Raw genomic sequence first — 57,671 nt, forward strand, 5'->3', positions numbered from 1 at the left:
TTAACTAGAGCAGATAGTCATGTGCCCCAGTATTTATTAGATAAGCATTACTATCGAAAGCATGGTCAAGGAGCATATTACGGGCAAAATAATGCCCAGTCGCAGACCCATGCAAAAAGAAAATAACCTATAATAATAAAGAAAGGCTAGGTGAACCTAACCTTTCTTTTTGGTTTAAAATTTAGTTTCTTTAATATCATCTTCAGGCCGATGTTGTTGCACACGGATAATCTGCCATGGGAAATTACTGCTTGTTGCGGTTTCTAAATTAATAATTAAGCTACCATTTTGGTAACTAAAAGTTAATGGTGTACGATTTTCAATCATTTCAATCCGATTAGGTTCTTGAGTAAGACCGTTAACTTTAATTTTTTGGGGGAATGATTTTTGGACATAAATATAATTTTGATAAGGCATATGCCGATTTTGTAAAATGAAGCTATTACCGTCAACCGTAAGATTGCAAGGTGTGCTTTCATTAAAAGCATGCCCAAAAATATGCATCCAGCTATTAATCTGTTCAAGCATCTCTTTAGTAGCTGCACTAAAGCTACCATCACTATTAACAGCAATGTTGATTATAGATGCTTTACCAACTTTACGGTTTTGGACTAATGTTTCAATAATATTTGTTGTAGCTAAATCTTCACCAGTTGCAATAGTAACTAAGTTAATGGAATATTTGGCACAAGGAATTTGTAATTCATTTTCTAAGCGGTCAGCAGCAATTGCCCGCACACCAATATTACGGGCCGTTTTAACTAAAAAGTCCGTATCTATCTCTTGGGCATTTTTTAGTTTAAAATTTAGGATGATAGCAAAATCAGGATTCATTAATTCTCTCTCCTTAGTATATATAGTATTAAGTTTAACCTAAAAGGAGGTAAATACGAAAGATGAAAATTATTATTTCCCCGGCAATGAAAATGAAAGTTGACCATGAAGCTTTTTTAGCTCAGTCGCAGCCAAGCATGATCAAAAAGGCTCAAGAATTAGTTGATTTTCTTAAGCAGTGCAGTTTTTTGGAGTTGAAAGCAATTTGGCAAGCTAGTGAAAATACAACCAAAGAAGGACAAGAACAGTTAAAAGTTATCGACCTAAAGCAAAACACGGAGTTAACTCCGGCAATTATTTCTTACTCCGGTATTCAATATCAATATATGGCACCAGACTTGTTTACTCAGCCAGCGCTTAAGTATTTACAGAAAAATGTGCGAATTTTATCAGGACTTTATGGCATATTACGCCCCTTTGATGGTGTTTGGCCTTATCGTTTAGAAATGAAAAATAAAGTTCGCGGCTTTAGTGAGCCTAATCTTTATAAATTTTGGGGTAGTACCTTAGCTGATAACCTGTTTAGCAATGATGATGTAGTGATTAATTTAGCTTCTAAAGAATACTGGTCAAGTATTAAGCCTTATTTAACTAGTCTAAGACAAATGATTACGATTGAATTTCAAGAAAAGAAACAGGGAAAATGGCAGACTGTTGGGGTTCATGCCAAGATGGCGCGGGGCGAGATGGTTCGCTTTATTGCAGAACATCAACTAACTGATCCCCTCGACTTACAAAATTTTAACGATTTTGGCTTTGAATTTGTTCCAGAAGTTAGTAGTCCAACTACATATGTTTTTAGAACAGAATTTGATTTTAAACGACGTTAATTAAAAAATGGAGGTAATCGTAATCATGGAAATCGTTTTTATACGTCATGGTGAAACAGAATTAAATAAAACAGGTAAGATTCAAGGTGCTTATTTTGACTATGACTTGAATGCCCAAGGTAAAGCGTATGCCCAAAAAGCCGCTGCTGTTTTTAATCCAGTTAATTTTGATGTGGTTTTTTCAAGTCCAATGAAAAGAGCATTAACAACTGCCAGAATTTTTACTAAGGGACAAAAGGAAATTAATATCGACCAACGGTTAGTTGAACATAACTTTGGTGAATGGGACGGCCAACTGCTGTCTGAGCTAGGTAAAAAGTACCCTGATGCTGTTGATCCCTGGGGTAAGGCAAGTGCTAGTTATGTTAAATATGCACCTAGTGGTGAAACTTTTGCCGAGTTAAATAAACGGTGCGCAAGTTTTTTAACTGAAATGCAAGAAAAATACGCCAATAAAAAGGTATTGGTTATTTGCCATGGTACATTAATTCGGATGATGTTTGCTCATTACTTTACAGCTGGTGATCTGAATTACTTTCAAACCATTGATAATTGCGCATTAGCTAAAATTTCTTATTGTAATCAAACGCCACGGATAAATTATTATAATCGCTTATTAGCGCCCCAATAATACTGGGCATTTTAATTGACGTAAATTAAATTTAAAAGTATGCTAATTATTAAAGTGACACCGTGTCACTTTAAAAAGAAAGTGTCAACAAATGGTCAAGTCAACTTTTATCAATTTGCCACCGGCAAAAAAAGATTTAATTCAACAGGCCTTATTAAATGAGTTTGGTACCTATCCCTTGCAAGAAGCACAAGTAGCCCGAATTGTAAAAGATGCTGGCATTGCACGGGGCACTTTTTATAAGTACTTTATTGATTTAAAGGATGCCTATCAGTATCTTTATCTTTGTGCTATGGCGGAGCTACATGTACCGATCCAACGTACTTCAGCTTACAAGCCACGACTCATTTATAATATGGTGGTAGATTTCATTAAGCAAACACAATGTAGTAAATATGTTAATTTAATTAGAATTCATATTCTATATAACGAAAGTATGGTCAATCACCCTTTTCCTAGTGCGCTACTAAGTCAATTAAGTGCACAAAACTGGGGTGCAATGGTCTTAAGTCATGGAGCAATTCGAATGATTTTTGAAAATCCGCAGCAAGAAAAGGTAATATTAGAACGCTTTAGGTCTGGACTTGAATTATTAGAAAAAGGAGCAGATTAGTGTTTTTAGCAATTAAGGAAATTAAGCGAGAAAAATTACGATATGGCTTAATTATTTTGATGATTTTTTTAATCAGCTATTTAATTTTTATATTATCTTCTTTAGCAGTTGGATTAGCTAGTCAAAATACTCAAGCTTTAGAATCATGGGATATTAGGCAGGTGGTTTTGAATAAAAATGCCAATGTCAATATGAGTCAGTCTGTTTTAAATGAAACGGATTTAAAACATGCTAATTTAACTAAAGATGAAGCTTTACTAGGGCAAACCCCCGTAGTTGCCAAAAGTAAAAATAGACCACAAGTTTCAGCACAGTTTATTGGGATTAAAAAAGCGCAGTTTATTTATCAAGACCAAGAAATTATTGCTGGTCGAAAAGCTAATAATAGTAGTGAAGTTGTTGTTGATCAAGCGTTTAAAGTTAAAGGCTATCAGTTAGGCGATTACTTACAGCTAAATAATTCAAAGAAAAAATATCAAATTGTTGGTTTTGCTAAAGATGCGAAGATTAACATTGCCCCTATAATTTTTGGTACTTTGGCAACGTGGAAAACTTTGCGTCAAGGGATGCCTAATATGCAAGCGTCAGCAATTATGTCAAGGCGCGCTGATTACCGCAATAATCATGGCAACAATCAGACATATACAATTAAATACTTCATTAATAAATTACCAGGCTATACGGCCCAGAATATGACTTTTCAACTGATGATTAGCTTTTTATTTGGTATTTCTCTTATTATTATTGCCGTTTTTTTATATATTTTAACCATGCAAAAAATGCATAATTTCGCGGTAATGCGGGCCCAAGGTATTCCAAGTGCTACTTTAATTAAAGCAACCATTAGTCAAGCATTAATGCTAGTTATCATCGGCGTTATACTAGGGCTTTTGGCAATGACTTTAACAGCTAAACTGCTCCCCGCAGCTGTACCCATGAGCTTTACGCCTGAAATTGTGTTAAGTGGTACTATTGGAATGATGATAACAGGCTTGATTGGTAGTTTGATTCCGATTAGATCAATTTTAAAAGTGGATCCAGTAAAAGCAATAGGTGAATAAGATGGCAGTGATTGAATTAAATAATGTACAAAAGGTTTACGGCAAAGGGGCAGCTAAAGTTGTAGCTCTTAAAGATATAAATTTTAAAGCGGATGAAGGCGATGTGGTCCTTATCATGGGGCCTTCTGGTGCAGGTAAAAGTACTTTTTTAACAATTGCTGGTTCGCTACAAAAGCCTACTTCTGGTCAAGTTATAGTAGGAGGGGAAGATATTTCTCATCTTTCAACTAAGCAAAGCAACAATTTAAGATTAACGCGTATAGGCTTTGTATTACAGGCATATAACTTAGTTCCTTTCTTAAAGGTAAAAGAGCAATTTCAACTAGTTGATCGGGTTAAAAAAGATAATAATATTAGTCTTGTAGTGCTAAAAAAGTTATTAAGGCGATTAAAAATTAGTGATTTAGTTAATAAGTATCCAAATGAATTATCTGGGGGACAACAGCAACGAGTAGCTATTGCTCGCGCACTATACGCGAATCCGGAAATTATATTAGCTGATGAGCCAACTGCCTCACTAGACAGTGAAAATGTTGATGAAGTTGGCCAATTGTTTAAAGAGTTAGCCAAAGATTATCATAAAGCAGTCATTTTGGTAACCCATGATCCGCGATTAAAGAAATATGCAGATTATATATATGAAATGATGGATGGAAAAATAGTAAATAATAGGCAATAAAAAGTATTCAAACAAAAAAGCCCTAGTTTTTTATGATTAAAAACTAGGGCTTTTTTGTTTGATAACATATATAGATTACTTATAAAATGAGAGGCTAATTTTGTTAGTTAAGATATCAATTTTAGAAAGCGCTTATCTTTCTGATAAATGGCGCTATTTCAATTCAGAAAACGTGTTTTGTCCTTGACAAAGTAGTTTAAAGTTTACTATTCTAAGTATTAGATAATTAATTGTTATTTTTTAAAATCATATGGATAGTAGGCTGTAAAAAGCAAGTTTTTACGGTGAGCAATCTATTAGTGATTAAGAAGGCATAGAATTAAAGTTTATGCCAAAATAACAAAAAATTATAAATGTGTGTTTGTGTTAAATGTGTTACTTTGTACTTTTATCTATTGAACTGTAGCTTGTATAGTTTGGCGGGATGAAAAGTTTATTTGAGTTTGTTTTGATGAGGTATAACAATGAATGAAATTCCAGAAGATAAATCAGTTGAGCTCTCAACTGATTATGAAAATCAAAGTATTAATATGAGATTTTCGGAAAACTTAACTGATGATCGTGAACGCGGTTATATTTTATCTGCTGCTTTCTTTTCCTTTTGCGCATCTCAAGGATTAAGCAAGTCTGAAATAATCGATATGGTTTCATCTTATTATGATGAGTTTTTAAAAAATAATGCCTAAACTCCCGTTACATTGCTGAAATAGTTTAATTATACTGTTTCAGTATTTGTTTTATAATTTTCTTTTATAAGTGAAACAGGACAAAAATAAAAGAACAGTCACTTAGGTTAATTAAGGGAAAACCAAAATGGCGAGAAAAAAAGAAATAGGAAGAAACAAAATATTAAATGTTGCTTATAAGATGGTTGTCAAAGATGGCATAGAATGTCTTACTGCCCGTAATATTGCAAAAGCTGGTCATTTTTCAACGCAACCAATATATCTAGAGTTTAGTAGTATGGAAGAACTACGCAAAGAGGTTCTGCGAAAAATAGCTGATAATTTAAAGAATAATATTTTACAAAAGGAATATACCAATAAGCCTTTAGTTGATATGGATTTATCCTATATTGATTTTGCCCAAGATCATGAAAAGTTGTTTCGGGCAATGTTTGTTGATGGGAAATTTGGTAGTAAAATTATTTCTGATACATTAATTAATTTAGGAATTGAAAAATTTAAGCAACAATATGATGATAATGGTTACAGTAAGACTAAAATTAAAAATATCGTGATTGCTAATTGGATTACTACAATAGGTCTTGCTTCATTGATTGTTAATAAAATTGCTGCTTTCTCGCAGTCTCAGATTGTTAACGTCTTAAAAGCACAGGTCAATGATGCAATTCGGAATGATTGGCTTAGCAGAAATGATAATATTTCATTATTTGATGTTGATGATGCTAAGACTGAGAAAAAGGCAAGATAGTAAAAAGATAAGTTTTAATGTAAATAATTAATTTGGTTTTTGGTACTTCTTTGAAATAAAGTAATTTGAATGCAAGTCTATGTAAAATCAATATCAAAAATGTTACAATTACCTAATAGAAGTTAGTTTTCTGAAAGGTGGTTTTTTATGAAAATCCTTGCATTATCTGGCTCAAATGCCAATAATTCGTTTAATGAGGCATTGCTTAAGTATATTACTAAGCATTTTGCTGATAGATATGATTTTAAACTGGTAACAGTTAAAGGATTACCAATGTTTAAAGAAGGTGAAGAGCTCCCTGTAGCTATTCAAAGTTTAAGTGAAGAGATTAAGGCCGCTGATTTAGTCTTAATCGGTTCACCAGAGCAACAACACTCGGTAACTAGTGCTATGAGTAGTGCACTTGAGTGGTTGTCAAGTTCTACACGTCCTTTTAACGGTAAGCCAATTGTTATTGTATCAACTTCACCAATGCCTCAAGGTGCTGCTCGTTCCCAAAGTCGATTAAAGAGCTTGTTGTCTGCACCAGGTTTCAATGCCCTAGTGTTTAATGGTGATGAGTTTATGATGGGCACTGCACCAAGCCAATTTGATGAAAATGGTAACTTAACTAATGAGTCTACTGTTGAATTCTTAGGTCACTTCTTCGATGAAGTTGACGAATGGTACGCACAAATTACTAAGTAGGAGGACCAAGAATGAAATTATTAGCAATTGTTGGTACAAATGCACCTTTTTCATATAATCGCTTTTTAGCTAAGTTTATTGCTAAGCATTATGGTGATAAAGCTGATATTGAAGTAAAAGAAATTGATAAGCTAACTCCATTTTGTAGAACAGAAATGGCTGATGAATCAATTAAAGCTTGGATTGAGGATATTAAGAGCGCTGATGGTATTGTAATTACTACTCCAGAATATGATCATACTATTCCAGCTGCTCTAAAGAGTAGTCTTGAATGGCTTGGTTCACATGCCGGTCCAAATGTAATGAAAATGAAGCCAGTTGCTGTAGTTGGTGCTTCAGTAGGTGGCCAAGGTAGTAGTCGTGCCCAAGAAGATATCCGTGAAATTCTTCTTTCGCCTGATATGAGTGCTAATGTTTTACCAGGAAACGAAGTTTTAATTGGTCAAGCAGCAAGTAAGTTTGATAAAGAAACTGGTGACTTGACTGATGAAGCGACTATCAAGCAATTAGATGGTATGATGGACAGTTTCTTTGAGTTTGTTGAACAAGCAAATAAATAATTTTTTGCTAGATTGATTAGCTGAGAGTAAAATAATCGGATAGAAGTAACTATCCGATTATTTTTTATTAGTAGAGGTATTAGTATGTCTGATCCAGTTGTTTTACCAGTCAAGTCTGTTCGCAACCCACGTGATTTAGGCGGATACGTTGGAATTGATGGAAGAAAAATCAAGTTTCATCGTTTATTAAGAACAGGTAATTTTAGTAAAATAACTTTAAAGGACGAACAGTTTTTGTTGAACTACGGCTTAAAAGAAATAATTGATCTGCGATCACCGACTGAATGTAAAAAAAATCCTGACCGAAAATTACCAGGTGTCAAACATTATCATTTTCCACTTTCTGATGAAGCTAATCCTGGTGGCAGTAAGTTAGATATGCAAAAAGAATTTGCCAAGTATCGTTGTGATCAATATGCTGGTTTTAAATTAATGTGTCAACGTTATCATAATCACGTGCTGACTAAAAGAGCGCAAGCTAGTTTTCACCAGATTATACAGACTATCAGCAAAACAGACAAAGGAGCTGTCTTATATCATTGCTCGGAAGGTAAAGATAGAACGGGTTTAGTTACGATTCTACTTCTATATATTTTAGGCGTAGATATGGAAACGATTAGATGTGACTACCTGTATTCAAACTATTTACTTAATGAATATAGGGCAGTACGTGATCAAAGCTTTAAAGAAAATGGTGAGAATGAAATGTTTCGGGCCAATATGCGTGTATTAGGGTCAGTGGCGAATACATATTTTGACACTAGTTTAATCGCAATTAATAAAAAATATGGTAGTTTGGATGCATACATTGTTAACCAATTAGGCATTGATCATCAGATGCAGGAATTGCTTAGAGAAAAATATTTGGAGAAATAAGAATAAAATGATTGAAGAATTGGCATTAGAACAAGCAGTGGGACAGCATCATGCTTTAGGTACAACCATTACTTTACAAATTTTTGGTACCAAAAAAACTAATATTATTGATGAATCCTTTGATTTAATTGATTATTATGAAGATCTATTAACAGTTAATCGGGATAAGTCTGAGGTAATGAGTATCAACCATGCTGCGGGAAAAACTGCAGTGCAAGTGTCTAGTGCAACTTACGATTTAGTTAAGTTGGCGGTAAATGAAAGTCGCCAAAATTATGGTTTCAATGCCTTAATTGGGCCACTTGTCAAATTATGGGCAATTGGCTTTAAAAATGCGCATGTACCGACGAAGGAACAGATTACCCAAAAAAAACAGTTGATTAATCCTTTTAATGTTGACTTAAATGATACTGATCAAACTGTATTTTTACAGCAACCTGGTATGGAGATTGATTTAGGCGGGATAGCCAAGGGTTGGATTGCAGATCGCATTCGTGATTATTGGCGTGCTTTTGGTGTACATGCAGGTATTATTAATTTAGGTGGAAATATTTTATTGGTAGGTCAATCACCTAAACGGGCTAATGGACAATGGGTAGTTGGGGTACAAGATCCTAAAGCGGCTCGTGGTAAAAATATTACCTCGGAAATGGTACCAGAATGCTCAGCCGTAACAAGTGGTACATATGAACGTTACCTTGAAGTTGATGGACATAAATATCATCATTTAATTGATCCACGAACTGGTTACCCTGTTGAAACTGATTTAGCGGGAGTGACTACTTTTACCAAAACTTCAGTTCAAGCTGAAATTGAATGTAAGCGACTCTTTTTTGCGCAGCACCCGATTGACAAATGGCACGATGACCCTAGTCGAATAGGAGCAATTTTTGTTTATAATGACGGACATCTTGAACGTGATAATTTTTAAAGTAGTAATTTTTATGTTGAAAAAGCCTAGGATGTTTAAAATCCTAGGCTTTTTTGTAAAATAATAATTATTTAAGTGTAATTGCTTTATGGCAGAATTCATTTTGTAAAGCGGCTTTGGGTACCCAAGCAATCGCACCATGGTCATATGCCATGTTTTTGCCACCACTACCAGCGCCATCATTTCTAGAATAGTAGAGAGGGTCATAAACACGAAAATCTCCATGACGATAGCCTGTGATTACCTTACAGTGATTACGGACATAATCACCAGGCTTTTGGTATGAAGAAAAGCCGTAAAATAAAACAGGTTTTCCAGCTTGAAGATACATTTTAATATCATTAAGAGTTAGATTTTTTTTAGAAATATTAATAACATTCTTACCTTTATCAAAAGTACAAGCATACTTACTTAATGCGCCTGGTTGAATTACATAGCCAAAGCCTACGCCAGTGTATACATTGCCTTTTTGACCACCTTTTGTTGGTTGCATTGGTAAATTATCTTGAATTTTTTGCAGTAAACTAGTAGTAATTTCTTGTCCTTGTGAGCCTAAGAGCATTGCCATTGAGGCACCAGCACATCCCCAAGGTGTTTTAACGGGGACATATTGGCTTACATAAGGAACCTTAATTAGTTTGCTTTGGTTAGGTTTAGCTACAGCGTTTTGATTAATATAACCAATTGCTGGCTGATTTTTTTTGCTAATCCAGTAATACTTTTTACCATTATGAGTAGAAACATGAGAAACTACAAAATTTTGGTGGAAGTATTTGGCACTGGATTTTTTATTTTCAAATAATCCCTGATATACGCCATAGTTCTTTTTGATCACGGCCACGTTAAAAGGTTTAACCTTTTTAGAAGCTAGTTTAGTAGTTGGAGCTACTGAATCGGCACTAACTTTAGAGATTAAACTGTCATTAGCAGCTGAAACATATAGCAGTAAAGCTACGCTGATAGTAATAATCTTTTTTAATACTTGCTTTTTATTCATCATAAATCTCTATCCTTTCTATATGTAGTTTACCTTAATTATTTGAGTTATGCATAAAAATTTTATTATTCGTTTGTTTTAAATCATAAATACTTGAGTCCATTCTAATAGTGCAAAAAATTAAGGTGAATTTTATAAATATAGCCTGAAGTACTACTGCTAAATATGCTAAAAGTTTATAAGGGAAGTTTTGGGGCATTAGTAGTTAAAAGTATATAAAAAGCAAGTAGAAAAACTACTTGCTCTGTCATAAGTTAGCCATATTTATGAGTTTAATATTCTGTGAGTGTAAAGCATATTGCTCCATTATGCTGCAGTGCGACTAATGCTAAAAATCATATTAAACATTCCGTTAGATAGTATTGGAGTATTGTAAATAATAAACCGGATAAATGCTGAATCGAGCGTTTGCTGAATAAACCAAGGATTTTGGAGCGCATTTATCATCGATAAAATAATGTAAACAAAGAAATAACTAGCAAATAAAGAAGCAATTCCGCCTAAGACGCCATCTAAAATAGTACCAAAGCTAGTTGAATGCGGGTTTTTATTTGGAACCCAACTTTTAAAGATTTTACTAATCCATTTACCAACGAATAAAATGATGAAAAAGGCTAAGAAACGAAATAGCATTAAGTTGGTCGCTGGGGTTAAAGTTGTTTGAATATTTTGTCCAGTAACCTGACCATAAATCCAATTGCCTAAAGGATTTTGAAAAAGAATAGCCATGATAAAAACGATGGCCGCAAAAATCAAATTAATAATTAACTTGGTAAACCCAGTTTGATAACCTTTATATGTTTTAAAGGCTAAGTAAGTCAGAACAATTAAAGTAACAATCATTTTTTTCTCCTTTGCAGCTATTATAGCTTATTTTATGTGTTTAGACTTTGACGACAGTCAAAAAATATTCCATAATTATAGGGATGTATGACTTTACAATAGGTCGTTTTTAGCGTTAAATTTATAGGGTGTGAAACAAGGTTTCACGGGTGAAAAATGAATCCTGAACAATTTGTCCATGAATTATCAAAATGTAATTGTAAATTAAATGAAAAGCAAATCAACCAATTTAAGCAATACTTTACTAACTTGGTTGCTGCTAATCAGCACGTCAACCTCACGCGGATAACTGCTGAAAGTGATGTTTATTTGAAGCACTTTTTTGATAGTATTACGCCATTGTTGGTTTTTAACAATATTTTCAAAAATGAAAGTAAGATATGTGATGTAGGTGCCGGAGCAGGTTTCCCATCAATTCCACTTAAGATAGTGCAACCAGAAATTAATGTTACAATTGTTGATTCATTAGGTAAAAGATTAACTTTTTTACAAAACTTGATTGAACAATTGAAGCTTGAAGATGTAACTCTCGTTCATAGTCGCGCCGAAGATATTGGTCAAGACAAGCTTTATCGTGAGCAGTTTGATATTGTAACGGCAAGAGCAGTGGCTAATATGGCAGTTTTAAGTGAATATTGTTTACCATTGGTCAAAAAAGGTGGTTACTTGGTGGCATTAAAAGGCCCAAAAGCTGAAAGTGAATTAAGTGCGGCTAAAAAAGCTATTGCTTTATTGGGAGGAAAATTGCTAGAAGTAAAAGATTTACAATTACCTAATAGTAGTGAAGAACGAACCTTAATTCTAGTACAAAAAACGAAGGAGACACCTAAAAAATATCCACGACAGGCGGGTACCCCACACCGCAAACCGATTCACTGATTAGGGAGGATTATTACATGTCATTTTTTTCTTCTTTACGGCATCATGATGAGATTCCTAAAGATAAACAAATTCAAGATATTACATTAAAACAGATTGAGCCTAATTCGTACCAACCGCGGCATGAATTTTCAGATCAATCAATTCATGAATTAGCGGCAACGCTTGCTAAAGACGGCTTACTTCAGCCAATTATTGTGCGTGAAAAGGGTGAAAAGTACGAAATAATTGCTGGCGAGCGGCGTTTTAGAGCGGCGCAACAATTAGATTGGAATACCATACCAGCCATTGTTAATAATATGACTGATAGTCAAGCTGCTTCACTGGCTTTAATTGAAAATTTACAACGTGAAAATTTGAACCCAATTGATGAAGCACAGGCTTACAATAACTTAATGAAGATGAATAATTTAACACAAACTACTTTAGCGCAAAATATTGGTAAGTCGCAATCCTATGTAGCTAACAAATTGCGCTTATTAAAATTAACGCCTAAAGTCCAAAGTTATTTGGTAAGTGGAGAAATAACGCCGCGTCATGGCCGTTGCTTAGTTGGATTGAGTGAAAAAGACCAGAGTCGGGTTTTAGATGAAATTTTAGCTAATAATTTGAATGTTAGTGATACCGAAAAAATTATAAAAGATGTTGATGGCTATTTTGTCAATAAAAAAGTTAAAGCGCAGGAAAAGGATGAAGCTGAAAAAACGCAGCGGGCAGTTAACCGAATCCCTAAAGATTTGAAGGTCCAAATTAATACCATCAAACAAGCGGTAAAATTAGCTAAAGACTCAGGGATTAAAGTTAAAGTTAAAGAAAATAATAATCCTGATGATTATAAAATTACAATCGAATTAAAAAGAAAGTAGGAAGGCATGGAGAATATGGTAAGTGTGATTTCGGTGGCTAACCAAAAAGGTGGAGTTGGCAAAACGACAACGACCATTAATTTGGCAGCTTCGATTGCCCAACGTGGCTATCACGTATTAATTGTTGACATTGATCCTCAAGGCAATGCAACTTCTGGGTTAGGAATTGAAAAGTCAGAAATCGATGAAGATATCTACAGTGTTTTAATTAACGATGTACCACTAAAAGACACGATTTTCCATACTTCAACTGCCAAACTAGATTTGGTTCCAGCTACAATTAATTTGTCAGGAGCCGAAACTGAATTGATTAGTATGATGGCGCGAGAAACGCGCCTGAAGTCCGCTTTAGATACAGTAAGTGGAGACTATGATTTTATTTTTATCGATTGTCCCCCGTCTTTAGGGCAATTATCAATCAATGCTTTTACAGCTTCTGATTCTATTCTGATTCCCGTTCAAAGTGAGTATTATGCAATGGAAGGCTTAAGCCAGCTGCTAAATACAATTCGATTGGTTCAAAAGCATTTTAATAAAGATTTGGGTGTTGAAGGCGTACTTATGACAATGCTAGATGCGCGAACTAACTTGGGAGCAGAAGTAGTTAAAGAAGTTAAGTCGTATTTTTCAAATAAAGTTTATCAGACGATTATTCCAAGAATTACTAAGCTAGCTGAAGCTCCCAGCTATGGTGAAGCAATTACTGAATATGCCCCTAATTCACGGGGGGCAAAAGTTTATGATGATTTGGCTAGGGAGGTGCTGAATAACCATGGCAAGAGACTCAAAAAGTAAGGAAACCAAAAGACATGGCGGTTTAGGACGGGGCATCGAGGCTTTATTTGAGGATGAGCCGCAGATTGAAGAAGCTGAAGAGGAAATTCAAGATCTTGCCTTAAGTGAGATTAGACCGAATCCATATCAACCTCGCCGTAATTTTGACGAAAAAACTTTGAAGGAACTAGCTGATTCCATCAAAGAAAATGGAGTTTTTCAACCGATTATTGTGCGTAAATCTGTAAATGGCTATGAAATTATTGCAGGTGAAAGACGTTGTCGGGCATCTAAGATTGCTAAAAAGACCACGGTTCCAGCAATTGTTCGTGCTTTTACTGAAAGCCAGATGATGGAAGTTGCTGTTTTAGAAAACTTACAACGTGAGGACTTGACCCCGCTTGAAGAAGCTCAAGCGTACGATATGCTTCAAAAAAATCTTGGCTTGACACAAGAAGAAGTCTCTAAGCGTATGGGTAAGTCACGTCCATATATTGCCAACTATTTACGCTTATTGACCTTGCCTAATAAAACTAAGCATTTGTTACAACATGGTGATTTATCAATGGGGCAGGCTCGGACCTTGCTTGGGTTAAAGAATAAGGACAAAATTGATGAAGTAGCCAAACAGGTTGTTAAAGAAGGTATGCCTGTGCGTAAAGTTGAAGCACTTGTTGCCAAATTGAACTCACAAAAAACGCATAAAAAGGCAGTGCAAAAATCAGCGTTTATTAAGGCTAGCGAACATCGTTTAGCTGATAAGTTAGGGTCGAATGTTAATATTTCTGAAAGTAAAAAGGGCAGCGGACGTTTAGCTATCTCTTTTTCTTCTGTTGATGAATTGAATCGAATTCTTGATATTTTAGGTGTTGATCTTGATGAATAAAAATATTCAATACAATTTAGCTGATACTGTATTGATGAAGAAGCCACATGCTTGTAAGATTAATAACTGGGAAATCTTGCGGTTAGGTGCGGACATTCGTTTGAAATGTATGGGCTGTGGTCATATTGTTTTGATGCCGCGCTCAAAATTTGTCCATAATTTCAAAAAAATTTTGGCTAAGGCTAATGATCCAGTCAATTTGAAAAATGAACAATATGAGCTAAAAAATACAATAGTTCAACCAAATTTAATCCAAGATAATAAGTGATTTTGATAAAAAGAAGAGGATAAATATGTCATTAACTGCTGGAATTGTTGGCTTACCTAATGTCGGGAAGTCTACTTTATTTAATGCAATTACTAAAGCTGGTGCTGAAATGGCTAACTACCCATTTGCTACCATTGAACCAAATGTTGGGATGGTTGAAGTACCGGATAAAAGATTAGCCAGAATCCAAGAATTAGTTCCTGCTAAAAAAATTGTTCATACTACCTTTGAGTTTACTGATATTGCAGGCTTGGTCAAAGGCGCATCTAAGGGTGAAGGACTAGGAAATAAATTTTTAGAAAATATTCGCCAAACTGATGCAATTATCCATGTAGTCCGGTCATTTGAAGATGATAATATTACTTCAGTTACTGGCAAAGTTGATCCTGAAGAAGATATTAATACAATCAATTTAGAATTAGCGATTTCAGATTTAGATGCAGTTAATCGGCGCATTGATAAAGTTAAAAAGTTAGCCCAGCAAAAAGATAAAGAAGCTAAGGCTGAATTACAAGTTTTACAAAAAATTAAGCCCGTTCTAGAAGAAGGTAAAGCGGTACGCTCAATTAGTTTTAATGATGAAGAAGAAAAAATAGTAAAGGGTCTATTTTTGTTAACCGCTAAGCCGGTAATTTATGTTGCTAATATTGCAGAAGAAGCAATGGCTAATCCTGAAGCTGACCAATATTACCAAATTGTAAAAAAGCATGCTGACAGTGAAAATGCTGGTTGCATTGGTGTTTCTGCAGCAACTGAAGAAGAAATTGCTGGTCTAGATGAGGATGAAAAAGCTGAATTTTTAGAAGCCGAGGGTGTGAGTGAGTCAGGATTGGATCGACTAATTAGAGCAGCTTATCATCTTTTGGGATTGCGCACGTTCTTTACAGCAGGTGGACCAGAGACACGAGCATGGACCTTTCATGAAGGCATGAAGGCACCCCAAGTTGCTGGTGTAATTCATTCTGACTTTGAACGAGGCTTTATTAGGGCAGAAGTTGTCTCATTTGCTGATTTAAATAAATATGAGACCATGCAGAAGGTCAAGGAAGCTGGTAGGTTGCGTCTTGAGGGGAAAGATTACGAAGTGCAAGACGGTGACATTATTGAGTTTAGATTTAACGTTTAGGAAAAGATAATGGCTGAAAATAAAAATGCTGAGCAGACAAAAATTGATGCAAATCAGCAAGAAAAATTAAAAGAAAAAGTTGCGGTTCAAAATAAAGATGACCAGATTAAACAGATGAGTTCCCAGGAACTGCGAAAAGAACTTAGTAAAAAGAATGCTGATTATATTTTTCGTTTACAAAAGGAGTTAGAAACCCAAGGTAAAATGAGCCAAGAAGAAGCGCAAAAGCGTATTGACTTACTGTTGCCTGAAATAGTGCTAGCGCAACACCATGGGCGACCAGCTTCTAATTTTTATACGATGTCGCCAAAATTAAAAGCAGCTGATTTAATTAAGCCAAAAGAGAAAACAGCTGCAGATATTCCCTTTTGGCAATATGCAGTTGATGGTGCATTAATTTATGTGGTACTTTTTGTTGGTATCTTTGGGGTACTAGGACTCTTTCAGACTAATTCTAAAGCCAATACACAAATGGGCATTTTAACTTTAATTAGTGTCGGCGCTGGTATGGGAGCACTGATGACCAAATATAATGAATTAATTTTGCCTGCAACTGGTAAAAGCAATAAAATTCCTTGGTCTAAGTTGATTTTAGGTCTAGTGACAATGATTTTAGGGTTACTAGCTTTGATGTGGCTATTGTCGCTACCTGTACTAAAAGTAATAAATCCAATATTACCTGGTGAAGCTAATATTATTATTGCAATTGTTGTTTATGGTATTCGTTGGTTATTTAGAAAACATTATGAACTGATTGGTTCGGTCTTTTCACCAGTAGCCAGAAACAAATAGAGTGCTTTTTGTCAAGAAAAGAGCTATACTTAAATAACTTTATATATAAAAAGGATAAACAGACACCGATGAGTCTGTTTATCCTTTTTAAAATAAATTGCTCTTAGAAAAAGTATAAATGTCATTTTGACTTAATAGAAAGAGGTATTTAATGATTAATACGCTGCGTAAATCTATTAGGCAATACAAAAAATTGTCTTTGCTGTCGCCGCTATTTGTTACCGGAGAAGTTATTATAGAAATGCTGATTCCATATTTAGTTGGTATTTTAATCGATAATGGAATTATGAAGGGTAATATGCCATATATAACTAAGTGGGGTTTGGTTCTGTTTGCAATTACAATTACTTCTCTTATTTTAGGAGCGAGTGCTAGCTATGTTTCGGCTCATGCTGCGGCTGGGTTTGCTGCTAATTTGCGCAAAGATATGTTTTATCATGTACAAGATTATTCGTTTGAGAATATTGACAAATTTTCTAGTGCGAGTTTAGTAACGAGAATGACAACGGATGTTAATAATGTCCAGATGTCATATCAAATATTGATTAGAATTGCAGTTAGAGCACCAATGATGTTAGTCGTTTCCATAATTATGTCATTAATTATTAGTCCACGGCTGTCTTTGATTTTTGTGGTAATTGCCCCAATTTTTATTCTTTTATTAGCCTTGGTTATTAAAAGTGTTAATCCTTATTTTCCCAAAATATTTAGGGGATACGATCGGATGAATGAAGTTGTGCGTGAAAATGTCCGAGGCATTAGAGAAGTTAAGACTTTTGTGCAAGAAGAGCAACAAACAAACCAGTTCAAAAAAACGTCAGGTTTTATTTATAAGTTATTTGCTACTGCACAAAAGATTATGTCGCTCAATTCAATGATTGTTATGGCTGTTTTGAATATTTCTAATTTAGCCATTTGTTGGTTTGGGGCAAAAGAAATTGTTGGTGGTAGTTTGCAACCTGGACAACTTATTTCAATGTTTTCCTATTCCAATTCAGTTTTAAATAGTTTAAATATTTTAGCAATGATTTTTACCCAATTAGTTATTTCGGCAGCTAGTGGGCGAAGAATTGCGGATGTAATCAATGAAAAGCCATCAATTGAAAATCCACGTAAACCACTAACGCATTTAACTAATGGCGAAGTAATCTTTGATCACGTCAACTTCAAATATGATCAAGAAGATAAGAATTTAGCTTTAAGTGATATTAATTTAAATATTAAATCAGGTGAAACTCTTGGTATAATCGGTCGAACCGGGGCTTCAAAATCCACGCTAGTGGCAATGATACCGCGACTTTACGATACAATTTCAGGAGCTGTCAGAGTTTCTGGGCACAATGTTAAATCATATGATTTGAAAACATTGCGTGATAATGTAGCGATGGTTTTACAAAATAATGTTCTGTTTTCGGGAACGATTAAAGAAAATTTAAAGTGGGGTAATGAAAATGCAACTGATGAGCAGATTTTAGCTGCTGCAAAAATTGCTCATGCAGATGATTTCATTAGTGAAATGCCCAATCAATACGATACAATGGTTGAACAAGGTGGTAGCAATGTTTCTGGTGGACAAAAGCAAAGAATTACGATTGCTCGTGCCCTACTTAAAAAACCCAAAATTTTGATTTTGGATGATTCAACTTCAGCAGTTGATACTCAAACGGAGCGAGAAATTAGAGAATCTCTAGCTAAAAATATGCCGGATACTACCAAGATTATTATTTCACAAAGAATTGTTTCAATTAAAGATGCAGATCGAATTGTAGTAATGGATGAAGGTAAAATTCAGGATATTGGCACGCATGATGAATTAATGGAACGTAATGATTTATACAGTTCAATTGCAAAATTCCAAGAAGAACAGAAAAAGTAGGTGATGAATTTGGATAAAGCAGTAGAAACTAAGAAGATGACTGGTAAGCGTTCAACCACCTTATTACGGTTGCTTAAATTAGTTGCCAATACCAGTCCTTGGATGCTGATTACGTCAATAATTGCGATTATTTTGTCAGCTGGATCAACGGTTATGGGTTCTTTATTCATTGAACGCTTAATTAATGAATACATAATGCCGTTACTTAAACAATCTCATCCTGATTTTGGTCCTTTATGGCAGGCAATTGTAGTAATGTTTGGCTTTTATGCCATTGGCTTTATTGCTAGCTACTTTTTTACGATGTTAATGGGAGTTTTAGCTCAAAAGGTGCAATATCGCGTTCGTAACGAAATGTTTGAGCATATGGAAATATTACCAATTGCGTATTTTGATGAAAATGATTTTGGCGATATTATGAGTCGTTATACCAATGATATTGATACCTTAATGCAAATGATTTCGCAATCAATTCCACAATTTATGAATTCCTTATTAAATATTGTTTTCGTGTTAGCAGCAATGATTAGCTTGAGTTGGCAGTTAACGATTTTTACTTTGATAATTTTTGCATTATCAATTGGTGTTGTCCGGTTTTTGACGTCACGATCAGCGCATTATTTCCAATTACAACAAAAAGAATTAGGTCAAGTTAATGGTTATAATGAAGAAATGCTTAATGGCTTGAAAGTTATTAAAGTTTTCAGTCATGAACCAGAAGTAGAAGCAGATTTTGAGGTTTATAATAAAGAGCTAGAAAATGCAGCTGGTAAGGCTAATACTTATTCAACGGTTTTATTTCCAATTATGGGTAATATTGGCAACTTGTTATATGTACTAATTGCGGTTATTGGCGGCGCAGTTGCCATTAACCATATTGCACCTTTATCGCTAGGTGTTATTGGGGCCTTTTTACAGCTATCTAAACAATTTGCTATGCCAATTGCACAAATTTCTCAGCAGTTAAATTCAATAGTTATGGCTTTAGCTGGTGCAAAAAGAATTTTTGATTTAGAAGATCAACCAGTTGAACTAGATGATGGCGATGTAACAATAACTAAAGATGAAAAGGTTAAAGGTACCTGGTATTGGAATGTGCCACAAAATGATGGAACAGTTAAGCAGGTAACTGTTAAAGGTCACATTGTTTTTGACCACGTAGACTTCAGCTATGCTCCTGACAAACAAATTTTATATGATATTTCGCTAGATGCAAAACCAGGGATGAAGGTCGCTTTAGTTGGTGAAACTGGTGCAGGTAAAACAACGATTTCTAATATGGTCAATCGCTTTTATGAAATTGATTCAGGAACTATTACTTATGATGGTATTCCAATTAAACGGATTAAAAAAGATGATTTACGTCATTCTTTATCGATTGTCTTACAAGAAACGCATATGTTTACAGGAACGGTAATGGACAATATTCGCTTTGGTAATATGAATGCTAGTGATGATGATGTCTATCAAGCAGCTCATTTGTCTCATGCCGATGAATTTATTCATCACTTAGATGAGGGTTACCAAACTGTTATTGATGGTGAAGGCGGAGATTTGTCGCAAGGGCAGATGCAATTATTAAGTATTGCGCGAGCAATGATTGCAGATGAGCCAGTAATGATTTTAGATGAAGCTACTTCAAGCATTGATACACAAACAGAGCAGTTGATTCAATCGGGGATGGACAATCTTCTTGCTGGTAGAACAAGTTTTGTTATTGCGCACAGATTATCTACAATCGTTAATTCTGATTTGATTTTAGTACTTGATCATGGTCATATTATTGAAGCAGGTAATCATGACCAGCTGTTAAAGCAAAAGGGTTACTACTACGAATTGTATACTGGTAAAAAGGAAATAGAATAAAAATTATTTAATTAAGGGTCAAGCTCTCTAAGAGTTTGATCCTTTTATAGTGGCTTTTATCTTACTATCTTGCTAAAAGTAATTTTTAGCTAGTAAAGCCTGACTTTGATGCTAGAATATGATTTTTAATTACATGAAAAACTTACGAAGAAATTTTCTTTTTGATAAGATAATCAAGTTGCGTTTAGAAGCACAAAATGTAAAAGGAGTTTTTTATGGAAAATAATCAAGCAAGGATTAAAGTTCAGCGCCCTTGGTTGGCAATGATGAGTATGATGATAGGCGCCTTTGTGGGCATGCTATCAGAGACCTCATTAAATATTGCACTACCACAATTAATGAAATTATTTCAGCTAAATTCAGGTACTATTCAGTGGCTGGTTACCGGCTATATGTTAGTAATTGGTGTCATTTTGCCTTTTTCAAGTTTATTAACTAAGTGGTTTTCTACCAGACAAATCGTAATTATTGGTTTGCTGGATTTTATATTTGGCGTCATCATAGCTGCTACAGCACCTAATTTTATAATTTTATTAATAGGTCGAATGATTCAGGGATTAGGGACAGGGCTAATCCTGCCCTTAATGTTTACAGTAGCGATGCTAATTTTCCCGCCATCTAAAATGGGGACTGCGATGGGTGTTTGTGCCCTAGTCATTATGCTAGCGCCAGCGATTGGCCCTACTATTACTGGTATTATTTTGGGTAAGCTAACTTGGAATTGGATTTTTTGGTTTTTTATGCCCTTTTTAGTAGTAGCCTTAATTTGTGCTATTATTGGCTTACCTAATACTGGTAAAATTACGCGACCAAAGATAGATATTCTTTCATTATTTGAATCCGTTGTGGGATTTGCTAGTTTGGTAATGGGAGTCAGCTTTGCTTCAAATATGGGTTGGACGGCACCAACTGTTTTATTAATGTTAGCTATTGCTGTAATTATTTTAATTTTATACGTATATCGGCAATTACATTTAGAACAACCAATTATTAATCTTCGAGTTTTTAAGAAGTTGGCTTTTGCACAGGGAGCAATCTGCGTTATGTTGGATTTTGCGATTATTTTATCAGCAATGTATTTGTTGCCGCAATACCTGCAAAGAGGTCTATTATTGCCTGTTGCCTTGACAGGAATTGTTATGTTACCTGGTGGTATTATCAACGCCTTAGTTTCAGCTTTTGCAGGTCGACTATATGATTCTGTAGGAGCAAAAATACCTGCTGTATTAGGTTTTACTATTGCTACTATTGGGCTAATAATGTTAATTTTTTCAAATCCCACGTCAAGTATTATTTATGTTATTGTAACTCATATTATTATAATGATCGGTTGTCCCTTAGCGATGTCCCCAGCACAAACTCATGCTTTGAATGCTTTAAAAGGGGCAGAATCAGCTGATGGCAGTACTATTTTAAATACTATGCAACAGATTATTGGCGCCGTTGCCACCGCTCTTGCGACTAGTTTTTTAAGTTGGGGTCAAAATACTTACCAAGGCACTGATAAAGCCGCACAATTTACTAATGGTGTACATTATGGCCTATATTTCACTTTGATTTTGGCAGTTATTGGCTTAGTTGTCGCATTTACTCTAAAGTCAACTCGGTATGTTGAAAATAAAAATTAATACCTATTATAAAAATTAAGGGTTAATTATTAAATTTTATAATTACATGGTAACTGTTAAAGCTAATTGCACTTTGATCTTAACTTAATTAAGCGGTAGATTATTTAATAATTTGCCGTTTTTTAATACTTTAAACTACTTAATAGGTTAACTTTTAAGGATTATTGAATAAGTAACTAAATTATTATCAATTTATAGCTTAGGTATAAGTTGCTTTTGCTATAAATTTTGAGTTTCATTTAAAGAATTTTATAAAAAGCTAAAGATAAGTATGAATAATTAGATGTTTCTTGTTAAATAAGCTAAAATATTAGCCAAATTCTGCTACACTATAGGTGAGTATGAATTAAATAAGAATAATTATGCATAAAAGAGAAGGGAATGGCCCTGATGAAAATTTTAGTAGTTGATGATGATAAAGAAATTGTTGAATTATTAAGTATTTATCTTAAAAATGAAGGCTATACGCCAATTGTTGCTTATAGTGGTAAAGAAGCGATAACTAAACTTACCACTAGTTCTGATATTTCTTTAATGATTTTAGATGTAATGATGCCCAATATGAGTGGAATTGACGTAATTAAGGAAGTTCGTAAAGATTCCGATATTCCTATTATTATTGTTTCAGCTAAGACAGGCGACATGGACAAAATTCAAGGATTGATAACTGGTGCTGATGATTATGTTTCTAAACCATTTAATCCACTTGAAGTAATGGCACGGGTACGTTCGCTTTTGCGGCGTAGTCAAAAGCAAGTTAAAGACGATGAACCAGATGTGTTGGAAATTGGTCCGCTAGTTATTAATCGTGATTCCCATGAGGTAAAGACCATAGCGGGTAAGGATATTCAATTGACTGCGCTAGAATTTGGCATTTTATATTTACTATCTAGTCATCCTAATCGTGTTTTTTCTGCTGATGAAATTTTTGAGCGAGTTTGGCAACAGGAATCGATTGTTTCAGCTAAGACTGTAATGGTTCATGTGTCACATTTACGTGATAAAATTCAAAAAGCAACTGATGGTGAGGATGTGATTCAAACAGTTTGGGGCGTTGGCTATAAGGTTGAGGCTTAAGTAGATGAAAAAAGAACGTGTTAAGCTGACGGCCACAGAAAAAAGTGAGTTGTTTGCTGAAGGCGTAATAACAGTAGTCTTGTTACTATTATTAAATCTGTCAGTTGATATTTTAATTAATTTAACGATTTTACAAAATAAAAGTTTGGCTAATGGTATCTACTTTTTAAAAAAAACGGTCACCTTTGCTGGTGGTCGTCATTTGTGGTCTTGGCAAAATACTTTTTTGGTTATTATGGGTCTGGGTGATTTATTAGTATTATATTGGCGTTTAATCAGACGTTATCACCAAATGCAATTGCGTCATGTCATTTCAGAACTGCATTATATTGCTCAAGGTCATTTTGATCATACGATTTCATTTAAGGTAAAAACAGATTTACAAAAAGTAATTGATTCCATAAATTCATTAGTAGCTAGTACGGTTAACGCAATTAATGAAGAAAAAGCAATCGAAAATTCAAAAGATGAATTGATTAGTAATGTATCTCATGATATTAGAACGCCTCTAACATCTATTATTGGCTATTTAGGGCTTTTAAAGTCAGGTGTAGCTAATCCAGCCGACCAACAAAAATACTTAAATATTGCTTATATGAAAGCAGAACAAATGAAATCATTAGCACATGATTTACTTGAGTATACAACGTTGAAATCAACTAATATTAAACTGCAACTTGCGCCCTTACATATTTATTCAATGTTGGAACAAGTTGCAGCTGGCTTTGAATTTGAAGCGCACGAAAAGGGCATAACTTTTAATATTGAAACTAGACCTAAAGATTTGACAATTCAGGCAGACCCAGAAAAATTGGTACGGGTCTATAACAATTTAATTGCTAATGCCTTAAAATATGGTACAGATGCAACTCAAATCAATTTGATTGCTAATTTAGTTAACAATAATGAAGTTGAGTTACGTGTTGAAAATAATGGTGCAGCAATTCCTGCAGATTCCTTGAAAAAAATTTTTGAACGATTTTATCGGGTAGAGCCTTCACGTAATACACAGACTGGTGGCACTGGGTTAGGCTTATCTATTACTAAGAGTATTGTTGACTTACATCATGGTAAAATTGTTTGCGAATCTAATGATAAATGGACGCGATTTATCATTTATTTACCATTAAATCCAAAGAATACAAAAAACTGATAGTTAGCTGTGTTATAATTTTGACTAAGACAAAAATGAAGGGGCATAACATGAGTATTTCTTTAAATACCTGTATTTTAATTTTAAAAGAACATCATTTACTTAAATCAAGTGCAGTTCAAGATACGGTTAGAACCAAGATGGAATATGTTTCCTATGATTCACGTGACATTAAAACGGACACTTTATTTTTCTGTAAGGGGGCAGGTTTTCGTCCCACATATTTATCAATGGCTAAAACTAATGGGGCTAATTGTTATGTAGCTGAACAACCTTACCCAGAAGGCAAGGGCATGCACGCGTTAATTGTACGTGATGTTTCCAAGGCAATGGCATTATTATCTGCTGCTTTTTTCCGATTTCCGCAAGATGACTTGTATGTGGTTGCAGTAACTGGTACAAAGGGCAAAACTACTACTGCCTACTTTTTAAAAGGGATGCTAGATCAAATTAATGATGGCAAAACGGCTTTAATTTCTTCTGTTAACAACGTTGTGGGTCAAAAAAAAGTTGATACGTTTAAATCAAGCTTAACAACTCCAGAGTCTTTAGATTTATTCCGTGATATGCGCACAGCAGTAGATAATGGGATGACTCATCTAGTTATGGAAGTTTCTAGTCAGGCTTATAAGAAGAATAGGGTTTTTGGTTTAACCTATGATTTAGGCTTTTTCTTAAATATTTCACCAGATCATATTGGTCCCAACGAACATCCTAATTTTGAAGATTATTTACACTGTAAGTTACAATTATTGGTTAACGCGCGTAAATGTATTATTAATGCCCAGACCAACAACTTTAATGAGGTATATGCAGCAGCCACCACTACTACTGCACCAGATAGTATTTATTTATTTGCTGATGAAGATTATACTAATCCAGAATTAAAACATCCGATTGATTTTCGTTACTCTTCGGAAGAAATTGATATGGCTCGGACTAAATTTAAAGTACTTTGTGTTAGTGATAAGGCTAAAGAATTACCAATTGCTGGTGAATATCAGTTAAAGATGTTAGGTGATTTTAATGAGTCGAATGGGACAGCAGCTGTAATTGGTGCGGGATTAGCTGGAATGGCACATGATGACGCTGCTAAAGGAATTAGTACTGTAACAGTTCCGGGAAGAATGCAAACGGAAATTACTGCAAGTCATGGTGTGGTTGTGGTTGATTATGCGCATAATGAGGCATCAATGATGGCCTTAATGGGCTTTATGCGCCGAGAATTTAATAATCCTAAGATTATTGTGGTAGTTGGAGCTCCTGGAGATAAAGGAGTATCAAGACGACCAGGTTTTAGTAATAGCTTAAATGCGTTTGCTGATAAAGTATTTTTGACAACTGACGATCCTGGATTTGAGGATCCTAAAGAAATTGCTGAAGAAATTGATGCAGGAATTGATCATACCAAAGTAGATGTAACAATCGAATTAGACCGACTTAAAGCAATCAATGATGCTATTAGTATGGCAAACAAAGGTGATGTCGTGTTAATTTGTGGTAAAGGAGAAGATGGTTTTCAAAAAATTCGAGGTGTGAATACGCCTTATCCATCGGACATTACGGTTGCTCAGCAAGTGATTAATGAATTAGAAGACCAGAATGGTCACTTTTATAGTTAGAGAATAGTAAAATGAAGCATTTTTTTACCATTATTGGTGGAATGGGAACAATTGCAACAGAAAGCTTTATCCGTTCAATTAATCATCGAATGGAAATTACTTGTGATCAGGATTATTTGAATTATATTTTAGTTAATGATGCGCAAGTCCCTGATCGAACAACTTATATTAAGGATCATACTAAACCGAACTTCTTTACTGCTTTGCGGGAAGACTTTTTACAACAGGCCACATTGCAACCCGATTTTTTCGTAATGCCATGTAATACGGCACATTATTTCTATGATGACTTAGCTAATTTAACTGATATTCCATTTTTACATATGATGAGAATTGCGGTACACAATTTTGTGGAAAAATTTCCTGAGCAAAAGAAGATTGGACTCATTGCAACTGAAGGATCAATTTATGACCATCTTTATGTAGATGAGCTAAATAAAGTTAATCGTAGTGCTGAACTTGGTGGCCCTGAAATTCAGCCGCTAGTTACGAAACTAATTTATTCTAATATTAAACAAAAAGGCGTAGTTGATGCTGAATTGTATCATTCCATCTTGCGCAAGATGCATGATGAATATAGTTGTAATGTTATACTACTGGGTTGTACCGAGCTTTCTTTAGCACAGGAACAGGCTCCCGATCATCCATATCAGGTAATTGATCCGCAATCAATTATGGCCGATGTCGTAATTGAACTTGAACTGAAAATTCGTTCAGGTGAGGATCCTAAACAGGTTATTCAAAAATATTTATATTAATTAAAAAGATAGATAAGGCATCCATAAAAGCTTTAACAATAAAAAATGGCTCCTAAAAGTATTACTTTTAGGAGCTATTTTTTATCTAAGTAACATTGCATCATCCTCCAATTCAGAACCAACTTGTTTTTGAAATAGTTTCATTAATTTGGTTACAGTTAAATTTTGCTTTTCTTTTCCTGCCAAGTTTAAAGCTACACGTCCTTGATGGAGCATGACTAATCGATTGCCATAATGAATAGCATCTTCCATGTTATGCGTCACCATAAAGGCAGTTAATTTTTGTTCGCTAATTAATTTTTTGGTAAGTTCCATGACTGTAATTGAAGTCTTAGGATCAAGAGCCGCGGTATGTTCATCTAATAATATCAAATCAGGACGTTGCAGGGTAGCCATTAAAAGTGTAATGGCTTGTCGTTGTCCCCCAGAAAGTAACCCGATTTCAGTTTCGAGTCGATTTTCAAGGTTTAAATTAAGTTGTGCAAGTTGTGTTTTAAAAAATTCACGATCCCGCTTGTTAACTCCATTATGAAAACCGCGGCGTTTTCCCCGTTTCATTGCCAAAGCGAGATTTTCTTCAACTGTTAACCTAACTGCTGTCCCCATTTTGGGATCTTGAAAAACACGACTAATATTTTTTGAACGCTTAGTTACGGTTAGCTTACTGATGTCAATGTCATTTAGAATAATTTGTCCCTTTTGCACGGGTATAGTTCCAGCAATACTGTTTAGTAAAGTTGACTTACCAGCACCATTACTACCAATGATAGTTACAAAATCACCAGCATTTAATTCAAGATTAACACCACGTAAGACCGGATTTTCATTTACAGTGCCGCGACCAAAAGTTTGATGAAGATTCTTAATTTGTAATACTTTAGGCATTTTTCTTTTCCCCCTTAAGATTGCGTGGTAAGTGAAAATTAGGCAAAATTAAGCAAATTACTAAAACCAATGCTGAGGCCAGTTTGGCATCAGAAGGTTCAACATTCATTTGAAAGACTAGTGCTAAAATGAAGCGGTAGATAATGGCACCTAAAACCAATGTAATTAGCCGCTTTTCCAGTGGCAAGTGGTGCAAAATAACTTCAGCAATAATAATTGAAGCAAGTCCAATAACAATTGTTCCAACACCTGAATTAAGGTCGGCAAAGCCATTATTTTGAGCTAAAAGAGCACCGGAAAGAGCAATACAGCCATTGGAAATCATATAACCTAAAATTTTCATTCTTTGTGTTTTAATTCCGTTAGCAGCACTCATTTCAGGGTTATCACCCGTGGCTCGCATGGCAAGACCAATCTCAGTTTTAAAAAAAATAATTAAGAGGCTAATGATAATTAATGCGATAATTAGCCCCATAACAATAACAGCATTATTACGAGATAGACCCCAATTCTGGGCGATAGTAAAGAGGGTCTTTTTACCTAAAAGTGATACGTTGGCCGCATTGTTCATTACGCGAGAAGTGATAGAATAGAGCCCCGTCATGGTAATAATCCCTGCTAATAGGGAAGGAATTTTTAATTTAGTATTTAAAAATCCTGTGACAAAACCCGCAATCATCCCACCAGCAAATGCCGTAATTGTAGCTAAGATTGGGTTAATCCCATTAATTAAACACATTGTGGCGATTGCTCCGCCTAAGGGAAAACTACCTTCAGCCGTCATATCAGCTAAATCTAAAATTCGAAAAGTTAAATAAACACCAACTGCCATTAATGACCAGAGCAAACCTTGTGAGGTGGATGAGAGAAATAAATCCCAAAAAGTATTTAACATAATTATACGTTCACGTTACCTTCCTAATTACTTGGGAGCTTTAATAGATTTAGGATTAATACCTAAGGCTTTAGCCATTTCTTTATTAACGACTAAATTCAATTGATTGGCTTTTTCCACTGGCATATCACTTGGCTTGGCTTTGCCATCTAAAATTTTAGCTGCCATTTTTCCCGTTTGCTTACCTAATTCTTCATAATCAATACCGATTGAAGCTAAGCCACCCTGCTTAATTTGATCAGTCGAACCGGCAACAAGTGGAATCTTTTTTTCTTTTACTACTTTACCAATGATTGAAGCTGCAGAAGCAAAAGTATTATCTGTTGGGACATAAATTCCTTGAACTTTATTTGCTAATGTTTCAGTAACTTGTTGGACATCGTTAGTAGTATTAGCAGTTTTAACTAAAACTTTAACCCCAGCCTTCTTTAAGGCAGCAATGGCTAAATCAGCTTGAATTTTTGAATTTGATTCACCAGCGTTATACATAACTCCGATTGTTTTAGCTTTAGGCACAATTGATAGTAATAGCTCAATTTGTTTGTCAATTGAAACCATATCAGGTGTGCCAGTAACATTTCTGCCAGGCTTAGAATTAGAATTAACTAGTTTGGCTGCCTTTAAATCAGTTACTGCAGTGACAACTGTTGGGATATCTTCAGTGGCATTGGCAATACTTTGTGCTGCTGGAGTAGCAATTCCTAAAATTAAATCAGATTTTTCGTTAATCAATTTTTCACTCATACTTTTAAGATTATCTTGACTATTTTGTGCATTTTGATAATCAATTTTTAGATTTTTACCCTCGGTGTAGCCGCCCTCTTTTAGTCCTTTTTTGAAACCTTTGTAAGCTTTATCTAGCGAGGGATGTTGCACCACTTGTAGTACACCAACATGTTTAACTTGTGAATGATTATGAGCTTTTTTACTACATCCATTTAAGAGTAAAAGTCCAGCTAAACTAATACCTATTACTATTTTTCTAAATTTCATCTGATTTCCTCCGAATAATAATTAACAATTAAGATAATAAAAAATACCCACTAATTCTGAGTGGGTATACATTAATTATCTTTTATTAAGTAATCAATTGCGGTTAACCACCCAGAAGTTATGTGGCTAACCGTAATTAAAAGGGCTTTAGCCATCATAGATAAATTCAAACTAGAACTGTGTTTGAATTCATCTAGATGAATTCAAACTTTATCTAAAATAGCTAAAGTAATAACGGTTATTCAGCTGTAAGTTACAATTTAAATTAATTTTCATTAAAAAATACCTCCAACTTTAAGGAAAAGTATAAAATAACTTTAAAATCTTGTCAAGACAATATTTTATTTTGAGGCCAATAAATAATAAGAAAAAACAAATTATAATATACGATTTAAATAATACATGTATAGCATATTTCATTATACAAACCTAGACGTAAACACAAAATTGTATAGAAAATGAATTTATAATTAGCTATAATTATAAATAAAGAGAACAATTTTGGAGAGATGGATAAATGAGTTGGGCTGAAGAAAGAGTTTTAAATAAGATAAAGAATTTGCCTGGTAATGATGTAATTAGTACTAGTGAACTGGCAGCAGAATTAAATTTATCTAGATCTGTTGTTAGCCATTATCTAAATCAACTTGCCAAAGAAAATAGAATACAAAAAATCAAGGAGCGACCAGTTAAATGGCGCAAAAATTCGATTAATAAAACAACTGATTTATCATTTGCCAGTGTTATCGGTAGTCAGGGATCATTAAAAAGAGTAGTAGAACAGTTGTGTGCTGCTGTAATTTATCCACCAAATGGCTTAGATGTATTAATTACTGGTAATGCTGGCGTAGGCAAAAGTTATTTAGCTGAAAGATTGGTTGCATATGCCAAAGAAGTAGGAAGTATTAAAGCTAATGCGCCATATTTATATCTAAATTGTGCTAGTTATGCTGGTAATCCTGAGCAAATTACTACTTTATTATTTGGGTCTACTAAGGCAAGTGCTACACAAGCGAAAGGTTTAATTGAAAAGGCAAATGGGGGCTATTTATTTTTAGACCAAGTTGATCGATTGAGCAATGTTAATCAAGAAAAAATTCTGAATTTTATTGATTCAGGCCAATTTTATAAAGTAGGCGATAATATTCATCATGTTAAATCTAATGTTCGTTTAATAATGGCAACAACAAAAGATCCGGAAAGAGTATTGTTGCATTCTTTTTTAAGAAAAATACCTGTTCAGGTTAATTTGCCTGATTATGCTAAAAGACCAATTGATGAGCGTTTAGAAATATTGCGATCACTCTTTTATGATGAAGGACAGAGAATTAATAAGAAAATAGTAGTCGATAAAGAGGTTGTTTCAGCACTATTACAAATTAATCATAAAGACAATGTTAGCTATATAAAGAATATAGTTCGGGCGTCATGTTCGGCGGCTTATCATGATTGGTTTAGTTCGAATACAATGTATTTAAAGCTAAAAAACCTTATTCTTGATTATTTACCACCATTTAAAAACTATGGTTCAATTGTTGTTGATCCTGCACTCGTTATTAAATATTCTGAAAGTAAAAGCTTAAATAAAAAATTAACCAATATTTCTCAAGAACTAAAAAAGTTAATTAATGCATTTTCAGATACCACTTTAAGTAATTGCCGTTTAAGAATCGAAGCAATAAACAAGCTAAATAAAACAAGTTCCCAAGCGTCAGGATTACGTGTGCAGCATAAACAACTATTTGCTGAAATAATTGAAAAGAAATATGGGCTGGCTAAGGCTGCATATTTAGAATCAACAATTTATTATTTATATGAGCATCATTTTAAACCAGATTGTGATATTGAGAAATTAAGAGCAGTTGTTCTCAAAAAACTACCACGAGCATATCATGTGGCTCGAAGTTTTTATAGCAAATTACCAATCTTAGATAAGGATAGTCATCAAGGAATAACATATATATTTGCTATTCTATTAAGCGAATATATCGATGAAAATGTTAAATTACATGGTCTGTTAGTTGGTCATGGTGAAAATACAGCTACCAGTATTCAGGCAGTTGTTAATTCGCTTTGTGGTAACTATATTTTCGATGCAATTGATGTTGCAATTGATGCTGATACAACTGCAATGATTAATGCGATTAATAACTTGATTTTAAATTATAATGCGATAAATGGCCTGGTCTTAATGGTCGATATGGGCTCTTTAAATAAGTTATATAGTGAAGTTGGTTCGAATTTAAATTGTGATTTACTGGTAGTTAATAACTTAACAACTGTAACCGCATTAGATTTAGCTTCTAAAATAAAACGAAATTTAGATTTTACTAGAATTGCCAGTAATGCTGAGCGGGAATATCAAATAAATGTAAAGTACTATAATGGTTTTTCCAAAACAAAAAATATTCTGGTATCTTGTATTTCTGGTTTAAAAGTTGCTGAACAAATAAGTGAAATTCTGCGACAATATTTGCCAGCGGATATAAAAATAATTCCTTTAGGATACAATGACTTGAAGGAAAAAATTGTTACTAAGCAGTGGGCTTATTTTGAGCAAACATTATTTTTGTTAACCACTTTTGATATAACAGAAAAAATCAAGTTTAAATATATGAACTTATACGATATTTTAGCAATTAGTGGTGAAAAAAAATTAAAACTTTGGTTGCAACCATATTTAAACCAACAACAATTAACAGATTTAAATAATCAATTATTGTGTTTCTTTTCTAAGGAAGGAATTGCTGAACGCTTAAATTTCTTGAATCCAAGTGTAGTAATAAAAGAGGTTGAAGAAATTAATAAAAAATATGAAGATTTCTATAATTTGGAATTAGACGGCAAAATTAAATTGAATCTTTATATGCATGTTGCCCTGATGATTGAACGAGCTGTCATGCGAAATAATGTAATTGAGGTTCAGCCTAAATCTGAAAAAGAAAAAGCTTTCTTTAAAATAACGCGTAACATTTTCCAACCAGTTGAGTTAAAATATAACGTCACAATTTCAAATTATGAAATTTCTTTATTATATGATTTGTTAAAGCAATATATTAAATAGATGATAATGATGGTTGATTACTAAAAAAGTCATAGTCGAATTTGACTATGACTTTTTTAAAAAATTATTTATGGTAAATCGTTGCCAGCAGCTAAATAAAGGTCGTACCACTCTTGGGCACTTAGTTCAATATCAGCTCCCTTGGCACTATCAATAATATGTTCGGGTGTCATGGTACCAATAATTACTTGAATATTAGCGGGATAGCGCAAAATCCAAGCGGCTGCAATTGCATTTTTAGAACACCCTTTTAACTTGGCTAATTTCTCTAAAGTATCATTAACTTGCGGAAATTTTGGATTACCAATAAAGTTACCCTCGATTTGACCGTATTGAAAGGGCGACCAAGCTTGAATAGTCATTTGATGCAGTCTTGAATAATCAAAGATACCGCGGTCATGGTCAATACTACGATTGTCGGTCATATTAGTATGAATATTAAAATCAATCGGTCCGGTATGCATTATACTGAATTGTAATTGGTTGATTAGTAATTTTTGGCTGATACCAGCTTGTAATAAGTCAACTTGGCGGGGATTGAAATTTGAAACTCCAAAATGACGCACTTTCCCATCTTGTTGCAATTCGTCAAATGCAGCCCCGACTTCTGAAGGATCCATCAAGGCATCAGGACGATGCAAAAGTAAGCTGTCTAAATAATCAATTTGCATTCTAGATAAAATGCCATCGACTGCCTTTATAATGTAGTTTTTTGAGAAATCATAACGTGTAGTTTTGTAATTAAGCGTGGGCTCTTCATAAATACCAGTCTTTGATTGAATATAAAAATCTTCTCGTTTAAGGGAAGAATTCTTTAAGGCATTTCCAAAAACTGTTTCCGACTTTCCATGACCATAAACATCGGCTGAATCAATATAATTAATGCCAACATCATGCGCTGTTTCTAAGGTCTTGACCGCGCTATCAATAGTTAATTTGTTCATCCGCATAATTCCTAGCGCAATTGCTGAACTAGAAAACTCCGTATTACCAATTTTAATTTGTTTCATAATTTGCCTCCTTTCTTAAGTATACGACAAATTTGCTTAAATAATTTGGAAACGATTGCAAACAAATATCAAGTAAAGTAAAAATAGTTGCCGTTTTTCAAAAATTAATAGTGAATGCGTTATCTTTCAGAGTTATTATAATAAAAGCAAATAAATTAAATGTGTTTTTAGAAGGGGGTCTTGTAATGACTAAATTAAATGATGATTATATTTTAGGTCTCGATATCGGGACCAATTCTTGTGGTTGGGCTGTTACTGATAAAAAAAATAACTTATTGAAATTGCGCGGCAAAACTGCTTTGGGTTCGCACTTATTTGAGGAAGGTCATTCAGCAGCTGATCGGCGTGGTTTTAGAACAACCAGAAGACGACTTAAACGTAGAAAGTGGCGTTTAGGACTATTAGAAGAAATTTTTGCTGAGGAAATGGCACAAGTAGATCCGAGCTTTTTTGTACGATTACATAAATCTTGGATTTCACCATTAGATAAAATGCGTACCACGTACCCAGCAATTGTTTTTCCCACAGCAGAGGAAGATAGCGCATTTTATAAGAAGTATCCAACTATTTATCATTTGCGACATGCTTTAATGACTGAGGATAAGCGCTTTGATTTGCGTGAGATTTTCTTAGCGATTCATCATATTGTTAAATATCGTGGTAATTTCTTGCAAGACACGTCTATTAATAACTTTAATGCTTCAAAGATTGATGTGGGTCCTATTTTAAGTGATTTAAATAATAGTTATCGTCAATTAACAGATGAGAATCTGGATTCAATTCAGTTTAAAATTGAAAATGCAGGACAAATTGAAGCTGTGATTCGCGGTCAAGATGATGAGCGTACTCTGTATAAGTCAGATAAGGTTAAGAAGATCGCACAGTTATTAGTTGATTCAAGTGACAAAGCAGCTAAGAATGTTGCTAAGCAAGTTGCCAATGCCATAATGGGTTACAAGACACAATTTGAGACAATTTTAAATAAAGAAATTGATAAAAGCGATAAAGGAAGTTGGGAATTTAAACTAACCGACGCAGATGCAGATGACAAATTGGAATCGCTTTTAACTGAGCTAAATGAGCAAGAGGAAACAATTATTGCCGAAATTCGTAAGTTGTTTGGCGCAATTACATTAAGTAATATTGTCTATGAAGGGATGACCTTATCACAATCCATGGTGGAAAAATATAACCAGCATGGTAATGATTACAAGCTACTTAAAAGTGTGGCTAAGAATCATCATGATAAGCAAAAAGCTGAAAATCTAAGACTTGCCTATGATTTATACGTTAATTATCGTCATGGACGGTTGCTTGAAGCTAAAACAACATTAAAAAAATGGCATAAGGGTAGTGGTGTTTTAAGTAAAGAGGAATTTTATAAAATAGTCCAAGATAATCTCGATGATTCTGAAGCATCTACCCAAATTATCCAAGAAATTGAACAGGATAAGTTTATGCCTAAACAGCGAATTAACAGTAATGGTGTAATTCCTTATCAGCTTCATCAAATTGAGCTTGATCAAATTATTGCAATGCAGAGTAAATACTATCCATTTTTGGCTGAATCCAATCCAGTTGAAGGGCATCTAAAGCAGGCGCCCTATAAACTTGATGAGTTAGTAAGATTCAGAGTGCCATATTATGTTGGTCCAATGATCACTACTGATAAACAAAAAGAAACATCAGGTAAAAATTTTGCATGGATGATTCGCAAAAGCGATGACACGATAACACCGTGGAATTTTGAACAAGTAGTAGATACTCATCAATCAGCCAGAAAATTTATCACGCGGATGACAATTAAGGATACCTATTTGCTTGGTGAAGATGTTTTACCTGCTAATAGTTTGCTGTATCAAAGATTTGAAGTCTTGAATGAACTTAATAATGTTAAGGTCAATAATAAGCGACTCAATCCGCAACTTAAGCAGTCAATTTATGAATATCTGTTTATGCAAAACAAAACAGTTAGTTCCAAGAAATTAACCGATTATTTGAAGCAAAATTATCACCTTAAATATATTGAAATTGAGGGTTTAGCAGATCCCAAAAAATTTAATTCTAGTTTATCTAGTTATTATCAGCTTAAAAAAATGAAGCTTTTTGATAAGCAACTTGATGACCCTAATTATCAAGCAGATTTTGAAAAAATAATTGAATTATCTTCGATTTTTGAAGATAAAAAGATATACCAAGCAGAACTGCATACAATTAAGTGGTTAACAGAAGAACAAATTAAGACTTTAGCCAAATGGCGTCTAAAAGGTTGGGGGCGTTTATCAAAGAAATTATTGCAAGAACTACGTGATAGCAATAAGAAAAATATCATTGAATCATTGTGGAATAGTCAAAAGAACTTTATGCAAGTTGTTACACAGCCAGACTTTAAAGCAGCAATTACTAAAGAAAATGCCCAAGTTACTGAAGATAATGGAATTGAAGCTATTTTAGCTGATGCATATACTTCACCTGCTAATAAGAAGGCGATTAGACAAGTAATAAAAGTAGTTGATGATGTTGTCAAAGCAGCTGGCGGCAGGGCTCCAGCACAGTTTGCAATTGAATTTACACGTGAGCCTGATAAAAATCCAAAGTTGTCCCAATTAAGAGGTAGTAAATTACTCAAAGCTTATCAAGATACTGCAAAGGAAATTGTAGATAAAGACCTAGTTAATTCTTTGAAGAATAACATGACTGCTCGAAAACTAGATCAAGATAAGTATTTCCTCTATTTCATGCAGGGTGGCAGGGATGCATACACTGGTAAAAAAATTAATATTGATGAAATTACATCACGCTATGAAATAGATCATATTTTACCGCAGTCATTTATCAAAGATGATTCATTAAATAATCGTGTTTTAACTTCTAAGGCACTAAATGCAGCAAAATCTGATGATGTGCCATATAAGCATTTTGCTAATAAAAGTATAGCCGATCTTAACATGACCGTTGGTGAAATGTGGAAAAAATGGCAGGAAGATGGCTTAATTACTAAACGTAAGCTAGGGAACCTTTTACTAGATCCTGACCATATGAATAAATACCAACGTTCTGGATTTATTAATCGACAATTAGTTGAAACAAGCCAAATTATTAAACTGGTTTCAGTTATATTGCAAAGCAAATATCCTGATTCTGAAATTGTTGTGGTTAAGGCCAGTTATAATTCTGCTTTACGTAAAAGGTTACAGTTATATAAGAGTAGAGCGGTTAATGATTATCATCATGCACTTGATGCTTATCTGTCAGTTATTTGCGCTAACTTCTTGTATCAAGTTTATCCAAAATTACGACCGTTCTTTGTTTATGGAAAATTCAAAAAGTTTAAAGAAAGTGAAAAAGTACAAGATGAAACTATTGAACAGGTAAAGACTTTTAGTTTCATTTGGCCATTATTGCAAAAAGATACTAAAGAGCGAAAAGCACCGGAAGAGATTCGAGAAAACAACAGCAATCAGATAGTCTTTTATAAACATCCAGATATTTTTGACAAATTACGAAAAGCTTATAATTATAAATATATGTTAGTATCACGTGAAACCACTTCAGAAGATCAAGCAATGTTTAATATGACTATTTATCCACGTGCTGAGCGCGATACTGCTAAAACTAGAAGCCTAATTCCGAAAGGTGAAGGATTAGATACTAAAATTTATGGTGGTTATAGTGGCAATACTGATGCCTACATGGCTCTTGTTAAAATTACTAGTATAAAAGATACTATCTATCGGGTAGTAGGAGTACCAATGCGCGGTCTTGCGAATCTTAAGAAGGCTAAAAAAGTTGGAAATTATAATGAGGTTCTTAAGCAAATCTTAGAGCCCTTAATAATGTATGACAAAAAAGGAAAACCTAAACGTGGTGTGAAAAGCTTTACCATTCTTGCTGGGCATTTATTAAATAAACAAGTAGTCATTGATGGTGATCGAAAATTTGCACTGTCAAGTTCGGCGTATATGTATAATGCAAAACAATTAACTTTGTCGCAAGAAACAATGCGGATTGTTTCCGGCCACATTGAGAAAACTGAAGACAAAGATACACTATTTATCTCTGCTTATGATGAAATTTTAGCAAAAGTTCATAAATATTTACCATTGTATAATATTAATAAGTTTATAGAAGGTTTAGACCAGGGGCGCGAAAAATTTATTAATCTCGAAACTAACGATAAAGCGAAAATTTTGAAAGAATTGTTGAATGGATTACATGACAATTCTCAATTTGGTAATCTTAAAGCAATTGGAATTAAAACTCCATTTGGTATGATGCAAATAGCGAATGGTATTATACTTTCATCTAATGCTAAGCTAATTTTTCAATCACCGACTGGTTTATTTGAAAAGAGAGTTAAAGTTACGGATTTATAAAGCAAAAAAAGCCTCCGCTATAGAGCTGAGGTAGGACGATAAATATCGCGTTAAAACTTACATCAAATGATGCTTGTTTGATTTTAAAATTTGGTTGTTAGATCAATGATGATCAGAAATCATCTGTCAGGAGCTACCTGACAGATGAATTATAACATTTTTGGTAAAAGATGCAAGGAGGACTTCTATGGGATGGCGTTCCGTAATTATTACCCAACATGCGAAATTAACTTATACAATGAACATGATGGTTGTACAAACGCGTGATGGTATTAATCAAATACCAATTGAGGATATTAATTTACTACTAGTCTCAACGACACAAGCAGTAATTTCAAGCGCATTGATTAGTAAACTAGCTCAAAATCAGGCAAAAGTAATCTTTGTGGATGAGAAGAGTAATCCAGTAACTGAGACAGTTGATTATTATCCGGGTGCTAGAAAAATGAAAAAATTGGTTAAACAAGTTAATTGGGATAAGGATCGCAAAGAAAAACTTTGGACAATGATTGTTAATAAAAAAATCACAAATCAGATAAAGGTTTTAGAAAATTATCACTTGAATACCCAAACTGTTTATGATGAACTGAATCAATTGGAATTAAATGATTGCAGTAATCGTGAAGCGGCTGCTGCAAGAAAATATTTTATGATATTGTTTGACAAGACCTTTGTTCGCCGTAATCCATGTGCAATTAATGCTGCTCTTGATTATGGTTATGCAATTCTACTGTCGAGTTTTAATCGTGAAATTGCAATTAATGGTTATTCTACTTATTTAGGAATTCATCACTGCTCTGAAGAAAATCAATTTAATTTGGCATCAGATTTAATGGAGCCTTTTAGACCATTTGTCGATTATTGGGTTAAGGCTAATGAGAAAATCAAGGAGTTAGCGCCAGATATTAAGTATGGGTTAGTTGAACTATTGAGCTTGGAAATTAATTTTAATGGTAAAAAGACGTTGTTAACTAATGCAATTGCAGACTATACTCGCCATTGTTTAACTTTTCTAAGTAATGATGATTGCGGGTTACCAGAAATGGAGATGAGCTTAACAAATGAGGTACCGAATAATGCGTTTAATGATAATGTTTGATTTGCCAACGGAAACAGCGCAACAAAGAAAAGAATACCGACAATTTCGTAAGAAGTTAATTAATGAGGGGTTCTTGATGATACAGTATTCTGTTTATGTTCGCGTTTGTGTAACGCGGCAGACTGCCCAATTTTTAGAAAAGAGAGTTAAAAAATTTTTGCCTAAAGGTGGTATAGTACAGTCATTAATGATTACGGAAAAGCAATATAATGATATGCATTTTTTGGTAGGGAAACCTATAGAAGATGTGCGCAATCTGTCGGATAGGACGGTGATTCTATGATTTTATCGTATTCGACGCACAAGAAATGGATATTGACTAACTCAGGCATAAAAATCATTGCCACGCAAAGTCCAATTGCTTTTCGTGATTTAGTGCAGGCATTTCAGTGTCAGAATGAGATGATAATTTGTACGAATGATAGTTATGATTCACTTGATATTGCTAAAACATTTGATTTTGTTGGTGATCCACTTTTGAGTGGCGACATAATTAAAAAATATATGTCAAATATCTTGAATAGTTATATTGCTAATATTAATGAAAATAATCGAAACCGAATTTTTACTGCATTACAAAATTTAGAAGTAGCTATTGATGATTCACTAATGCTGGAAGACTTACCATTAATAATTAAGTTTGATGATGATTTGAAAAAACTATTGAAATTTTTTGATTTACATATAGATTATGAAATTACTAAGAGTCCCTATGCTATAATAGAAATGATTTTTAAAATTCATCAATCATGTAACTTGAAATCGATCCCTGTGATGTGTAATTCAACACACTATTTAGAACAGGATCAATTGCTAGAGTTATCAAGTTTAGCCAAGCAAATGAAGATGATGGTAGTTCTTTTAGAGTTTGCTTCCCCAGATTTATTGGTTGTACCTGAGGGTGTGCAATTTTATTATATTGATCAGGATCTAATCGATTTGTACTGACATCTATATTAAAACTTTATTATAAAATATCGGTTTTAGATGGTTGTTAGATCAATGATGATTAGAACTCCCCATAGCGACAACTTGCTGCAAATTACGTTTTAGATGGTTGTTAGATCAATGATGATTAGAACCGCAAACCTTATGCAAGAACCCCTAGCCGTTGTTTTAGATGGTTGTTAGATCAATGATGATTAGAACACTGCTGTTCTACGATCACTATTTAAGTTAGTTTTAGATGGTTGTTAGATCAATGATGATTAGAACCGGTGGCATGCTGCCACGGCACCAGGCAAGGTTTTAGATGGTTGTTAGATCAATGATGATTAGAACCAGGACTGCCTTGGAGCACCATCAATAACTGTTTTAGATGGTTGTTAGATCAATGATGATTAGAACTAAAAGCTTAGAAAAGTCACTTAAAGAATTGTTTTAGATGGTTGTTAGATCAATGATGATTAGAACTAAAAGCTTAGAAAAGTCACTTAAAGAATTGTTTTAGATGGTTGTTAGATCAATGATGATTAGAACTAATAAAACAATTAAAGAACAAGCGAGGTAGTTTTAGATGGTTGTTAGATCAATGATGATTAGAACTGACAGAAGTTGAATTTGCTGGCACACCACGTTTTAGATGGTTGTTAAATCAATGATGATTAGAACTTGCAATACTTTGATTGTAGTTTAAATAACGTTTTAAATGGTAGTCAGAGCATATTAAAAGAACTCAATTCGCAATGACGGAATTGAGTTTTTTTAACTGATTTTATTTACCTAAAAACTGATTACTTTCAACTTCACGGATAAAGTCGGCCAGGTGCTTGTAATAAACATCTGGATTATCAACCATGTGGTGGTGCCCACCATCTGGCGTAGTTACAAGTTGGGCGTTAGGAATTTCTTTTTGCATAATTTTGGCTGTTGCAATTGGCATTGTTTCATTCTCACCAAAAGTAAGTAAAGTTGGTACTTTAATATTTTTTAATTGCTTTCTAAAGTGCCAGTCTTTCAATTTTCCAGTAATGACAAATTCATTATCGCCTTGAAAAGCATTATAAACAGCACTACCGCCAATATCTTGTAAATGGTAAAGTTTTGATGGCTGCCGCCGATCAACAAAATTAATATTAAGAATATTAACATCTTCTTGGTAACGTTGATTGTCATAATCATTGCTAGCTTCACATTCATGCATAAAGTCAATTTCAGTTTGGGGCAAAATTTCTTGACGACGGCGATTAACAGCGGCAACATATTCATCAATTTCATCTACCATTGACGAAATAATTGCTCCCTTCAAGTGTTTACCATACTTAACTGCATATTCTTGAACCAGCAGACCGCCCCAACTCTGACCAATTAAGTAGAAGTTATCTAAGCCTAATTTGTTGCGAACTTCTTCTACTTCATCTAAAAAATATTCATAAGTTAAATATTTGTTAGCAATTTTGGGGTCTGTATAATCTGGTTGATCGGAGTAAAGCGAGCCCAATTGATCATACATTGTAACTTGTACATTAAGACCCTGCTTTTTCAGTTGCTCAGCCGTGTCTTCCCAATATTCGTGATTACCGCCCGGTCCACCATGTAGAGCTAATAAATGAATATCGCCTTGTCCTTGCGTATTGGTCCATAAGTGATAACCATTATCTAACGTAATAATTTTAGTGCCAGTTTTCATAGTTTGCTCCTTTATTTTTATAATTTTACTTTTAAGCTTATCATAATTAAGATAAAAAGCACGAAGCTACAAATCAAATTGCTATGTATACCATATATTAGCGCTTTCATGTTATAATTGCTTTAAAAAATAGTTACTTGTCGGGAGGAAAAAAGAAAAAATGACCGAACCCAAATGGCTTAAAGACATGGATAGAGCTGAATATTTAGAGGAAGATTTTGCGGCTAGTGATAAGAGTAGGTATACTGTCAGTGGAATTGATAAAGATGATCCAGATTGGTTAGAAAAGGCAGCAGCAAAAACTAATGCGGCAAGTGGTGACGATTACGTCAAACTTGATTGTGGTTTATTAACAGTTAATCAACTTAATTGGATGTTGCGGAATACGATTGGTGAACTAACTTTTGTTGATGATAACAACCAATTTTTATGGTATAACCGTCCAGTTGATGAGCAGGCTAAGATGAAGGCTAAACGAGTACCAGCACAAGTAGGGAGTTCAATGGGCGCGGTGCATCCGCATATTGGTGAGGTGATTCCTGCAGCTAAAAAAGTAGTTCATGCTTTACGTCATAAACAAGCTGGACATGATGCGGTCTATATGCCTGTACCGACTGGTAATTTACAAGAACTTATTTTGCACTATTATAAGCGAGTTGAGGATGATGAGGGACACTACGTTGGCATTTATGAATGGGTACAAGATATATACCCCTTAGTTAAATACTTTTGTGAAACTACTGGTCAAAAATTAGTGATTGATGAAGATGCAAATACAGGTGCAACTTACCGGAATAATTCAAAGCCAGATGGTCATACTGGCGCATCAACTAAGGCTGGTGATTAAAATTAAATATTTCTGAGTAGTGAGCAGCACCTGTCTGCTCACTTTTTGTTATACTATTACTATATGTGATTATTAACTTGGCTAATCAAACTTAAATAACTATAGGCTTTTATAGATGGTTAAATAGTAAGATTAGTTTTAAGCGTATTATCGGGAGTTATCTAGAGAAAATTTTAGCAGAGGTGGAATTATTATGGTTTTTTACACGCTTAAGTATATTGAACAAAATCAAAATACTAATAAAACAATCTTATATGCGTTGATTGCGATTGCAGCACTTACTTTAATTGCTTTTACTGCACTTTATTTGCGCCATCGCTTTGATACGCGTTATCGTGATTTGGGGATAATAGCTTTATTATTTCTCTTATTATTTGTGGGTACTCAATATGAAGAGTACGTACAAACTAACTTAGTTAAATCACAGTCGGAACAAATTGCTCCGTTCATTAAATCTGTAGCTAAAGATAATGGTGTGGCTGTTTCTGATGTTTTGGTAAATTCAACAACATTAAAAGATGGCATAATTGTAAGAATTAATTCTAAAGATATTGACTATCAGTTAGAACTGAATAATGATAACAATACATATTCTTTGAAACAAGCTCATGTAATTAACCACGACGTTAATATAAAAGACTAGGAGGCAATCAGGATGGATTATACGCAACTTTTTATTAAATTTGTTTTAGGTGTGGTAACATTAATCTTTCAAATTAATGTTTTCGGTAAAAGTAACATTGCTCCAACTACTGCCTTAGATCAACTGCAGAATTATGTTTTAGGTGGCATTATTGGTGGCGTAATTTATAATGCTAATGTTAGTGTATTGCAGTTTTTATTAGTTTTAATCGTATGGACATTAGTAGTCTTTATTTTGAAATTTGCCCGTGAGCATAGTAACTTTGTGCGAACAATAATTGATGGCAAACCTATCCAAATCATCAAAAATGGCAAAGTACTGGTTAAAAACTGCTTGACAGTTGGAATATCTGCCAATGAGCTAATGTTTAAGCTCCGTAGTCAAGGAATATATTCTGTGGATAAGGTTAAAAACTGTATCTTTGAAAAAAATGGACAGCTTACTGTAATTAAAAAGGATGAAAAAAATCTTCATTTTCCGCTTATCAATGATGGCCAAGTTAATGAAGATGCATTAGAATTTTTGAATAAGGATGAAGCTTGGTTAAAACGAAAGATTAAAGCAGCAGGCTACCAGGACTTTAGTGATATCTTTTTAGCTGATATTGAAGATGGTGAGGTTTCTTTTACTGATTACAAGCAAAAATAGAAAAGAGCTCTGAATGGAAAATTTGATTAAAGCGCAACAGCTAGTTAACGAGGCCGAAGTAATAATTGTTATTGCTGGAAATAAGTTTGCTAAATTAGAAGGATTGGATTTGTTAGGACAAGATAGCTTTGACCAAGACTTTCCGTTAATTGCCAAAAAGTATGACGTTCATTCAATTGGTTCAGCATTAGATTTAAAGGAACTAGCCTGGTCTGAAAAGTGGTTTATTTGGAGTCAGTTAATCAATAAGTATTCGCTCATGTATAAACCAAGTGCGACAATGAAACAATTAAAAGAGCTTCTGAACAAGAAAAAGTACTTTATTGCTACTGCTTCATTTGGTAATTTTTTTGAAAAAGCGGGTTTTAATCAAAATCGAATCTTTAACATTTTTGGTAATTGGACTAACATGCAGTGTTCTAGTGGAATTAATCATGGTTTAAAAAATGCGACCAAAGTTGCTACCCAAATTGCGGCAACTACAGTTTTAACAGATATTGAAAAACTTATACCTAAGTGTGCTGTTTGTGGACAACCGCTGGAAATTCATCTGCCAATTACTTCACATTTCTATCCTGATAGTGATGCTAACGCTCGTTTTCGTTGGTTTTTAACTGGAAATGAAGCTACAAAAACTGTTTTTTTAGAGCTTGGCGTTGATGAAACAAGTCCGCAATTATTTGAACCAATTATCCACTTAGTGGATGAATATAAGCAATGGTCATATGTTGCAGCAGATTATACTCAAGCTATGTTGCCGTTAACATTGCAAAACCGTAGTGCCGCTGTTAATACTGATTCAGCTAGCTTAGTTCAAGCTTTAATTGAGGGGAACAAGTAATGAGTATCTTTATTGCGAATGGTATTTTACATGTTTCAGATGCCCAAAACAAATTGCGCGCTAAAGGGCAAGAACAGCCAGCATTTATTGATGATTATACTTTACTAGATATTGAAACCACCGGGCTTAATCCATACCGTGATCATGTAACCGAACTTGGGGCAATTAAAGTTAGAAATAACAAAGTCGTTAATCAATTTAGCCAATTAGTGGTTTATCCGCGGTCTAATCATGTGCCCACTTTTATTACTAATTTAAATGGAATTACCGAAGAATTGTTATGTAGTAAAGGTGTACCAGTAAAGACAGCGATGGCGGAGTTTCGACAATTTATTGGTGAGGACATTATTGTGGGCTACAATGTTAATTTTGATTTAAATTTTCTGTATGATTTAACCCAAAAGTTTAACTTGCCGCGCCTCAGTAATGATTATGTTGATGTTTTACGTTTAGCTCGTGTTTATTATCCCTTTAAACGTAATCGATTGTTAGATTGTATGCAGCGAGCAGGAATTGCAGAAGTTGAAGAGCACCACGGTTTGGCTGATTCGCTTGCTACCAAAAAAGTTTATGATGACTTTCGCATGCACTTTACTGATCAATTATTAATGAAGGCACAAGCTAAGCTAAAAAATATTGATTTATTAGGACCTAAATTAGCACCAGCGGATCTAGGAATTCATCCTCCAATTAATAATAAAAAAATTGTATTTAGTGACGAGATAAGTATGAGTAAGTCTGAGGCTATCCAGATGGTTAATAATTTGGGTGGCCAAGGGCAAATTGCAGTTCAAGCTGATACGAACTATGTAGTTTTAGCAGATGAAGGATTTTTTAGTAAAAATAATTTTTTGTGGCAGCAAGCACAGAAATATAATCGAGCAGGAGCTAAAATTAAGCGCTTGTCTGAAAGCTACTTTTTAAATATGATTGATGAATGGGCTAGAAGTTAACTAAAAAGCAAAGCATTGCAGCTTTGCTTTTTTGCTGTTGCAAACAAAAGTTCGATTAGATATACTTAACTATTATTAGTTCAAGGAGTATTTGAATGGCACGTAGGCGAAAAAAAAATAGTAGTAATAATAATGACTTTTGGGCTCTAGTAATTATTATCCTATTTTTAGTTTGGTTTGTTATAACTAAGGGTGGGACCGATCCTAGTGGTCACCAGACAATCAACCAATTTACTCAAAATGAGCAACCAAGTGATAATAAAATTGACCATACCAAACCCGCAGCAAAGGCATATGGAGGTTTAGCTAAAGAAGATTATGATAAGTTAGCAAGGATTGATTTTAAAAGTGGCACAGCAGCTTATATACCTGTCAACGGCAATCATTCGACGTTAATTAAGGAGGCCTGGAAGGTCAATCGAGTCATTTATTCAAATTTAGATGATTTAAATCGCACTTCCCACTCTAATACTGCTTTTTTAGAAAAAAGAAATATTGCCAATGGTGAATTTCGGACGCGGCAATTTGTGGCGCCAACCGGTTGGCATTACAATCGCCGTAACGGCAGTCAAATTTATAATCGGGGGCACTTGATTGCTTATTCAATTTCTGCTGGAATTGACGCAGAGGGAAATTATAATCCTGATACTATGACTGGTGATCAAAATAACCCTAAAAATTTATTTACCCAATCAGCTTTTTCAAATCAAAAAGTGCAAACTATTTTTGAAAGTAAAGTTAGACAGGCGTTAAGACAAAGGAAACGCGTTATATATCAAGCAACGCCGATTTTTCGTGGCGAAGAATTAATGGCTCGCGGTATCAATTTACAAGCTATTTCTACCGATAATAGTTTAGATTTTAACGTTTATTTGTTTAATGTTGAACCTGGCTACTCCTTTGATTATAGCGATGGACGAGCAAGGATAAATCATGAAATGCAAGTGAGACAGGTATATTAATTATTTTTATAATTTTATTTTTGCTAATTTCTGTGAAAATAATAAAAAGATGGTAATTGTTCGGATAATCTGACTAATAATAAATAAGCGTAAAAATTAAAGCAGCATTATTGGATGTTGCTTTTTTTGTGTATTTTCATGTAGCAAAAATCAGAACATTTACTCCAAAAAAATATTAATAACTCCCTGTTTGAGAAGTTAAAACGAATATTATTAATAGGTGTTGGCAATTTTTTGGGGTATAAAACGAACTATTAATGCAAAGCCTTAGTTGTATTAAAACCGATTTTATTTTAAAATTAAGTAAAGAAGAGAAGTAATATGATACAAATTGATAGTGGTACAAATTTATGGATAACAACAAATTCGTTGAAGTAAAAAATCTGAGAAAGGTTTATGATAATGGTCACGAGGCGATTAAGAACGTAAGCTTTTCTGTTAAAAAAGGTGATTTGGTCTGTCTTCTAGGACCTTCAGGCTGTGGGAAAACTACTATCTTAAATATGTTAGCTGGCTTACTTAATCCAACTGCTGGTGAGATTCTTTTTGATGGTAAATCGATGGTTAAAGTTGCACCAAAAGATCGCCATATTGGGTATGTTTTCCAAAACTATGCTTTATATCCTCATATGACAGTTTTACAAAATGTAATGTTTCCTTTAACAGTTGGCAAGAACAAGCGCTCTAAAGCTGAAGCTAAAAAAGTGGCACAAAAGTATATGCAATTGACGCAGATTATGGATCTTGCTGATCAAAAGCCAGGTAATTTGTCAGGTGGACAGCAGCAGCGTGTTGCTATAGCTCGGGCTTTAGTTCAAGAACCAAAGATTCTTTTAATGGATGAGCCATTAAGTAATTTAGATGCTAGATTACGTTTAAAGATTCGTGAGGAAATTCGCTCATTAGTTAAATCAGTTGGTATTACTACTTTGTTTGTAACTCATGATCAAGAAGAGGCATTGTCAATAGGCGATAAGATTATCTTATTTAATGATGGGGTCATTCAACAAGATGATTTAGGGCAAAATTTCTATTTGGAACCAAATAATTACTTTGTCGCAAATTTTATCGGCAACCCAGTAATTGATAATTTTAAAGTTATTAAAACAGATCAGGAATTGCGTTCAAGCCAATTCACCATCCCACTTGCTTTGCTTGATGCCTCCCGCTTTAAGCGCAATTTGCCAAACGGTGAATATATATTATCAGTACGTCCTGAAAATATTACGCCCCAAAAAGATGGATTTTTGCGTGTTAGAGTTGATGATGTTGAATTAATTGGTCGGGAGCGAATCTTAAAGTTCACCTATGATCAAGTGCAAGCTCGGTCATTGATTAATTTAGAAGAGTCGATTCAACCAGGTGATGAAGTAACCTTACAGCTGAAATTTAATCGTATATTTATCTTTACACCAGGTGGGGAGCGCGTTTACTAATGGAGACAAATCAGAAAAAGGCATGGCTATTTTTAGCGCCAACCATTATTTTTGTTACGCTATTTAGCATTTATCCCATTCTGCGTGCATTGGGAATGAGTTTTCAAAGCGGCTCATTGATTGACTTACATTGGAGCGGTTTAAATAATTATCAGTATATTTTTCATGATCCTGAATTTTGGCTTGCACTTCGAAACACTGCTTTATATGCCATTATTTCTGTCCCACTTGGTTTAGTTATTTCGATTATGCTGGCTTGGATTATTTTTGATAAAGTTAAGCACCAATCATTTTTTGAAACCACCTTTTTTATGCCCTATGTTACCTCAACAATCGCCATTGGGATAGTATTTCGTTATATCTTTAATGGTGATTATGGCATGCTTAACTTTATTTTACGCTTATTGCATTTACCAGCTCCTAACTGGATTGATGATCCTGCTTGGTCATTGGTAACGATTATTATCTTTGGTATTTGGACATCACTAGCTTTTAATATTGTCATTTTAATGGGAGCATTACGTAATATTGACCCTAATTTTTATACCATTGCTGATATGTATGGTGCTAGCGACAAAGATAAATTTTGGCGGATAACTATGCCAGAATTGGTACCCACTCTAGCATTTTTACTAACAATGAATATTATTGGTGCTTTTAAAATTTATACTTCGGTTTATGCCTTATTTAATGGTCAAGCAGGAATTGGTAACTCAGGTACTACAGCTGTTTTTTATATTTATAATAAATTTCAAATTGTCGGTACTCCTGGTGTAGCAATGGCAGCAACAGTAATTTTATTTCTCCTCATTTTGTTTGCTACGTTCTTGCAACGGAAAATGATGAAGAAGATTGGAGAAAATTAATGAAACGAATTCGTTTTGGGGTTTTGATCAGTTACCTCATTTTGCTTATCTTTGCAATAATTACTGTTTTTCCTTTTGTTTATATGATTTTGGGTGGATTAATGAGCTTTCAGGAAACAACTTCAATTCCCCCGACCTTAATTCCGCATCATTTTGAGTGGAATAATTATGCGAAAGTTTTTGCTAGAGCGCCCTTTGCTCGGTACTTTTTTAATACAATTTTAACTGCAAGCGTGACAACTTTGGTTAGTTTATTTAACTCACTTTTAGGTGCCTTTGCGATGGTTAATTTGCGCTTTAAGGGTAAAGGCCTTGTGCAAATGATTTTACTGTCATTATTAATGGTTCCAGGAGAAGCAATAATTTTTACTAACTACAATACTATTGCAAAAATGGGCTTACTTAATACTTATATAGGTCTGGTCCTCCCCTTTTTAACTTCGATTTTTTATATGTATTATTTACAAAGCTATTTTGGGTCAATTTCAACAACTATTTATAAGGCGGCAATGATTGATGGTGCAAGCGATTGGGACTATATTTGGAAAATTCTTGTGCCCATGTCTAAAAGTGGTTTGTTCACAGTTGGCTTATTAAGTTTTATTTCTGGTTGGAATTCCTTTCTTTGGCCATTATTAGTAACTAATGAAGATACAATGCGCTTACTCAATAATGGCTTATCTTCTTTTGCTTCAGATGCAGGTAGTGAGACGCAATTGCAACTAGCTGCAGCTACTTTAACCGTTTTGCCAGTTTTAGTTTTGTATTTCATTTTTAGAAAACAGATTATTAAAGGGGTGGTACGTAATGACCTTAAAGGATAAAACAACCATTACTTTTTATAATGGGTTAACAACAATTGGCGGACCGATGATTGAGGTTGCTTATAACAAGTCACATGTTTTGTTTGACTTGGGTGAAGTATATCGGCCGGAATTAGAATTGCCGGATGAAAGTTATTCAACGCTAATTAAAAATCAGTTGATTGGGGATGTGCCTAACTTCTATGATCCATTACTTACTGGCCAGCCAATTGATTATCAACGTTGGGAGCACGCTGCAGCATATATGTCGCATTTACATCTTGATCATAGTAAAGCTCTGAATTTTTTGGCTCCAGAAATTCCGCTTTATGCTGGTCCACTTACAGCTCGGTTATTACCTGTTTTAAATGAAAATGGAGATTTTCTCTTGCCAGCAGCAGGGCACAAACCTAATTATACTAGGCCAATTATTGCGGCTAAGTATCAAGTACCAATTCATATCGGAGAAATAACACTAACCATTTGGCCCAGCGATCATGATGCATATGGTGCAACTGGTTTAATTATTACTACTCCCAATCAGACCTTGGCTTATACGGGGGATATCCGATTGCATGGTTATCATCCTGATTGGGTACATCAATTTTTAGCTGCTGCTAGGGGCTGTGATGCGTTAATTGTTGAAGGGACTGGAGTTTCTTGGCCTGAGGAAAAGCAGGTTCAACCTAGTGCAGAATTTACTGGTCCCAGAACTGAAATTGAGTTAACTGACCAAATCATCCAGCTTGAACGAGTTAATGAAAAACGACAATTAACTTTTAATACCTATCCAACTAATGTAGAACGGTTGTTACGTTTGCTTGAACTTTCACCGCGCAAGGTAGTGCTGCATGCTAAGAGAGCACATTTACTAAAAGAAAGCTTGCAACAAGATTACTTGTATTATTACTTGCCAGGAGAGCAGAAAATTGCAAATTTAAATCCGCAGTTGGCAGTTGATTATGAGAAACTGCTCGCTGATGATCATGAGTATCTCTGGCAAGTAGTTAAAAATTATGGTGATTTGCAAGTAGGAGGTTTATATATTCATTCTAATGCTGAACCACTAGGTGATTTTGATCCAGCATATGAGCCTTTTATACAGACATTAATGGATAGAAAGATTGAATTTAAAGCTTTACGTTGCTCAGGTCATGCGGATGAAAAAGAGCTTAAGCAAATTATTAGCGAGGTTCAACCTAAAGCACTTATTCCGGTGCACACACTGCATCCGGAGCTTGAGGAGAACCCTTTTGGAAAACGGATTTTACCAAAGCGTAATCAAACAATTACGCTTTAGTTAATCAAAAACTTGTTGTTTAATTTTTATTTTTGGGAGGTTTACCAAATGAAGTTTAGTAAAAAAATTATAGCAGCCTTTGCTGCTGGTATGGCTTTAATCGGGACTGCTGCTTGTTCTAATGGTAGTCATTCGTCTTCGTCATCTAGCACCGATAATTCTGAAAAAATTGCTAAAGTAACTAAGCAAACTAATATTGTTTTTTGGCACGGAATGACAGGTGTCCAGCAAGAAACGCTTAAGGGTTTAACTAAGGAGTTTGAAAAAGAAAATCCAAAGATTAAGGTTAAGTTGGAAAATCAGGGTGCCTATAATGACTTGCAGGCCAAGATTAATTCGACCTTGCAATCACCTAATAACTTACCAACAATTACCCAGGCTTATCCTGATTGGCTTTATACAGCTGCTAAGAATAAAATGTTGGTTGATTTAACGCCGTACATTAATAACAAAGCTGTTGGTTGGGGTGGTAGTAAAGCTTCTAATATCAAGCCAGCCCTACTTGACGGTGCCAAAATCGCAGGTACGCAGTACGGCATCCCATTTAATAAATCGATTGAAACTTTGACTTATAATGCAGATATTTTTAAAAAATATGGTATTAAAAAGGCACCGACAACAATGGCTGAATTGAAACAGGATGCTGAAATAATTTACAAAAAGAGTAATCACAAAGTTGTTGGTGCTGGTTTTGATTCATTGTCAAACTACTACACTTTGGGAATGAAAAATGAAGGAGTCGACTTCTCAAGTAAGATTGATTTTACCAGTCCTACTTCAAAGAAGGTAATTAACTACTATGCCGACGGTATTAAAGCTGGTTACTTCAGAGTGGCTGGTTCAGAACACTATCTTTCAGGTCCATTTGCTAACCAAAAGGTAGCAATGTTTATTGGTACCTCGGCTGGTGAAGGTTTCGTTAAGCAAGGTGTTGGTGATAAGTTTACTTATGATGTTGCTCCTCGTCCTGGAAAATACACAATGTCACAAGGAACCGATATTTACATGTTTAATCATGCAACAGCTGAACAAAAAGCTGCTGCATTTACATACATTAAGTTTCTAGTTTCTAAAGCTAGTCAACTTAAGTGGGCTAATGCAACTGGCTACATTCCAGTTAATCATGCAGCTGCTGATGCAACTGAATACAAAGATAATAAGCGGATTAAACTTCCGGCTAAGTTAGAAGATGCCATGAAGAATCTTTACAGCGTTCCAGTTGTTAAAGATGCTGGGGCTGCATATGGTCAACTTAATCCAATTATGCAAAATATTTTAGCTGCTGCGCAGAAGAAGCAAGATGTAGATAACGCAATTAATTCGGGTAAAGCAAAATTTGCGGCTGCTTGGAAACAATAAAAATTAAATAGCAATTAATTTAAAAACTAATAAGCCCTAAAAGTGTCTCACTTTTAGGGCTTATTTTTGTAATTAAATACTTAATTATTAAGATGAACAGGGCAATGGTGTATAAAAGATATATTTGATGTAAACGCATAAAAAGCGAACTTTATTATTGCCTAAAGGTATCAAGAGTAAATAAATACGAATTTTATTGTGCTTTTAATTGTAATTTAACCATTATTGCTTTACAATAAACAAGACTTAAATTTTACTAAGTTTAATTAAATATAGATAAATTTTGGAGGAAATAATATGAACTTTGCTAAAAAGCTAGCGACTTTTATCGTTGCTAATTTAGCTTTATTTGTAACTACAGCTTGCTCAAGCAATAAGCCATCCTCAACCGTTGATTCCAATAAAATTCCGAAAATAACAGAAAAGACTACGGTAACCTTTTGGCATGGGATGCAGGGAGCACAAGAAAATACTTTAAAAAGTTTAGTTCAGGATTTTGAAGAAAAGAATCCCCAAATAAAAATAAAACTTGAACAACAAGGAAATTATGATGATTTGCAAGCTAAATTAACGGCAACTTTGCCATCTCCTAAAAATTTACCAACAATTACTCAGGCCTATCCAGGTTGGTTACAAAGCGCTGCCCAAAATAAAATGCTTCAGAATTTAGCTCCATATATAAATAACAAAGATGTTGGTTGGGGCAGTAGCCAAGCTTCTGAAATTAAACCAGAATTGTTGGCTAGTGCCAAAATTAATAACATCCAATATGGAATTCCATTTAACAAATCAATTGAAGTGCTTGTCTATAATCCAAAACTGCTCAAACAATATGGCATTAATAAGGTACCAACAACGATGGCTGAATTAAAGCAGGCTGCCCAGACTGTTTATGAAAAGAGTCACCACCAAGTTGTTGGGGCTGGCTTTGATAATTTAAATAATTACTATGTATTAGGAATGAAAAATCAAGGACAAGCTTTTTCAAGTAAAATTGATTTTACAGGTGAAGAATCAAGTAAAGTTATTAATTACTTTGTTGCTGGTGAAAAAGAGGGTTACTTTAGAATGCCCGGTTCGGATAAGTATCTATATATTCCGTTTGCTAATCAAAAATTGGCGATGCTGATAACATCATCATCTACGGAAACTTGGATTAAGCAGGCTAGTAAAAAGGGTTTAACCTATGATATAGCAGCTCGACCGGGAAAGTATACTTTGCAGCAAGGAACAGATATTTATATGTTCAGCCGTGCTAGTGCAATGCAAAAAGCAGCCGCCTTTAAATTTATGAAGTTTTTAACTGCTAAAAATAGCCAATTAAAATGGGCTAAAGCAACTGGATATATTCCAGTTAATCAAAAGGCAGTTCAGGCTGATAGCTATCAAGCTAATAGTGAATTTAAATTACCAGCTCATTTAAATGAGCTTATGAATACCAACTCCTTATATAGTGTTCCTGTAATTAAAAATGCAAATGCAACTTTTGGTCAGTTAACACCAATTATGCAATCGATTTTAGTTGCTGGTCAAAAAAATCGAAATGTTGAACAGACTATTAGAACCGGCAAAATCAAATTTAATGCTGCTTGGCAGCAATAAAAAGCAGGCTAATGCCTGTTTTTTATTTAGTGTTTTTTTACTTGAATGGTAAGATAATATTGTTATAAAAATCTACTAATTGCTTAACTAAATAGCCAGGGGTGAAAAATGATAAAAGAGCAAAAATTTCCAGTAGCAACTAAATATAAATGGTTTGATATCAATAATTTAAGTGAAGATGATAGTGAAAAGCTACAAGATGATTTCAATTTTACTTCTGATATGATTTCATATATTTCTGATCGGCATGAGCGACCACATTATGACTACGACACTTATACAAAAATCCATTTATTAATCTATGACGTACCAATTTGGCCTACGCAAGTAATTAAACATTTTACGGCGCATCCCATTACTTTTTTAGTATCTGGAGAAAATATTTTTACTTTCCATACTGAAGCAACTGGTTATGTATTTGACGAATTTAATGATTATGCAATGCGACGAGAATTATCCAATTCTCAAGATGTGACTGAGTTATTAATGAAATTTATGTTATATGCCACACAATATTTTCAAAGAGCAATCACGCAGCTTGATGATGAGCGCAATAGTCTTGATAAAAAATTATCAGGAGATATTAATAATAAGGACTTAGTGGAATTATCAAATATTGAAAAGAGTTTAGTCTATTTATCTAGTTCAATCCAAACTAATTCAATGATGATTCATAGCTTAAAATTATCAGAATTAGATTTCACTAAAAAAGCACGCGAAAGTCTTGACGATGTTTTAATTGAATCAAATCAAGCCGCCGAAATGGTTAAAATTTCGCAGCAAGTAACAAAAACTTTGTCAGCTACATCCAATAATATGATGAATAATAATTTAAATGATACGATGAAGTTTTTAACTGTCTGGTCATTAGTTTTAACGATTCCAACAATTTTAACGGGCTTTTATGGCATGAATGTCAGTTTACCAGTAGGGCATAGTTCTTTGGACTGGGTAATAATTATCGTATTGACAGTTTTATTGATGGTTTGGCTAATTGTTCTAATGAAACGTCATCATTTTTTCTAAATTGAGGTAAATTTATGAAAAATAAAGTATTTGTTGGATCAATTATTACAACTTTACTAGCCTTTATGCTTTATACTGTTAATTTAAAACAGACTAAAAATGCAGATATTAAAATTATTGGACAAAGTCAAAAAAGAAATGGTAATAAGTCTAAGTCGATAAAAGAACCACATACTGCAGAAATAGAATATCCGCGCGAAGTTAAGATTACGGGTGGTAGTAAATTGGTCTGGGCTAAAAAAATAAAGCAGACAATGGGTAAAAAGCAAAGTTACCAAGTTTATTTAAAGGATCTTAATAATAATCAATTTGCTCAAGTTGCTAATATTTCCAAGGCTCACAGTGTTAATTCGGTTAGTCGCTTGTTTTTATTATTAACTATTTATTATCAAGAGCAACACCATAAATTATCTAGTAAAACGGTTATTAAGGTAAAGAAAGCAGATGTGGTAAAAGATGAAAAAATATTGCAACCAGGAATCGGCTATGGCATTACCTATTTAAGACAGGCAATGATGAATGGCAGTCAAACAGCCACTAATGTACTTTTAAGAAAGGTAAAACTAACCCAAGTTAATTTTGTTATCAAAAAAATGGGTTTAGTGGATACTAAAGTGAAACCTAAGTTTGTTGCAACAACCACAGCTAAAGATCTGGCTCAAATTATGATAAATCTTTATCAAAATAAGACCTTGAATAGGCAATACTCTAACCGGGTTTTAGGTGTCTTAAGTTCAGTTAAAAATAAGCCCAAAATTGGACAAACAGGCAGTGGATTAATTTATGCTATCGGTGACAAAAAAGCTAATGTTTCTCTGATTCAAAGGGGTGGGCATACATACTGTATGGCTATTTTAAGTAATAGTGATCATAATTTTAGTCAGTTAGGTAAAGTAGTTAATAAATTTTTTAAATAGTTTAATAAAAAAGAATTCAGTTTTTGAATTCTTTTTTATGTTATTAAGGATCTTAAAAATAATTTACAGATTGTAGATTGTATTCTTCAATGTGTAGTGCTATATTATTCACTATGCCGTAAAAGGAGGAGTGAAATTGGTAAAAAAAAGAAGTCTTGACCTGGATAAAATAATTACTAAGGCAACTGAATTAATTGCTCAGCGGGGTCTATCTGCTACTACCTTACCTAATTTAGCTAATGAATTAGGTGTTCGTTCACAATCTTTGTATCACTATGTATCAGGACGTAAGCAATTGTTATCTTTAGTTGGTGCGAGCCGAATTAAAGTTATGATTACTGTATTAACAGATAGTTTAATAGGTCTATCCGGGAAGGAAGCATTGCTTAAATTTGCTGATATTATTCGCAACTTTATTTTAAATGACCCAGCACTATTTAGTATCTTGTATCATTTGAATGAATATCAACAAGACGATGCGATTACACAAGAAATCATGAATGTAATTGCATTGGCTGATAAATTACATTTACGCAGTGACAGTACAGTTTCACTCCATTCTTTAATTGGCGCAGTTTTGGGTTATGTTTTTCTGGATGTTTCGGCATCGTTTGTTGGTGAAACTAGTGCCCAAGCTGATCAAGGTTATCATGAATTAGTTTTACAGTTAGTTCAGCCGAAAAATATTTTACAAAATTAGAAAGGAAAAGTAGAGTGCAAAAACTACTAAAAAATCATATTTTTTCATTAATTGCATGGATTTTAATTTTAATTATTTCTGTTGTGGCTTTGCCAGATATTACTGGGTTAACACGCGAGCACTCGAATGTTTCCCTGCCACAAGACGTTCAAAGTGAAGTAGCTCAATCAATTCAGAATGACTGGGGTCCAAAACAAAAAAATACCTATCAAATTGCGGTTGTTTTCAATAAAAAGAAGGGCACGATATCAGCAGATGATAAAAATGCGATTAATCAAACTGTAGCCAAGCTTAAAAACAACCAGGATGACTATGGTATTAAGCAAATATTGGCTCCTGATGATAACATTGCAACTAAGAATAAATTAAAGTCTAAGAATAATAAAACTTGGATTATGCAGATTAATGTTGCTAAAAATCACGCGCCAATTAATGAAGTAGAAAAAGAATTAACTAGTGCAGTTAAGACTAATGGCGTTAGAACTTATATCACTGGTGCAGATGTCTTACAAAATGCTTTTTCTAATTCGATTCAAGAAGGAATTAAAAAGACTGAAGCAATTACGATTGTCTTTATTTTTATCGTGTTGATTATTGTCTTTAGGTCACCAATTGTACCGTTAATCTCATTATTAACAGTTGGCGTATCCTTTATTACTTCTTTTTCAATTGTAACTAACTTAGTGAAATATCAAAATTTCCCATTCTCGAATTTCACGCAAGTCTTTATGATTATTGTTTTATTTGGAATAGGTACCGACTACAATATTTTACTCTATGATAAGTTTAAAGAAGATTTGGGTTTGGGTCTAAACCGTTATGAAGCAATGAAAAATGCACTAAAAGTTGCTGGTAAAACAATTTTATATTCGGGATCATCAATTTTAATCGGCTTTTCCGCCTTAAGTTTAGCTAATTTTTCTATTTATCAGTCTGCAGTTGGAGTTGCAGTCGGGGTCGCTGTCTTATTAATCGTTTTGTTAACGTTAAATCCATTCTTTATGGCGGTTTTAGGCAAAAAAATGTTTTGGCCAGTAAAGCAGTTTACTGGTGAACATGAAGACAAGTTATGGCACGGTATTTCTAAAGGAACATTAGCCCACCCAATTATTTATTTACTTGTTTTAGCAGTAGTAGTTACTCCTTTTGCTTTAATGTACTCGGGCAATTTGAATTACGATGATACTGATGAAATTGAAAATAGCGTTCCAGCTAAGGCTGGAATGCTAGTTGTTGAAAAAGACTTTTCTAAGGGAATGGCTGAGCCATC

At 34.1% G+C, this 57,671-nt stretch carries 54 protein-coding genes, 1 pseudogene and 1 CRISPR repeat array (1 of these 56 running past the window's edge); of the genes and pseudogenes, 47 read left to right on the plus strand and 8 right to left on the minus strand.

From position 1 onward, the window contains the following. Positions 1–126, plus strand: a pseudogene (araD, locus tag F5ESL0233_RS00880) (L-ribulose-5-phosphate 4-epimerase); the annotation flags it as partial. 48 nt (positions 127–174) lie between these two features. Here the strand turns inward: araD and F5ESL0233_RS00885 are convergent. After that, complete coding sequence (locus F5ESL0233_RS00885; RefSeq protein ID WP_118896578.1) at positions 175–834, minus strand: hypothetical protein; 660 nt, start codon at positions 832–834, stop codon at positions 175–177. A gap of 62 nt (positions 835–896) precedes the next feature. Here F5ESL0233_RS00885 and yaaA point away from each other — a divergent pair, with 62 nt between their 5' ends. The 11 genes from yaaA to F5ESL0233_RS00940 all read left to right on the plus strand — a co-directional run bounded on the left by yaaA (position 897) and on the right by F5ESL0233_RS00940 (position 9,136). Then, a complete protein-coding gene (gene yaaA, locus F5ESL0233_RS00890; protein ID WP_118896579.1) occupies positions 897–1,664 on the plus strand; it encodes a peroxide stress protein YaaA in 768 nt (255 codons plus the stop codon). A 25-nt stretch (positions 1,665–1,689) separates the two neighbouring features. Further along, positions 1,690–2,295 (plus strand): histidine phosphatase family protein, encoded by a 606-nt coding sequence (locus F5ESL0233_RS00895; protein ID WP_122058297.1) that lies wholly within the window; start codon positions 1,690–1,692, stop codon positions 2,293–2,295. 91 nt (positions 2,296–2,386) lie between these two features. After that, a complete protein-coding gene (locus tag F5ESL0233_RS00900; protein WP_122058299.1) occupies positions 2,387–2,908 on the plus strand; it encodes a TetR/AcrR family transcriptional regulator in 522 nt (173 codons plus the stop codon). After that, positions 2,908–3,969 (plus strand): ABC transporter permease, encoded by a 1,062-nt coding sequence (locus F5ESL0233_RS00905; RefSeq protein WP_090093745.1) that lies wholly within the window; start codon positions 2,908–2,910, stop codon positions 3,967–3,969. Before F5ESL0233_RS00900 ends, F5ESL0233_RS00905 begins: the two co-directional genes overlap by 1 nt. A gap of 1 nt (position 3,970) precedes the next feature. Continuing rightward, positions 3,971–4,648 (plus strand): ABC transporter ATP-binding protein, encoded by a 678-nt coding sequence (locus F5ESL0233_RS00910; RefSeq protein WP_090093743.1) that lies wholly within the window; start codon positions 3,971–3,973, stop codon positions 4,646–4,648. 464 nt (positions 4,649–5,112) lie between these two features. Next, positions 5,113–5,334, plus strand: coding sequence for a hypothetical protein (locus F5ESL0233_RS00915; RefSeq protein WP_090093741.1), 222 nt, complete (start codon positions 5,113–5,115; stop codon positions 5,332–5,334). A gap of 127 nt (positions 5,335–5,461) precedes the next feature. Further along, a complete protein-coding gene (locus tag F5ESL0233_RS00920; protein WP_090093739.1) occupies positions 5,462–6,082 on the plus strand; it encodes a TetR/AcrR family transcriptional regulator in 621 nt (206 codons plus the stop codon). Between the two features lie 147 nt (positions 6,083–6,229). Further along, positions 6,230–6,769: an NADPH-dependent FMN reductase gene (locus tag F5ESL0233_RS00925; protein WP_118896584.1), complete on the plus strand. Its 540-nt coding sequence runs from the start codon at positions 6,230–6,232 to the stop codon at positions 6,767–6,769. A gap of 11 nt (positions 6,770–6,780) precedes the next feature. Next, complete coding sequence (locus tag F5ESL0233_RS00930) at positions 6,781–7,329, plus strand: NADPH-dependent FMN reductase (RefSeq protein ID WP_122058301.1); 549 nt, start codon at positions 6,781–6,783, stop codon at positions 7,327–7,329. An 84-nt stretch (positions 7,330–7,413) separates the two neighbouring features. Further along, on the plus strand, positions 7,414–8,205 hold the full coding sequence (locus tag F5ESL0233_RS00935; protein WP_122058302.1) for a tyrosine-protein phosphatase: 792 nt from the start codon (positions 7,414–7,416) through the stop codon (positions 8,203–8,205). A gap of 7 nt (positions 8,206–8,212) precedes the next feature. Further along, complete coding sequence (locus tag F5ESL0233_RS00940; protein WP_122058304.1) at positions 8,213–9,136, plus strand: FAD:protein FMN transferase; 924 nt, start codon at positions 8,213–8,215, stop codon at positions 9,134–9,136. A gap of 67 nt (positions 9,137–9,203) precedes the next feature. Here the strand turns inward: F5ESL0233_RS00940 and F5ESL0233_RS08490 are convergent, their stop codons facing one another. Both F5ESL0233_RS08490 and F5ESL0233_RS00950 read right to left on the minus strand, forming a co-directional pair. Then, entirely contained in the window at positions 9,204–10,136 is a 933-nt protein-coding gene (locus F5ESL0233_RS08490; RefSeq protein WP_122058305.1) for a C39 family peptidase, read from the minus strand. Positions 10,137–10,439: 303 nt separating this feature from the next. Further along, the gene (locus F5ESL0233_RS00950) at positions 10,440–10,976 is read right to left on the minus strand and encodes a CvpA family protein (protein ID WP_090093732.1); all 537 of its coding nucleotides are present in this window, start codon (positions 10,974–10,976) and stop codon (positions 10,440–10,442) included. Positions 10,977–11,132: 156 nt separating this feature from the next. Between F5ESL0233_RS00950 and rsmG the strand changes: the two genes are divergently transcribed. The 14 genes from rsmG to F5ESL0233_RS01020 all read left to right on the plus strand — a co-directional run bounded on the left by rsmG (position 11,133) and on the right by F5ESL0233_RS01020 (position 26,547). Then, positions 11,133–11,855, plus strand: coding sequence for a 16S rRNA (guanine(527)-N(7))-methyltransferase RsmG (gene rsmG / locus F5ESL0233_RS00955; protein WP_122058307.1), 723 nt, complete (start codon positions 11,133–11,135; stop codon positions 11,853–11,855). A gap of 17 nt (positions 11,856–11,872) precedes the next feature. Further along, positions 11,873–12,721 carry a nucleoid occlusion protein gene (gene noc / locus F5ESL0233_RS00960; RefSeq protein ID WP_090093730.1) on the plus strand — a complete coding sequence of 283 codons (849 nt, stop codon included), beginning with the start codon at positions 11,873–11,875 and terminating at the stop codon, positions 12,719–12,721. 15 nt (positions 12,722–12,736) lie between these two features. After that, positions 12,737–13,516 carry a ParA family protein gene (locus F5ESL0233_RS00965; RefSeq protein WP_090093729.1) on the plus strand — a complete coding sequence of 260 codons (780 nt, stop codon included), beginning with the start codon at positions 12,737–12,739 and terminating at the stop codon, positions 13,514–13,516. Beyond that, entirely contained in the window at positions 13,494–14,381 is an 888-nt protein-coding gene (locus tag F5ESL0233_RS00970; RefSeq protein WP_090093728.1) for a ParB/RepB/Spo0J family partition protein, read from the plus strand. Before F5ESL0233_RS00965 ends, F5ESL0233_RS00970 begins: the two co-directional genes overlap by 23 nt. Then, a complete protein-coding gene (locus tag F5ESL0233_RS00975; RefSeq protein ID WP_090093727.1) occupies positions 14,374–14,649 on the plus strand; it encodes a DUF951 domain-containing protein in 276 nt (91 codons plus the stop codon). The genes F5ESL0233_RS00970 and F5ESL0233_RS00975 overlap by 8 nt, the downstream gene beginning before the upstream one ends. Positions 14,650–14,674: 25 nt before the next feature. Beyond that, a complete protein-coding gene (ychF, locus tag F5ESL0233_RS00980) occupies positions 14,675–15,775 on the plus strand; it encodes a redox-regulated ATPase YchF (RefSeq protein ID WP_118898266.1) in 1,101 nt (366 codons plus the stop codon). A gap of 9 nt (positions 15,776–15,784) precedes the next feature. Beyond that, positions 15,785–16,567, plus strand: coding sequence for a DUF1129 family protein (locus F5ESL0233_RS00985; protein WP_122058308.1), 783 nt, complete (start codon positions 15,785–15,787; stop codon positions 16,565–16,567). Between the two features lie 151 nt (positions 16,568–16,718). Continuing rightward, positions 16,719–18,443, plus strand: coding sequence for an ABC transporter ATP-binding protein (locus F5ESL0233_RS00990; RefSeq protein ID WP_122058310.1), 1,725 nt, complete (start codon positions 16,719–16,721; stop codon positions 18,441–18,443). Positions 18,444–18,446: 3 nt separating this feature from the next. Further along, on the plus strand, positions 18,447–20,309 hold the full coding sequence (locus F5ESL0233_RS00995) for an ABC transporter ATP-binding protein (RefSeq protein WP_090093758.1): 1,863 nt from the start codon (positions 18,447–18,449) through the stop codon (positions 20,307–20,309). A gap of 215 nt (positions 20,310–20,524) precedes the next feature. Beyond that, positions 20,525–21,937: a DHA2 family efflux MFS transporter permease subunit gene (locus F5ESL0233_RS01000; protein WP_122058311.1), complete on the plus strand. Its 1,413-nt coding sequence runs from the start codon at positions 20,525–20,527 to the stop codon at positions 21,935–21,937. 390 nt (positions 21,938–22,327) lie between these two features. Then, positions 22,328–23,014 carry a response regulator transcription factor gene (locus F5ESL0233_RS01005; RefSeq protein WP_090093716.1) on the plus strand — a complete coding sequence of 229 codons (687 nt, stop codon included), beginning with the start codon at positions 22,328–22,330 and terminating at the stop codon, positions 23,012–23,014. 4 nt (positions 23,015–23,018) lie between these two features. After that, positions 23,019–24,167, plus strand: coding sequence for a cell wall metabolism sensor histidine kinase WalK (locus F5ESL0233_RS01010; RefSeq protein WP_090093715.1), 1,149 nt, complete (start codon positions 23,019–23,021; stop codon positions 24,165–24,167). A gap of 50 nt (positions 24,168–24,217) precedes the next feature. Continuing rightward, entirely contained in the window at positions 24,218–25,789 is a 1,572-nt protein-coding gene (locus F5ESL0233_RS01015) for a UDP-N-acetylmuramoyl-L-alanyl-D-glutamate--2,6-diaminopimelate ligase (RefSeq protein ID WP_122058313.1), read from the plus strand. An 11-nt stretch (positions 25,790–25,800) separates the two neighbouring features. After that, positions 25,801–26,547, plus strand: coding sequence for an aspartate/glutamate racemase family protein (locus F5ESL0233_RS01020; protein ID WP_122058314.1), 747 nt, complete (start codon positions 25,801–25,803; stop codon positions 26,545–26,547). Between the two features lie 81 nt (positions 26,548–26,628). Here F5ESL0233_RS01020 and F5ESL0233_RS01025 read toward each other — a convergent pair whose 3' ends face one another. The 3 genes from F5ESL0233_RS01025 to F5ESL0233_RS01035 are packed head-to-tail and all read right to left on the minus strand — an operon-like array spanning position 26,629 to position 29,320. Next, positions 26,629–27,432, minus strand: coding sequence for an ABC transporter ATP-binding protein (locus F5ESL0233_RS01025; protein ID WP_122058316.1), 804 nt, complete (start codon positions 27,430–27,432; stop codon positions 26,629–26,631). Then, positions 27,425–28,327, minus strand: a complete 903-nt coding sequence (locus tag F5ESL0233_RS01030; RefSeq protein ID WP_122058317.1) for an ABC transporter permease — start codon at positions 28,325–28,327, stop codon at positions 27,425–27,427. Before F5ESL0233_RS01030 ends, F5ESL0233_RS01025 begins: the two co-directional genes overlap by 8 nt. Positions 28,328–28,354: 27 nt before the next feature. Then, positions 28,355–29,320, minus strand: a complete 966-nt coding sequence (locus F5ESL0233_RS01035) for an ABC transporter substrate-binding protein (RefSeq protein ID WP_122058319.1) — start codon at positions 29,318–29,320, stop codon at positions 28,355–28,357. Positions 29,321–29,837: 517 nt separating this feature from the next. On the opposite strand from F5ESL0233_RS01035, the gene F5ESL0233_RS01040 reads away from it, so the two are divergent. Continuing rightward, on the plus strand, positions 29,838–32,384 hold the full coding sequence (locus F5ESL0233_RS01040; RefSeq protein WP_122058320.1) for a sigma 54-interacting transcriptional regulator: 2,547 nt from the start codon (positions 29,838–29,840) through the stop codon (positions 32,382–32,384). Positions 32,385–32,452: 68 nt separating this feature from the next. On the opposite strand, the gene F5ESL0233_RS01045 is transcribed toward F5ESL0233_RS01040, so the two are convergent. Then, entirely contained in the window at positions 32,453–33,394 is a 942-nt protein-coding gene (locus tag F5ESL0233_RS01045; RefSeq protein ID WP_122058322.1) for an aldo/keto reductase family oxidoreductase, read from the minus strand. 185 nt (positions 33,395–33,579) lie between these two features. On the opposite strand from F5ESL0233_RS01045, the gene cas9 reads away from it, so the two are divergent. The 4 genes from cas9 to csn2 all read left to right on the plus strand — a co-directional run bounded on the left by cas9 (position 33,580) and on the right by csn2 (position 39,817). Further along, entirely contained in the window at positions 33,580–37,770 is a 4,191-nt protein-coding gene (cas9, locus tag F5ESL0233_RS01050) for a type II CRISPR RNA-guided endonuclease Cas9 (RefSeq protein WP_122058324.1), read from the plus strand. 187 nt (positions 37,771–37,957) lie between these two features. Next, positions 37,958–38,869 carry a type II CRISPR-associated endonuclease Cas1 gene (gene cas1 / locus F5ESL0233_RS01055; RefSeq protein WP_122058325.1) on the plus strand — a complete coding sequence of 304 codons (912 nt, stop codon included), beginning with the start codon at positions 37,958–37,960 and terminating at the stop codon, positions 38,867–38,869. Further along, positions 38,847–39,152 (plus strand): CRISPR-associated endonuclease Cas2, encoded by a 306-nt coding sequence (gene cas2 / locus F5ESL0233_RS01060; protein ID WP_199692567.1) that lies wholly within the window; start codon positions 38,847–38,849, stop codon positions 39,150–39,152. The genes cas1 and cas2 overlap by 23 nt, the downstream gene beginning before the upstream one ends. Then, the gene (gene csn2 / locus F5ESL0233_RS01065) at positions 39,149–39,817 is read left to right on the plus strand and encodes a type II-A CRISPR-associated protein Csn2 (protein ID WP_122047691.1); all 669 of its coding nucleotides are present in this window, start codon (positions 39,149–39,151) and stop codon (positions 39,815–39,817) included. Before cas2 ends, csn2 begins: the two co-directional genes overlap by 4 nt. Before the next feature lie 32 nt (positions 39,818–39,849). Beyond that, positions 39,850–40,480: a CRISPR direct-repeat array (repeat unit 36 nt; unit sequence GTTTTAGATGGTTGTTAGATCAATGATGATTAGAAC). A 103-nt stretch (positions 40,481–40,583) separates the two neighbouring features. Here csn2 and F5ESL0233_RS01070 read toward each other — a convergent pair. Next, positions 40,584–41,498 carry a proline-specific peptidase family protein gene (locus tag F5ESL0233_RS01070; RefSeq protein WP_122021259.1) on the minus strand — a complete coding sequence of 305 codons (915 nt, stop codon included), beginning with the start codon at positions 41,496–41,498 and terminating at the stop codon, positions 40,584–40,586. A gap of 160 nt (positions 41,499–41,658) precedes the next feature. Between F5ESL0233_RS01070 and F5ESL0233_RS01075 the strand changes: the two genes are divergently transcribed. The 16 genes from F5ESL0233_RS01075 to F5ESL0233_RS01150 form a co-directional block, all read left to right on the plus strand. Next, entirely contained in the window at positions 41,659–42,345 is a 687-nt protein-coding gene (locus tag F5ESL0233_RS01075; protein WP_122058326.1) for a PAS domain-containing protein, read from the plus strand. Positions 42,346–42,538: 193 nt separating this feature from the next. Next, positions 42,539–42,988, plus strand: coding sequence for a DUF3290 domain-containing protein (locus F5ESL0233_RS01080; protein WP_090093690.1), 450 nt, complete (start codon positions 42,539–42,541; stop codon positions 42,986–42,988). A 12-nt stretch (positions 42,989–43,000) separates the two neighbouring features. After that, a complete protein-coding gene (locus F5ESL0233_RS01085) occupies positions 43,001–43,636 on the plus strand; it encodes a DUF421 domain-containing protein (RefSeq protein WP_182431375.1) in 636 nt (211 codons plus the stop codon). 13 nt (positions 43,637–43,649) lie between these two features. Then, on the plus strand, positions 43,650–44,477 hold the full coding sequence (locus F5ESL0233_RS01090; RefSeq protein WP_118898279.1) for a Sir2 family NAD-dependent protein deacetylase: 828 nt from the start codon (positions 43,650–43,652) through the stop codon (positions 44,475–44,477). Further along, the gene (locus F5ESL0233_RS01095; RefSeq protein ID WP_122058328.1) at positions 44,477–45,430 is read left to right on the plus strand and encodes an exonuclease domain-containing protein; all 954 of its coding nucleotides are present in this window, start codon (positions 44,477–44,479) and stop codon (positions 45,428–45,430) included. Before F5ESL0233_RS01090 ends, F5ESL0233_RS01095 begins: the two co-directional genes overlap by 1 nt. 95 nt (positions 45,431–45,525) lie before the next feature. Continuing rightward, positions 45,526–46,392 carry a DNA/RNA non-specific endonuclease gene (locus tag F5ESL0233_RS01100; protein ID WP_090093683.1) on the plus strand — a complete coding sequence of 289 codons (867 nt, stop codon included), beginning with the start codon at positions 45,526–45,528 and terminating at the stop codon, positions 46,390–46,392. A gap of 350 nt (positions 46,393–46,742) precedes the next feature. Continuing rightward, entirely contained in the window at positions 46,743–47,828 is a 1,086-nt protein-coding gene (locus tag F5ESL0233_RS01105) for an ABC transporter ATP-binding protein (RefSeq protein WP_122058330.1), read from the plus strand. After that, complete coding sequence (locus tag F5ESL0233_RS01110; RefSeq protein ID WP_122021265.1) at positions 47,828–48,694, plus strand: carbohydrate ABC transporter permease; 867 nt, start codon at positions 47,828–47,830, stop codon at positions 48,692–48,694. The genes F5ESL0233_RS01105 and F5ESL0233_RS01110 overlap by 1 nt, the downstream gene beginning before the upstream one ends. After that, the gene (locus F5ESL0233_RS01115; RefSeq protein WP_122058332.1) at positions 48,694–49,518 is read left to right on the plus strand and encodes a carbohydrate ABC transporter permease; all 825 of its coding nucleotides are present in this window, start codon (positions 48,694–48,696) and stop codon (positions 49,516–49,518) included. The genes F5ESL0233_RS01110 and F5ESL0233_RS01115 overlap by 1 nt, the downstream gene beginning before the upstream one ends. Then, positions 49,502–50,797 carry an MBL fold metallo-hydrolase gene (locus F5ESL0233_RS01120; protein WP_122058334.1) on the plus strand — a complete coding sequence of 432 codons (1,296 nt, stop codon included), beginning with the start codon at positions 49,502–49,504 and terminating at the stop codon, positions 50,795–50,797. The genes F5ESL0233_RS01115 and F5ESL0233_RS01120 overlap by 17 nt, the downstream gene beginning before the upstream one ends. A 48-nt stretch (positions 50,798–50,845) precedes the next feature. Beyond that, positions 50,846–52,156: an extracellular solute-binding protein gene (locus F5ESL0233_RS01125; RefSeq protein WP_122058336.1), complete on the plus strand. Its 1,311-nt coding sequence runs from the start codon at positions 50,846–50,848 to the stop codon at positions 52,154–52,156. Between the two features lie 297 nt (positions 52,157–52,453). Further along, entirely contained in the window at positions 52,454–53,758 is a 1,305-nt protein-coding gene (locus F5ESL0233_RS01130; RefSeq protein ID WP_122058338.1) for an extracellular solute-binding protein, read from the plus strand. A gap of 108 nt (positions 53,759–53,866) precedes the next feature. After that, positions 53,867–54,784: a magnesium transporter CorA family protein gene (locus F5ESL0233_RS01135; RefSeq protein ID WP_090093670.1), complete on the plus strand. Its 918-nt coding sequence runs from the start codon at positions 53,867–53,869 to the stop codon at positions 54,782–54,784. A gap of 14 nt (positions 54,785–54,798) precedes the next feature. Further along, positions 54,799–55,701, plus strand: a complete 903-nt coding sequence (locus tag F5ESL0233_RS01140) for a serine hydrolase (protein ID WP_122058340.1) — start codon at positions 54,799–54,801, stop codon at positions 55,699–55,701. Positions 55,702–55,837: 136 nt separating this feature from the next. Continuing rightward, positions 55,838–56,401 carry a TetR/AcrR family transcriptional regulator gene (locus F5ESL0233_RS01145; protein ID WP_090093666.1) on the plus strand — a complete coding sequence of 188 codons (564 nt, stop codon included), beginning with the start codon at positions 55,838–55,840 and terminating at the stop codon, positions 56,399–56,401. Between the two features lie 14 nt (positions 56,402–56,415). Next, positions 56,416–57,671, plus strand: the beginning of a protein-coding gene (locus F5ESL0233_RS01150) for an MMPL family transporter (protein WP_090093664.1). Its footprint extends 1,609 nt past the window's final position; only the first 1,256 of its 2,865 coding nucleotides appear in the window; its start codon is at positions 56,416–56,418; the stop codon falls past the right edge of the window.

The organism is Lactobacillus sp. ESL0233 (assembly GCF_003692995.1).
Classification (GTDB): Bacteria; Bacillota; Bacilli; order Lactobacillales; family Lactobacillaceae; genus Lactobacillus; species Lactobacillus bombicola.

Excerpts from the sequence above, each read along its gene's own strand:
- F5ESL0233_RS01090 (WP_118898279.1), top strand. The coding sequence starts at position 43,650 with ATGGAAAATTTGATTAAAGCGCAACAGCTAGTTAACGAGGCCGAAGTA.
- noc (WP_090093730.1), top strand. The coding sequence starts at position 11,873 with ATGTCATTTTTTTCTTCTTTACGGCATCATGATGAGATTCCTAAAGAT.
- F5ESL0233_RS01000 (WP_122058311.1), top strand. The coding sequence starts at position 20,525 with ATGGAAAATAATCAAGCAAGGATTAAAGTTCAGCGCCCTTGGTTGGCA.
- F5ESL0233_RS00985 (WP_122058308.1), top strand. The coding sequence starts at position 15,785 with ATGGCTGAAAATAAAAATGCTGAGCAGACAAAAATTGATGCAAATCAG.
- F5ESL0233_RS01105 (WP_122058330.1), top strand. The coding sequence starts at position 46,743 with ATGGATAACAACAAATTCGTTGAAGTAAAAAATCTGAGAAAGGTTTAT.
- cas2 (WP_199692567.1), top strand. The coding sequence starts at position 38,847 with ATGCGTTTAATGATAATGTTTGATTTGCCAACGGAAACAGCGCAACAA.
- csn2 (WP_122047691.1), top strand. The coding sequence starts at position 39,149 with ATGATTTTATCGTATTCGACGCACAAGAAATGGATATTGACTAACTCA.
- cas1 (WP_122058325.1), top strand. The coding sequence starts at position 37,958 with ATGGGATGGCGTTCCGTAATTATTACCCAACATGCGAAATTAACTTAT.
- F5ESL0233_RS01030 (WP_122058317.1), bottom strand. The coding sequence starts at position 28,327 with ATGTTAAATACTTTTTGGGATTTATTTCTCTCATCCACCTCACAAGGT.
- F5ESL0233_RS01130 (WP_122058338.1), top strand. The coding sequence starts at position 52,454 with ATGAACTTTGCTAAAAAGCTAGCGACTTTTATCGTTGCTAATTTAGCT.
- F5ESL0233_RS00910 (WP_090093743.1), top strand. The coding sequence starts at position 3,971 with ATGGCAGTGATTGAATTAAATAATGTACAAAAGGTTTACGGCAAAGGG.
- F5ESL0233_RS01025 (WP_122058316.1), bottom strand. The coding sequence starts at position 27,432 with ATGCCTAAAGTATTACAAATTAAGAATCTTCATCAAACTTTTGGTCGC.
- F5ESL0233_RS01080 (WP_090093690.1), top strand. The coding sequence starts at position 42,539 with ATGGTTTTTTACACGCTTAAGTATATTGAACAAAATCAAAATACTAAT.
- F5ESL0233_RS01125 (WP_122058336.1), top strand. The coding sequence starts at position 50,846 with ATGAAGTTTAGTAAAAAAATTATAGCAGCCTTTGCTGCTGGTATGGCT.
- F5ESL0233_RS01100 (WP_090093683.1), top strand. The coding sequence starts at position 45,526 with ATGGCACGTAGGCGAAAAAAAAATAGTAGTAATAATAATGACTTTTGG.
- cas9 (WP_122058324.1), top strand. The coding sequence starts at position 33,580 with ATGACTAAATTAAATGATGATTATATTTTAGGTCTCGATATCGGGACC.
- F5ESL0233_RS01115 (WP_122058332.1), top strand. The coding sequence starts at position 48,694 with ATGAAACGAATTCGTTTTGGGGTTTTGATCAGTTACCTCATTTTGCTT.
- F5ESL0233_RS01095 (WP_122058328.1), top strand. The coding sequence starts at position 44,477 with ATGAGTATCTTTATTGCGAATGGTATTTTACATGTTTCAGATGCCCAA.
- F5ESL0233_RS00970 (WP_090093728.1), top strand. The coding sequence starts at position 13,494 with ATGGCAAGAGACTCAAAAAGTAAGGAAACCAAAAGACATGGCGGTTTA.
- F5ESL0233_RS01005 (WP_090093716.1), top strand. The coding sequence starts at position 22,328 with ATGAAAATTTTAGTAGTTGATGATGATAAAGAAATTGTTGAATTATTA.
- F5ESL0233_RS01045 (WP_122058322.1), bottom strand. The coding sequence starts at position 33,394 with ATGAAACAAATTAAAATTGGTAATACGGAGTTTTCTAGTTCAGCAATT.
- F5ESL0233_RS01110 (WP_122021265.1), top strand. The coding sequence starts at position 47,828 with ATGGAGACAAATCAGAAAAAGGCATGGCTATTTTTAGCGCCAACCATT.
- F5ESL0233_RS00920 (WP_090093739.1), top strand. The coding sequence starts at position 5,462 with ATGGCGAGAAAAAAAGAAATAGGAAGAAACAAAATATTAAATGTTGCT.
- F5ESL0233_RS01035 (WP_122058319.1), bottom strand. The coding sequence starts at position 29,320 with ATGAAATTTAGAAAAATAGTAATAGGTATTAGTTTAGCTGGACTTTTA.
- F5ESL0233_RS08490 (WP_122058305.1), bottom strand. The coding sequence starts at position 10,136 with ATGATGAATAAAAAGCAAGTATTAAAAAAGATTATTACTATCAGCGTA.
- yaaA (WP_118896579.1), top strand. The coding sequence starts at position 897 with ATGAAAATTATTATTTCCCCGGCAATGAAAATGAAAGTTGACCATGAA.
- F5ESL0233_RS01085 (WP_182431375.1), top strand. The coding sequence starts at position 43,001 with ATGGATTATACGCAACTTTTTATTAAATTTGTTTTAGGTGTGGTAACA.
- F5ESL0233_RS01020 (WP_122058314.1), top strand. The coding sequence starts at position 25,801 with ATGAAGCATTTTTTTACCATTATTGGTGGAATGGGAACAATTGCAACA.
- F5ESL0233_RS01070 (WP_122021259.1), bottom strand. The coding sequence starts at position 41,498 with ATGAAAACTGGCACTAAAATTATTACGTTAGATAATGGTTATCACTTA.
- F5ESL0233_RS00975 (WP_090093727.1), top strand. The coding sequence starts at position 14,374 with ATGAATAAAAATATTCAATACAATTTAGCTGATACTGTATTGATGAAG.
- F5ESL0233_RS00935 (WP_122058302.1), top strand. The coding sequence starts at position 7,414 with ATGTCTGATCCAGTTGTTTTACCAGTCAAGTCTGTTCGCAACCCACGT.
- F5ESL0233_RS00940 (WP_122058304.1), top strand. The coding sequence starts at position 8,213 with ATGATTGAAGAATTGGCATTAGAACAAGCAGTGGGACAGCATCATGCT.
- F5ESL0233_RS00915 (WP_090093741.1), top strand. The coding sequence starts at position 5,113 with ATGAATGAAATTCCAGAAGATAAATCAGTTGAGCTCTCAACTGATTAT.
- rsmG (WP_122058307.1), top strand. The coding sequence starts at position 11,133 with ATGAATCCTGAACAATTTGTCCATGAATTATCAAAATGTAATTGTAAA.
- F5ESL0233_RS00990 (WP_122058310.1), top strand. The coding sequence starts at position 16,719 with ATGATTAATACGCTGCGTAAATCTATTAGGCAATACAAAAAATTGTCT.
- F5ESL0233_RS00965 (WP_090093729.1), top strand. The coding sequence starts at position 12,737 with ATGGTAAGTGTGATTTCGGTGGCTAACCAAAAAGGTGGAGTTGGCAAA.
- F5ESL0233_RS01140 (WP_122058340.1), top strand. The coding sequence starts at position 54,799 with ATGAAAAATAAAGTATTTGTTGGATCAATTATTACAACTTTACTAGCC.
- F5ESL0233_RS00895 (WP_122058297.1), top strand. The coding sequence starts at position 1,690 with ATGGAAATCGTTTTTATACGTCATGGTGAAACAGAATTAAATAAAACA.
- F5ESL0233_RS00930 (WP_122058301.1), top strand. The coding sequence starts at position 6,781 with ATGAAATTATTAGCAATTGTTGGTACAAATGCACCTTTTTCATATAAT.
- F5ESL0233_RS00925 (WP_118896584.1), top strand. The coding sequence starts at position 6,230 with ATGAAAATCCTTGCATTATCTGGCTCAAATGCCAATAATTCGTTTAAT.
- F5ESL0233_RS00950 (WP_090093732.1), bottom strand. The coding sequence starts at position 10,976 with ATGATTGTTACTTTAATTGTTCTGACTTACTTAGCCTTTAAAACATAT.
- F5ESL0233_RS01010 (WP_090093715.1), top strand. The coding sequence starts at position 23,019 with ATGAAAAAAGAACGTGTTAAGCTGACGGCCACAGAAAAAAGTGAGTTG.
- F5ESL0233_RS01075 (WP_122058326.1), top strand. The coding sequence starts at position 41,659 with ATGACCGAACCCAAATGGCTTAAAGACATGGATAGAGCTGAATATTTA.
- ychF (WP_118898266.1), top strand. The coding sequence starts at position 14,675 with ATGTCATTAACTGCTGGAATTGTTGGCTTACCTAATGTCGGGAAGTCT.
- F5ESL0233_RS00885 (WP_118896578.1), bottom strand. The coding sequence starts at position 834 with ATGAATCCTGATTTTGCTATCATCCTAAATTTTAAACTAAAAAATGCC.
- F5ESL0233_RS01040 (WP_122058320.1), top strand. The coding sequence starts at position 29,838 with ATGAGTTGGGCTGAAGAAAGAGTTTTAAATAAGATAAAGAATTTGCCT.
- F5ESL0233_RS00995 (WP_090093758.1), top strand. The coding sequence starts at position 18,447 with ATGAATTTGGATAAAGCAGTAGAAACTAAGAAGATGACTGGTAAGCGT.
- F5ESL0233_RS00900 (WP_122058299.1), top strand. The coding sequence starts at position 2,387 with ATGGTCAAGTCAACTTTTATCAATTTGCCACCGGCAAAAAAAGATTTA.
- F5ESL0233_RS01015 (WP_122058313.1), top strand. The coding sequence starts at position 24,218 with ATGAGTATTTCTTTAAATACCTGTATTTTAATTTTAAAAGAACATCAT.
- F5ESL0233_RS01135 (WP_090093670.1), top strand. The coding sequence starts at position 53,867 with ATGATAAAAGAGCAAAAATTTCCAGTAGCAACTAAATATAAATGGTTT.
- F5ESL0233_RS01120 (WP_122058334.1), top strand. The coding sequence starts at position 49,502 with ATGACCTTAAAGGATAAAACAACCATTACTTTTTATAATGGGTTAACA.